Origin of the sequence: Arenibacter sp. S6351L (genome assembly GCF_023016025.1) — a bacterium.
Classification (GTDB): Bacteria; Bacteroidota; Bacteroidia; order Flavobacteriales; family Flavobacteriaceae; genus Arenibacter; species Arenibacter algicola_B.
Window position 1 is genome coordinate 57672 of sequence record NZ_JALKBB010000016.1, and the last position, 57671, is coordinate 115342.

Annotated in this window: 49 protein-coding genes and 2 tRNA genes (1 of these 51 only partly in view); 30 read left to right on the forward strand and 21 right to left on the reverse strand. The window is 38.4% G+C overall.

Going from position 1 to position 57671, the window contains the following annotated elements:
- From MWU82_RS13800 to MWU82_RS13835, 8 genes are all read left to right on the forward strand, one after another.
- A protein-coding gene (locus tag MWU82_RS13800; protein ID WP_247096807.1) for a helix-turn-helix domain-containing protein crosses the window boundary here: on the forward strand, positions 1–66 show its 3' portion. The gene continues 1779 nt to the left of window position 1, outside the view; the window shows 66 of its 1845 coding nt (coding positions 1780–1845); the start codon falls outside the window, past its left edge; its stop codon occupies positions 64–66.
- A gap of 189 nt (positions 67–255) precedes the next feature.
- The gene (locus tag MWU82_RS13805) at positions 256–975 is read left to right on the forward strand and encodes a porin family protein (RefSeq protein ID WP_215947368.1); all 720 of its coding nucleotides are present in this window, start codon (positions 256–258) and stop codon (positions 973–975) included.
- Positions 976–1032: 57 nt separating this feature from the next.
- The gene (locus MWU82_RS13810; RefSeq protein ID WP_247096808.1) at positions 1033–1737 is read left to right on the forward strand and encodes a DUF4386 domain-containing protein; all 705 of its coding nucleotides are present in this window, start codon (positions 1033–1035) and stop codon (positions 1735–1737) included.
- A gap of 82 nt (positions 1738–1819) precedes the next feature.
- Positions 1820–3079, forward strand: a complete 1260-nt coding sequence (locus MWU82_RS13815; RefSeq protein WP_247096809.1) for a serine hydrolase domain-containing protein — start codon at positions 1820–1822, stop codon at positions 3077–3079.
- A 312-nt stretch (positions 3080–3391) separates the two neighbouring features.
- Positions 3392–4282 carry an SDR family oxidoreductase gene (locus tag MWU82_RS13820; RefSeq protein WP_247096810.1) on the forward strand — a complete coding sequence of 297 codons (891 nt, stop codon included), beginning with the start codon at positions 3392–3394 and terminating at the stop codon, positions 4280–4282.
- Positions 4283–4637: 355 nt separating this feature from the next.
- The gene (locus MWU82_RS13825; protein ID WP_247096811.1) at positions 4638–5258 is read left to right on the forward strand and encodes a CatB-related O-acetyltransferase; all 621 of its coding nucleotides are present in this window, start codon (positions 4638–4640) and stop codon (positions 5256–5258) included.
- A 101-nt stretch (positions 5259–5359) separates the two neighbouring features.
- A complete protein-coding gene (locus tag MWU82_RS13830) occupies positions 5360–5953 on the forward strand; it encodes a DUF6134 family protein (RefSeq protein ID WP_247096812.1) in 594 nt (197 codons plus the stop codon).
- Between the two features lie 465 nt (positions 5954–6418).
- Positions 6419–7633 (forward strand): site-specific integrase, encoded by a 1215-nt coding sequence (locus tag MWU82_RS13835; RefSeq protein ID WP_247096813.1) that lies wholly within the window; start codon positions 6419–6421, stop codon positions 7631–7633.
- An 87-nt stretch (positions 7634–7720) separates the two neighbouring features.
- Here the strand turns inward: MWU82_RS13835 and MWU82_RS13840 are convergent, their stop codons facing one another.
- From MWU82_RS13840 to MWU82_RS13900, 13 genes are all read right to left on the reverse strand, one after another.
- On the reverse strand, positions 7721–8014 hold the full coding sequence (locus MWU82_RS13840; protein ID WP_069858507.1) for a type II toxin-antitoxin system RelE/ParE family toxin: 294 nt from the start codon (positions 8012–8014) through the stop codon (positions 7721–7723).
- Positions 8014–8238, reverse strand: coding sequence for a type II toxin-antitoxin system ParD family antitoxin (locus MWU82_RS13845; RefSeq protein WP_069858505.1), 225 nt, complete (start codon positions 8236–8238; stop codon positions 8014–8016). Before MWU82_RS13845 ends, MWU82_RS13840 begins: the two co-directional genes overlap by 1 nt.
- Before the next feature lie 195 nt (positions 8239–8433).
- Positions 8434–8898, reverse strand: a complete 465-nt coding sequence (locus tag MWU82_RS13850; protein ID WP_247096814.1) for a DUF6730 family protein — start codon at positions 8896–8898, stop codon at positions 8434–8436.
- An 18-nt stretch (positions 8899–8916) separates the two neighbouring features.
- Complete coding sequence (locus tag MWU82_RS13855; RefSeq protein WP_247096815.1) at positions 8917–9786, reverse strand: relaxase/mobilization nuclease domain-containing protein; 870 nt, start codon at positions 9784–9786, stop codon at positions 8917–8919.
- Positions 9783–10100 (reverse strand): mobilization protein MbpA, encoded by a 318-nt coding sequence (gene mbpA / locus MWU82_RS13860; RefSeq protein WP_247096816.1) that lies wholly within the window; start codon positions 10098–10100, stop codon positions 9783–9785. The genes MWU82_RS13855 and mbpA overlap by 4 nt, the downstream gene beginning before the upstream one ends.
- 64 nt (positions 10101–10164) lie before the next feature.
- Positions 10165–11031 (reverse strand): toprim domain-containing protein, encoded by an 867-nt coding sequence (locus tag MWU82_RS13865; RefSeq protein ID WP_247096817.1) that lies wholly within the window; start codon positions 11029–11031, stop codon positions 10165–10167.
- A complete protein-coding gene (locus tag MWU82_RS13870) occupies positions 11009–11191 on the reverse strand; it encodes a hypothetical protein (RefSeq protein ID WP_147321421.1) in 183 nt (60 codons plus the stop codon). The genes MWU82_RS13865 and MWU82_RS13870 overlap by 23 nt, the downstream gene beginning before the upstream one ends.
- A 95-nt stretch (positions 11192–11286) precedes the next feature.
- A complete protein-coding gene (locus tag MWU82_RS13875; RefSeq protein WP_117018393.1) occupies positions 11287–12483 on the reverse strand; it encodes a primase-helicase family protein in 1197 nt (398 codons plus the stop codon).
- Between the two features lie 104 nt (positions 12484–12587).
- Positions 12588–12827: a helix-turn-helix domain-containing protein gene (locus tag MWU82_RS13880; RefSeq protein WP_117018392.1), complete on the reverse strand. Its 240-nt coding sequence runs from the start codon at positions 12825–12827 to the stop codon at positions 12588–12590.
- A gap of 543 nt (positions 12828–13370) precedes the next feature.
- On the reverse strand, positions 13371–14327 hold the full coding sequence (locus tag MWU82_RS13885) for a calcium/sodium antiporter (RefSeq protein ID WP_281502435.1): 957 nt from the start codon (positions 14325–14327) through the stop codon (positions 13371–13373).
- A 20-nt stretch (positions 14328–14347) separates the two neighbouring features.
- On the reverse strand, positions 14348–15040 hold the full coding sequence (locus tag MWU82_RS13890) for a DUF2490 domain-containing protein (protein ID WP_069858491.1): 693 nt from the start codon (positions 15038–15040) through the stop codon (positions 14348–14350).
- A complete protein-coding gene (locus MWU82_RS13895) occupies positions 15030–15614 on the reverse strand; it encodes a hypothetical protein (RefSeq protein WP_069858489.1) in 585 nt (194 codons plus the stop codon). The genes MWU82_RS13890 and MWU82_RS13895 overlap by 11 nt, the downstream gene beginning before the upstream one ends.
- Positions 15607–16104 carry a mechanosensitive ion channel domain-containing protein gene (locus MWU82_RS13900; protein WP_117018391.1) on the reverse strand — a complete coding sequence of 166 codons (498 nt, stop codon included), beginning with the start codon at positions 16102–16104 and terminating at the stop codon, positions 15607–15609. Before MWU82_RS13900 ends, MWU82_RS13895 begins: the two co-directional genes overlap by 8 nt.
- Before the next feature lie 593 nt (positions 16105–16697).
- On the opposite strand from MWU82_RS13900, the gene MWU82_RS13905 reads away from it, so the two are divergent.
- The 13 genes from MWU82_RS13905 (at position 16698) to MWU82_RS13965 (ending at position 34913) form a co-directional block, all read left to right on the forward strand.
- Positions 16698–17381: a TetR/AcrR family transcriptional regulator gene (locus MWU82_RS13905; RefSeq protein ID WP_117018390.1), complete on the forward strand. Its 684-nt coding sequence runs from the start codon at positions 16698–16700 to the stop codon at positions 17379–17381.
- Positions 17382–17798: 417 nt separating this feature from the next.
- Complete coding sequence (locus MWU82_RS13910; protein WP_247096818.1) at positions 17799–19022, forward strand: site-specific integrase; 1224 nt, start codon at positions 17799–17801, stop codon at positions 19020–19022.
- A 132-nt stretch (positions 19023–19154) separates the two neighbouring features.
- On the forward strand, positions 19155–20156 hold the full coding sequence (locus MWU82_RS13915; RefSeq protein ID WP_247096819.1) for a type IV toxin-antitoxin system AbiEi family antitoxin: 1002 nt from the start codon (positions 19155–19157) through the stop codon (positions 20154–20156).
- Positions 20131–20988 (forward strand): hypothetical protein, encoded by an 858-nt coding sequence (locus MWU82_RS13920; protein ID WP_247096820.1) that lies wholly within the window; start codon positions 20131–20133, stop codon positions 20986–20988. The genes MWU82_RS13915 and MWU82_RS13920 overlap by 26 nt, the downstream gene beginning before the upstream one ends.
- Before the next feature lie 1512 nt (positions 20989–22500).
- The gene (locus tag MWU82_RS13925) at positions 22501–23757 is read left to right on the forward strand and encodes a site-specific integrase (protein ID WP_247096821.1); all 1257 of its coding nucleotides are present in this window, start codon (positions 22501–22503) and stop codon (positions 23755–23757) included.
- A 280-nt stretch (positions 23758–24037) separates the two neighbouring features.
- The gene (locus MWU82_RS13930; RefSeq protein ID WP_247096822.1) at positions 24038–24964 is read left to right on the forward strand and encodes a dihydrodipicolinate synthase family protein; all 927 of its coding nucleotides are present in this window, start codon (positions 24038–24040) and stop codon (positions 24962–24964) included.
- 55 nt (positions 24965–25019) lie between these two features.
- Complete coding sequence (locus MWU82_RS13935) at positions 25020–27092, forward strand: sialate O-acetylesterase (protein WP_247096823.1); 2073 nt, start codon at positions 25020–25022, stop codon at positions 27090–27092.
- Between the two features lie 37 nt (positions 27093–27129).
- Complete coding sequence (locus MWU82_RS13940) at positions 27130–29181, forward strand: family 20 glycosylhydrolase (protein ID WP_247096824.1); 2052 nt, start codon at positions 27130–27132, stop codon at positions 29179–29181.
- Positions 29182–29194: 13 nt separating this feature from the next.
- On the forward strand, positions 29195–29839 hold the full coding sequence (locus tag MWU82_RS13945) for a GDSL-type esterase/lipase family protein (RefSeq protein WP_247096825.1): 645 nt from the start codon (positions 29195–29197) through the stop codon (positions 29837–29839).
- Positions 29840–29894: 55 nt separating this feature from the next.
- The gene (locus MWU82_RS13950) at positions 29895–31469 is read left to right on the forward strand and encodes a sialidase family protein (protein ID WP_247096826.1); all 1575 of its coding nucleotides are present in this window, start codon (positions 29895–29897) and stop codon (positions 31467–31469) included.
- A gap of 1 nt (position 31470) precedes the next feature.
- Positions 31471–33000, forward strand: coding sequence for a sulfatase-like hydrolase/transferase (locus MWU82_RS13955; RefSeq protein ID WP_247096827.1), 1530 nt, complete (start codon positions 31471–31473; stop codon positions 32998–33000).
- Complete coding sequence (locus tag MWU82_RS13960; RefSeq protein WP_247096828.1) at positions 32960–33733, forward strand: creatininase family protein; 774 nt, start codon at positions 32960–32962, stop codon at positions 33731–33733. Before MWU82_RS13955 ends, MWU82_RS13960 begins: the two co-directional genes overlap by 41 nt.
- 37 nt (positions 33734–33770) lie before the next feature.
- Positions 33771–34913 (forward strand): sialidase family protein, encoded by a 1143-nt coding sequence (locus MWU82_RS13965; RefSeq protein WP_247096829.1) that lies wholly within the window; start codon positions 33771–33773, stop codon positions 34911–34913.
- A gap of 82 nt (positions 34914–34995) precedes the next feature.
- On the opposite strand, the gene MWU82_RS13970 is transcribed toward MWU82_RS13965, so the two are convergent.
- Positions 34996–35847 (reverse strand): AraC family transcriptional regulator, encoded by an 852-nt coding sequence (locus MWU82_RS13970; RefSeq protein ID WP_247096830.1) that lies wholly within the window; start codon positions 35845–35847, stop codon positions 34996–34998.
- Positions 35848–35983: 136 nt separating this feature from the next.
- Here MWU82_RS13970 and MWU82_RS13975 point away from each other — a divergent pair, with 136 nt between their 5' ends.
- The 3 genes from MWU82_RS13975 to MWU82_RS13985 are packed head-to-tail and all read left to right on the forward strand — an operon-like array spanning position 35984 to position 38512.
- A complete protein-coding gene (locus MWU82_RS13975; RefSeq protein WP_247096831.1) occupies positions 35984–36766 on the forward strand; it encodes a phytanoyl-CoA dioxygenase family protein in 783 nt (260 codons plus the stop codon).
- Positions 36767–36796: 30 nt separating this feature from the next.
- Positions 36797–37780: an aldo/keto reductase gene (locus MWU82_RS13980; RefSeq protein ID WP_247096832.1), complete on the forward strand. Its 984-nt coding sequence runs from the start codon at positions 36797–36799 to the stop codon at positions 37778–37780.
- 6 nt (positions 37781–37786) lie between these two features.
- Positions 37787–38512: a creatininase family protein gene (locus MWU82_RS13985; RefSeq protein ID WP_247096833.1), complete on the forward strand. Its 726-nt coding sequence runs from the start codon at positions 37787–37789 to the stop codon at positions 38510–38512.
- 4 nt (positions 38513–38516) lie between these two features.
- Here MWU82_RS13985 and MWU82_RS13990 read toward each other — a convergent pair whose 3' ends face one another.
- Positions 38517–39233: a GntR family transcriptional regulator gene (locus MWU82_RS13990; protein ID WP_247096834.1), complete on the reverse strand. Its 717-nt coding sequence runs from the start codon at positions 39231–39233 to the stop codon at positions 38517–38519.
- Between the two features lie 171 nt (positions 39234–39404).
- Here MWU82_RS13990 and MWU82_RS13995 point away from each other — a divergent pair, with 171 nt between their 5' ends.
- From MWU82_RS13995 to MWU82_RS14005, 3 genes are all read left to right on the forward strand, one after another.
- Positions 39405–40583 (forward strand): AGE family epimerase/isomerase, encoded by a 1179-nt coding sequence (locus MWU82_RS13995; RefSeq protein ID WP_247096835.1) that lies wholly within the window; start codon positions 39405–39407, stop codon positions 40581–40583.
- A 198-nt stretch (positions 40584–40781) separates the two neighbouring features.
- Complete coding sequence (locus MWU82_RS14000) at positions 40782–43388, forward strand: sodium/solute symporter (protein WP_247096836.1); 2607 nt, start codon at positions 40782–40784, stop codon at positions 43386–43388.
- A 104-nt stretch (positions 43389–43492) separates the two neighbouring features.
- The gene (locus MWU82_RS14005) at positions 43493–44635 is read left to right on the forward strand and encodes a hypothetical protein (RefSeq protein WP_247096837.1); all 1143 of its coding nucleotides are present in this window, start codon (positions 43493–43495) and stop codon (positions 44633–44635) included.
- A gap of 183 nt (positions 44636–44818) precedes the next feature.
- Here MWU82_RS14005 and MWU82_RS14010 read toward each other — a convergent pair whose 3' ends face one another.
- From MWU82_RS14010 to MWU82_RS14025, 4 genes are all read right to left on the reverse strand, one after another.
- A complete protein-coding gene (locus MWU82_RS14010) occupies positions 44819–46330 on the reverse strand; it encodes a sulfatase (RefSeq protein ID WP_247096838.1) in 1512 nt (503 codons plus the stop codon).
- Between the two features lie 13 nt (positions 46331–46343).
- A complete protein-coding gene (locus MWU82_RS14015) occupies positions 46344–47726 on the reverse strand; it encodes a sulfatase-like hydrolase/transferase (protein WP_247096839.1) in 1383 nt (460 codons plus the stop codon).
- Positions 47727–47858: 132 nt separating this feature from the next.
- Entirely contained in the window at positions 47859–49340 is a 1482-nt protein-coding gene (locus MWU82_RS14020; RefSeq protein ID WP_247096840.1) for a RagB/SusD family nutrient uptake outer membrane protein, read from the reverse strand.
- 32 nt (positions 49341–49372) lie between these two features.
- Positions 49373–52576, reverse strand: a complete 3204-nt coding sequence (locus MWU82_RS14025; RefSeq protein WP_247096841.1) for a TonB-dependent receptor — start codon at positions 52574–52576, stop codon at positions 49373–49375.
- 550 nt (positions 52577–53126) lie between these two features.
- Between MWU82_RS14025 and MWU82_RS14030 the strand changes: the two genes are divergently transcribed.
- From MWU82_RS14030 to MWU82_RS14040, 3 genes are read left to right on the forward strand one after another with little or no spacing between them, the layout of a single operon-like run.
- The gene (locus MWU82_RS14030) at positions 53127–53465 is read left to right on the forward strand and encodes a CidA/LrgA family protein (protein WP_281502436.1); all 339 of its coding nucleotides are present in this window, start codon (positions 53127–53129) and stop codon (positions 53463–53465) included.
- Positions 53458–54162 carry an LrgB family protein gene (locus MWU82_RS14035; protein WP_247096843.1) on the forward strand — a complete coding sequence of 235 codons (705 nt, stop codon included), beginning with the start codon at positions 53458–53460 and terminating at the stop codon, positions 54160–54162. The genes MWU82_RS14030 and MWU82_RS14035 overlap by 8 nt, the downstream gene beginning before the upstream one ends.
- A 13-nt stretch (positions 54163–54175) precedes the next feature.
- Positions 54176–56983 (forward strand): sialidase family protein, encoded by a 2808-nt coding sequence (locus MWU82_RS14040; RefSeq protein ID WP_247096844.1) that lies wholly within the window; start codon positions 54176–54178, stop codon positions 56981–56983.
- Between the two features lie 348 nt (positions 56984–57331).
- On the opposite strand, the gene MWU82_RS14045 is transcribed toward MWU82_RS14040, so the two are convergent.
- Positions 57332–57398 (reverse strand) — tRNA-Leu (locus MWU82_RS14045).
- A gap of 115 nt (positions 57399–57513) precedes the next feature.
- Positions 57514–57595: transfer RNA gene (locus tag MWU82_RS14050), tRNA-Leu, on the reverse strand.
- Between the last annotated feature and the right edge of the window lie 76 nt (positions 57596–57671).

Consider the following 57671-nt stretch of genomic DNA (forward strand, 5'->3'; position numbering starts at 1 on the left):
AATACCTTCTTTAAAAAAGAAACCGGCATGACCCCTAAGCAATGGGTAAAACAGAGGATGCCCTAAATTTCGAGTACAGATTAAAAAGATAAGGGTACCTGGAAAAACACTACTCTTACAATACCACTTTTAACGGAAGCGAAATAAACAAGTTCCAAATTTTACCCAAATAGTTCGGAATCATAAGTACGGGCGTTTGGCACCCACTACATTTTCATCTTTGCCCCACAATTAATCTTTAAAACAATCACAAAGATGAAAAAGCAATTAGTAGTCATCATTACAATGGGCTTATTTATAATAAAAACCACGGCCCAAGAGACTTTTATGGATGTAGTGATCAACTATACCCCAACAAGTCTTAATTATGGGGACAACAACAAAGAACTTAAGGATTTCAAAAAGGGGTATTGGGGCCTTCAGGCCGGAGCCTCATTCCAAGCTGGAATCAGTGAGTACTTCTCTTTGGTACCGGAGCTGTACTTTGTAATGAAAGGAGGACGTTTGGAAAATAATAACCCCCTTACCGGCCAGGAAACCAAGATCAGGTTCAACACCCTGGATCTACCAGTGATGGCTCGTTTGCATCTGTGCAACCTATATGTAAACGCGGGACCGGTAATTAGCTATAACATCAGCGGTCGATTAAAAACCGAGAGCAATGAACTCCTGCCCGGAGGTAAGTCCAAAATGGAATTCGGTTCGGAACTGGGTACCTATAGTCGCTGGGATGCCGGCTTACAATTTGGTATGGGCTATGAGTTCAAGTTTAAAAAATCGAGACTCCTACTGGATCTACGCTACCATTATGGCATGGTGGACATAGGCAACGGGGCCGACATGTATAACCGCTATTTTAATATGAATATCCTGCTTTCCAAAAAATGGAAAAAAAATCCATTAGAAAAGAAAAAGAGCCGGGACCTTGTCTTTTGGGAGGCATATGATGAGCAATTGGCCAATCCGTTGAAATAAAATTAGTGCTATTTATTCGTCATCAATCCTACACAAAATCTTTTAATACTTCCCACTATGTTAAACAATAAAAGGATGGCCCTAATTGCGGGGACACTTTACCTTACGGTTATCATCTGCGGCATTTTCGCCGAAAAATATGTCCGGTTCACATTGGTAAATTTAACCAATGCCGCCGAAACCGTAAGGAACATCAAGGACAATGAAATGCTCTTCCGAATGGGTTTTGTTGCAGATCTAATAATGCAATTAGCTTATTTTCTGCTGCCCATGGCATTGTACCAATTGTTCAAAAAAACAAGTCGTGCTATGGCCGGTCTTATGGTCCTGAGCGTAACGGTGGCCGTAGCCATTATGTGCATCAATATGCTTAACCATTATGCCCCCTTGCTGTTATTGAATCCAAATGGGTATAGTGCATCATACGGTGCAGAACAGATTAATAGTTCCGTTCTGTTCTATTTGGAGATGCATAATAAAGGATATCACATTGCCCAGTTGTTTTTTGGACTTTGGCTGCTACCACTAGGCTATTTGGTTTTTAAATCGGATAGGTTTCCCAAAATTATAGGGATATTCTTGATCGTAGGCTGTTTTAGCTATCTATTGGATTTCATGTTCTATTTTCTTCTTCCCGAAAAAAGCAGCGCTTTATCCGAATATATAACCGCTCCGGCCGACCTTGGAGAATTTTCCCTATGCTTATATCTATTGATCCAGGGTGCAAAAGGAACCAAAGTAAACAACCAAAAGAAGTCCTGAATAATAATCCAGAACGAATGGCAAGAAGCGGTACCGCATCTTTGCCAAGTAAAAAAATATAAATCTAAAAAATCATAGTATAATGACAACTTTATCCAGAATCCTACTACTATCAATTCTAAGTTTAATCCTTTCGTTAACATCCTGCTCCACTAATGATATCGAAGCAACCACTCCAGAACCTTCCTCAATTAAAAACGCGGCCGATTTAAATGCTTACCTAGGGGAACTAGTACAAACTTCCTCTATGCCCGGATTGGCCATCAGTATAGTAAAAGGCAATAGTATTGTTTATCAGGAGTCCTTTGGCTATGCTAATATTCAGAATCAGGTAGCCTACACCAATGAAACCATAAATTCTATTGCTTCCGTAAGCAAGACCTTCGTAGGAACTGCAGTGGCCAAGGCCATTGAACAGGGGTATTTCACCTTGGAAACCGATATAAAGGATATCTTGCCGATCCAACTTATTAATCCTAAACAACCGGATGGGATCATCAAAATAAAACACTTGGTTACCCATACCTCCGGTCTATTGGATACCCCAGAGGTTTATTTGGCCCACAATTACCATATTATACCTGGTGAGGATATTGCCACTGCCGGTGCCGGCCTCCTAATGGACGAAGTTGGAATAGAACAAAGAGAAACTTTTACCTTGGAAGAATTTCTGGCTAACTATTTCCTGGAAGATGGTGATCTTTACAGTTTGGATAATTTTGCCGACACGCCTCCAGGAAGTACCTGGAACTACTCCAATTTGGCTACCGGCCTAACCGGGTATATCATTGAAACGGCAACGGGACAATCCTTTGATGATTATGTAAAAGAAAATATTTTGCAACCTCTGCAAATGAATGCTTCCACTTATAATATTTCGGAAATCAATACCCACGAAATGGCCACGCGATATATAAATGAGGACACCCCGCTACCAGTTTACGCCAATGATTCCTATCCAGAGGGAAGCATGTATACCACCAATAAAGACATGGGAAAGTATCTTTTGGATATGGCAAAGGGTATTAAAGGGGAATCCACGGTCTTATTTTCCAAAGACTCCTATGGACTCCTCTTTGCCCCTCAATTGGCTGCAGGGACAGTGCCTCAGGATTTTGCAGAAAACCATGGGTTATTCTGGTATTTCCAAGATGGAAAGGCCTTACATGGAGGTAACAGTTTTGGGATCTCCACACATATGGAAATAGATCAAAATGGTAATTCAGGATATGTTTTGATGACCAATATGGATGCCTCCTTCAGCGGCAACATACAAGATTACATTGCCGTTAAAGAAAAAGTAACCACAGCCATAACCGAGTTTTTGGATTCCATTGAATAAGTTAAGGCCGCCATTGTCATTATTTTAAAAAAAACAAATACCCTTGACTAACCTGAAGTAGTCTTTATAAATGGACACGTTTTGGACAACGATCAACAGGAGGCATTCTTAGAAAATGCTAACCTTAGAAACAATTACTGGGCTACGATTATTTGGCTGTCGGAAGGGATTCCATTCCAATAAAATGGCATCTGGCAAATAGTTCCAAATCATAATTTGGAACGACCCGTCATGAGTTACCTATTACTTTTAATCTATAAATTATTATAGTGAACCCGATAGTCACGGACTATGAACTTTGAAAATATAAAAATGCAACACTACGAAATAAAAAAAACGATCCTATTGGCGGGAGCCACCGGATATTTGGGAAATTATATTACCAAGGAATTGATTTCCAGAAATATTGACACAAAAATTATAGTAAGAAAACCGGGCAAGATAATTGACATGGCCTTAAAACTGGCAGAGATTATCCAAGCCGAAGTTACACGCCCGGAAACATTAAGGGGGCATTTCCACGGGGTGGATACCGTTATTTCCACAGTAGGAATTACTCGCCAAAAAGACGGACTCACCTACATGGACGTAGATTATGGGGCCAATATGAACCTGTTGGAAGAAGCAAAAAGGGCAGGCGTAAAAAAGTTTATTTACGTATCCGTGATTAATGGACAACTACACAGAAACCTAAAATTGGTGGAAGCCAAGGAAGCCTTTGTAGATCAACTTATGGCATCGGGGCTAGACTACGCCATAATACGTCCCAATGGTTTCTTTTCCGATATGTGCGACTTTCTAAAGATGGCGGAAAAAGGAAGTGTTTATATTTTCGGGAAAGGAAAAAAGAAGTTCAACCCCATACATGGTGCCGATCTGGCCCAGGTTTGTGTTGATGCCATTAATTCCAACAAGAAGGAGATTGCGGTGGGCGGACCCGATATCCTCACCCATTACGAAGTTGCAGAAATGGCTCTTTTAACCGCCGGAAAGCCCATCAATATTATTCATGTACCCCATTGGTTGCGAAAATCCATACTATGGATTATGAGGACTTTTACCTCCTCCAAGACCTATGGTCCGATCGAATTTTTCCTCACCCTTATGGCAGAAGATGCCATAGCACCTAGGTACGGCAGTCACAGATTACCCCTCTTCTTTCAGAACGAAATGGATACTATAAAAAAAAGAACAAATGCGTAATTATCAATTTTGGGGACTATCGTCGTTGTCACAGCCATATGCATATGCCTAATGTTAGATCTACATCAGACAAAAACCATTAGGGATTACCTCCATTATTTGTACTTTAGTCTTTGGCAAGTATAATTCCAATTTTAATTTATGTCCTTAGGCTTAGTTTATGTATTTCCTCATGGTCAGATATCCTAGGCAAAGCCGCCTCCCAAAATTATAATTTATAGATTATTGGCAATTACTTCAATTAGCTTAATCTGGGTTAAATTTTTTTTAAAAATTTAAAAAATATCGACCCTTTGCACTACATTTAGCGCTGCTTTAGGCATATCTTTCAGTTATTTACCAAATTTAAAGTCCTATGAACGCACCTGATAAAAACAATCCGTTTCCCTTAGAAAATTACGATCGACTTTGTTTTTTAAAGAACATTGTAAAGAACCCCAATATACTTGTTGGCGACTATACCTATTACGATGATTTTGAGGATGTGGCCAATTTTGAGAAAAATGTAAAATATCATTTCGACTTTGTAGGAGACAAGCTCATTATTGGAAAGTTTTGTATGATTGCCTCCGATGTGACCTTTATCATGAATGGGGCCAATCATTTAAGCAGTTCCATATCTTCCTATCCATTCGCCATTTTCGGTAAGGCTTGGAGCCACGCCATGGACGGTAAGGGCTATCCTTCAAAAGGCGATACAATAATCGGCAATGACGTTTGGATTGGTTATAATGCCACCATAATGCCGGGAATTACAATTGGCGATGGGGCCATAATTGCCAGTAATACCACGGTGACTAAAGATGTAGAACCCTATAGTATTGTGGGTGGCAATCCTGGTCAGTTGATCCGAAAACGTTTTTCAGAAGCTGATATTGTGAAATTATTGGAGCTAAAATGGTGGGATTGGCCTATTGAAAAGATTACAGCCAATGTAGAAAAACTTACAGATTCCCTTTTAGGTGAATTGGCATAAATGCACCTGTGCATCCGAGGTTGAGCAACGTATTAATACAAGTAATATATACTTATAATTTTAAAACCTAATTTTGCAGCGTCAATTTAATTTTAATAAATATGATACGTCTGCTTTTATTGGTTGGCCTAATAGTTTGTACTGCCACAAATCCAATTGCACCCAACACATCAAAATATTTTGATATAGTACTAAAGGATAAAATAGTCGGTACTTTAAAAGTGAGTCAAAACACCAAGGACTCAACAATCTATTATCATAGTTCAACGGTTATAAAAACCAGGCTCATCAAAGACATTGAAGTAGATTATAAATATGATGTTACCTTTAATGATATGGTGCTAAAAAAAGCCAATGTCCAAATTACAGTAAATGATAAGCCACATTCCAAAACAACTACACTATGGAAAAATGGGTATTATCAGATTACCAAAAACAACAATGAGGAAAACACCCTTACGGAACCAATCGACTACACCACCATACTATTGTATTTTCAAGAACCTGTTGATATAGATCGTTGTTATTCCGAACAGGACGGGAGTGTAAACCATATTGTAGCTCTTGGAAACCATACTTATAAAAAAATTAATTCACAGGGAAAGGAGAATACCTATTATTACAATAATGGAATTTTAAAAAAAGCGGTTATCGATGGCGGAATTGTAAGTTTTGATATGATTGCAAGGGAATAGATCATTATTATTTTGGTTACAGTATTTTCTACTTGTCCAAACTTATAAACAAAAAAACTCCTCATTTCTGAAGAGCTATTACTCAGTACAGGTCCTTCGGCGTAACTTGTATTGCGCGCAGTCGAAATGCTCAGGATAAACTCCGAGACTTCCCGCCCATGGCGGGACAGGCTTCTCGTCTCTCCTACCTCAAAACCATAGACCACAAAAAAAGCTCCTCATTTCTGAAGAGCTTTTTACTCAGTACAGGCGGAGAGACTCGAACTCTCACACCTCACGGCACTAGATCCTAAGTTTGCTAATTATTAAATCAAATTGCAACAAAAAAAACCAAACTATTTCATTTTCAGTGTATTATACTGAATGTAATAAAATTTAATATCATTTAATATCAAATGATATCGCCAAATGTTGTACCTATGTTGTACCTGAAATTTTATTATCTTTAAAAATAGAGATTCTAAAATGGCATCATTAGCGACAATAACTTTAAGAAAAAAACCTAATAAAAGAGGGTTATTTCCCTTATCTATTAGGGTTACTAAAAATCGCAAATCCAGTTATATTTACCTTGGGCACTACTTAGACCTAAAATATTGGGACGAGAACAGAAAATGCGTTAGAAAATCACATCCGAACGCAGTTTACTTAAACAACCTCATTGCTACAAAGTTGGCCGAAACCAGCAAGATTTTGCTAAAATTGCAGACCAATAATAGTGATATCACACCACTACAAATTAAAGATGAAATAATTTATAAAGATAAGGGAAAATCATTTTTCGAGATTGCCGATATGCATTTAAAAGAATCTATTGCCAATAAAAAATTCTCCAGAATATCTGTAGAAAGGGCATATATCAATCACCTTAAAAGATATTCAAAATCCAAGGCATTAATCTTTCAAGATATTGACGAGAAATTTTTGAAAGATTATAAAACACATCTAATAATCGACAAATCACTTTCCGAACGTACTGTAGTTAATCATTTTGTATTTATAAGACTTATTTTCAATAGGGCCATCCGAAATGGAATTGTGGATAGAAAGTTCTATCCATTCGGTATAGGAAAGATCATCATCAAATTTCCAGAATCTAGAAAAATAGGATTGACCATAGACGAGATTCTTGCTATTGAAAATTTGGACAATTTAAGCCCGGAAGAGGAACATGCAAGAAACGTATGGTTATTTAGTTTCTATTTAGCAGGTATACGGATAGGAGACGTATTAAAAATACGATGGAGCGATATCTACGACGGTCGATTGCATTATACGATGAGTAAAAATTCCAAAATAGTTTCCCTAAAGCTTCCGGAAAAGATCCAACCTATTTTGGAGACTTACCTAAAATATAAAGATGGTGCAGATGACTTTGTTTTTCCTGAGCTTAAAGTTTCAGACCCTAAGAACCCCGAAGACATTTATATCAAAATTAAGACGGCCAATAAACGCCTTAACAGGCAATTAACCAATATTGCTTCTCACGCAAAAATCAGTAAAAAACTTACTATGCACATAGCTAGACATAGTTTTGGTCAAATTGCTGGCGATACAGTACCCGTGCAACTATTACAAAAATTATATAGACACTCATCTGTAACAACAACAATGATGTATCAATCCAGCTTTATAAGTACCGAAACGGATAGAGCCCTTGAAAATATTGTGAATTTTTGATTCAACTACCTGAAATAGCGACACAGCTCTATATTGGTGGGATGTGATATGTAACAGATACTAGGCTAACTTTGTTTGGTCACAATCTTACTTTAAGAATCTTACCAAATCCCTTCCACCATATAGTACCCGAACAATTCTAATATGATTCTCTAATATTCTATAGAATATTATGTGGGAAACGTAAGGGAGGCTAAATAGTCCTTCCTTAATTTCATTCCGTTTTTTGCCAATACCTGGGTTTTCTGCCAAGAGCACAAAGTATTCTTCCATTTGAATTAAATAAGATATCGCTTGGGCCTTGCCAAATTTGTATTCTCCAAATTCAAAGATTTCCTCGATGTCGTTTTCTGCCTCTTGCGCAAGAACGTATTTGGACATTAGGCTTTTCTTTTTGAAGCTATAATTTCTTGCATGGATCTTTGGCTATCAGGACCGTCCCAACCTTTCTCGATTTCCTTTCTTAAATCTCGAATTACTTTTTCCCGATATATGCTATGAAGTCTTAGGGCGTCCCTAATAACCTCACTGTTGTTTTGGTATTCCCCGGATTGAACCTGTTCAGAGATATACTCCTCTTGCTTCTTTGTGAAACTAATATTCATGACTTATATTTTTTAAAAGTAAAGATAATAAATTTATCCATATGTGTCAAATATGGATAATACAGTTTTTGATTTCACATTGATTTAATGGTGCTAAACTTCCCAAATCTTACAAAAACTTTGCGCATGGATCCTGATTCGATTTTATAGCGTTCCGGGGGATAAGCGTTAAATAAAATCGAATTAGGGCGCAACCTACTTTTGACCTGGCTTTACTTCTTTTCTGGACCATATCAAAAAGTCCTTGTAGATATCGGGATGCTCTTTAAAATAGCTATTCAGTTCCGTTGGATTGGCTGCTTTTCCCTGTTCGAAAGCCTTCTCCTTTTCTTCTTCGAACTGTACCACCTGGTAGCCCAAATAGCCCGAAATGGATAAAGAAATAATTAATATCAAACTGACCATGAACAATAGCCATTCAGGGATGATCTGCGACTTTTTCAACTGCTCCCCTATTTGGTTGGTTCTTGTATCCTGCCCTTGGAAATGATGTTCCTGCGTTCTCTTGAGTACCTCCAGTTCATTTCTTATTAGGGAAATATCCTGTACCGTTTCCGAACTGGTCAATTCCTTGCTTAGCAGTTCCAGTTTCACCAACATCTGTTTCATTTCTTCCAGTTCGTCCGTCAATAGTTCCGTAATCTCGTCCAACTTTGCCATATTATTTTCGTTTTATTATTAGTATCCTATCTCGAATCCCGCACTTTTTTGGATTGCCTGTTTGATGGCCTGTTTTGCCAACTTTAGAGCGATATTCCCACTGAGCTGAGTGGCCCTTCCCATTAGGCTGACTGTATTGACCTTGTTCTTGACGAAGCCCTTACCTGCCTGTTCCCCTATCCCCATCAACAATCTACTGCCCGACATGGAACGGTGCACCTCGCTCCCCTTTAGGCTGTGTCCCTTAAATTCAAACCGAAATCCCTGTAATCGGTTCGACTTGTTGATACTGGGAACAACATTTATATCCTTTTCTCCCATTAATCTGATGTACCGGTCCAGGTCCTGGGGGCGGTGTTCGGCCATGACCTTTTCATGGACCTGTTTGATCTCAAATCGTATAAGTTTGATCCGGTCCAATTTTTCCTGTTGCACCTCCCTTGCCGTGGTCAGCCCCATTTCCTTGGCAACATTTTCCGCAGCCTGCTGGCTCCTCTTTCCGATAAAACTGTCGTTATAGGCCCTACCGTTAAAATCGATGCGGTTTACGTACAAATGGACATGGGTATGTTGTTGGTCCCTGTGTACAAAGCCGATGGCCTGGTGCTCCTGTAGTTTCATTTCCTTGAGGAACTTTTCAGTTATCTCGCCAAGCCCTTTGGAATCAAGTTCCTTTCCATCCTCTATGGTAGGGCTGAGGACAAAGCTCAGGGTATTGTTGGTGCACCTGGTATTCTGATCTTGGATGATCTTGAATTCCGCCGTAATCTCCTTTGGAGTTTCCCCAGCCAGATGTTTGGAATAAACTACCTCCGCATCCTTTTCCTGGTTCCAGCCATATTGCATGGAAGCCCTGGTGTGCGATATCGATTTTCCCTTGCCTATCATTTTTTGAAATTTTTGAGGTGGTCCCGTATTTCCTCGGCCAGCTTTGTGACCTCTTCCGCCAGTTTGGGATTTCGTTTTCGGAACATGTTCCCGATCAGCTTAAAGTTTGTTGCATACTGGATCAGCATCTTATAGATGTCTATCTGTTCCTCCGTCAAGCGTTCGATGATCCTGTCCCCGAAAGCAGCACGACGGCAATATTCGCTTACGCTCAGACCGCTCTTTTTGGCCTTGATCCTTAGCAGTTTCTTCTCGAATAGGGAACAGCGGAATTTGATATAGGTCCTTTTCATTTTTTGTTTCTTTGCAACCATCGGGAGCAAAGCAAGATCGTCTTTGTGGCAACAAAGACACATCTTGAATTCCTTCCCCGACGGGTCATAGTTTTTTGGACATCAACCATGCGTTCACATCCTTAAAATCCTTGTACAAGTTTGACATGTCCCTGCATTTTGGGCTCTGTTCCATCAATAATTTTGTGGCACTTTTCCCTGCTTTGTCATTGTCCAGATAGAGTGCTATGGATTGATAGCGCTTAATTACTCCGGGTATTTTTTCCACAAATGCCAGGGAGTTCAATATCAACAAGTCATTCTTTTCCATTAGGTTTTTATCCCGTTCCAACAGGCTCAACATGTCGAACATGCCCTCTGTAACTATCAATCTGCGGTTACCGTTCTTTATGTAGGTGATGTCCTTTGGGGAGCTGGAGTTCTTATAGTATTTGTTCCGAAGCTCCCAACCTCCTGAATCATTCTTCAATCCGATGGCGAAAAAGTTTCTGCCCCGAAGGATGTAATGGACCTCCTGGCAAAGTTTGGCTGCCGTGGAAACAGGGATTTTGCGTGAGTTAAGATAACCGATCAATCCAAAATGTCCAATGGGTCGTGCGTAGCGGACCCGGATACCGCTTGCATTTTGTTCGGGAATTAATGGCCGCTGCTGAAAAGAAAAAGAGATCTGGCCGTTCTCCAACCAATCCAAGGTTTCCTTAACCGATGATCCGTTTATAATACAGACCAGGTCGATCACATTGCCCCCTCTCCCGGCCCCATGATCGTACCATCTATTGAGTTCCTTGGACACCTTGAAAGAGGCTTGATCCTCCGGCCTGAAAGGACTTAGGAACCAAGCTTCTTTTTCCGTCGATCTGGCAGGAAAGTGCCCGAGTTTTGCCAGCGCCTTCTCGATGGGAAAGGCTCGGGCTGTTTCACACCTCGTCCTAAATGTTCTCTTTTTGTGCATTTCTTGTCTTTTGGTCCCATTTCCCATCATCATTCTTTTTTGATGACAAAATGATGACAAAACGATGACGGCCCAACCCCCCGTCTTTATTGACACGAACTCTATCTGTCATCGTTTCATCAAAAAAAAGTATAAATAGAGGGGTGTTTTTTCTTTTCATTGGCAATTTTTTTGGCAAATGATGACAGACCCACCGCATCGCCCATGGACATTACGTTTCACCCATCATCGATTTGTCATCGTTTCATCGTTTTTCTATTCTTCCCCAAACTGCTCCAATAGGAAATCCTTCTTTATGGTATAATATCTTCCCTTGCCATCTATCCATCCCATCACTCCTTCCGGCCAGATCATCAATTTCCGGTAGACCATGGAATTCTTCTGATTAATCAGCTTCCAGTCCTTTTTCAGGATATGCCTCAATTGGGTAAGGTCCGTTTTGATCCGGGTACGGTTCAATAATTGAAGGGCATCCAAGGGGCATAACTCAAGCTCTTCAAGGTCAAAGGTTTCCATCGCACTCAGTATCACACTGGCTAGTTCCTTTTCCACTCGGTTCCTATTGTTCCGCATTAAACTTTCCAGGGCCTTGGTCCTGATCTGGGAAGGGGAGAACCACATCCGGGTCTTATTGGGACTGGTGAGTTTTCTAATTTGTAGATGGCACAGGAAAGCAGGTATCTCCGCTTCCAAAAAATCCAAAAACTGGGTTTCCTCTTTCTTCAGGGAGGGTAACTTCAACACCCAAAAACGGGTCTCATTATCGTCTATTTTGATGAAATTGTCCTCATTGTTGCTGCAAAGGATGAACTTGCCAAAGAACTCGACCTCCCTTTTGTCCTTGCCCTTGGCCTCCAGCTTATTGATATTGGTCGTGCTCAGGTACTTGATGCGCTCGGTCAGCTCTTCCTTATTGAAAAGCACCTCGTCGATGCAGATCAAAAGCTTGTTCGCCCAATCGGCGTTGAATTGGCTGCTGAAACTGTCATTGGTAAGGTAGGTCATGTTGTTGTCGAACACGAGCTTCAGCCATTTAAGAAATGTACTCTTGCCTGTGGACCTTTCCTTGGATACCAAACAGAGGATCGGCAGGATTTGCACAGGTCTTAAATATAATAGTTGCAGATAGTCCATTCCGAGATCCGATTGTTGCCCGAAGATGTGTTCCAAAAGCTGCTGGGTATAGGGAAAGTCTCCCTCTTGGGGTTTATGGGGCAAGGGAGAATAGGTATTGTAAAAACCGTGGCACTCCTGTTCAAAATGGATATGGCAGGGAAGACAGGTGAAACCATCGTATTTTTTTATGCCGCCGATATAATTCCTTCCGTGATCCTGGCGGATGGCCTCTAGGGTCCAAGGTACTATGACCTCCCTCAAATTCCCTGATATGGTAGGGACACTCACTAATTTGTAATAATTGGTGCCCACGCGAATGTAGGGTATGTCGTCCATGTGTATTGTGTTTGGCACCAGAGAGATCCCACTGGTGCAATATTAATTTAAGTGATTACTTGATTGGCCTTTATATTGGCCATGGCCCAGGTTTGGGCTTCGTGTTACTCCGCGGATCTTTGCCCGTTCCGGAGCAGCCATTCAACGATTTTCTTTTTCTCGAAAAAGAGCATTTTACCGTTGGGCTTGGAATATGGGATCTTTCCCACAGAGGTGAGCTTGTACAGATAACTTCTGGATATTCCCGTAAAGTCACAGGTCTCCTCAAAAGTCAACACTTCCTTATTGGCGATCAATAGTTTTTCCAAACGATCCAATCGCTCCAAGATTAAAAAATTGTCCATTTGTTTCTTATTTAAGGTTGTTAAATGAACAAAAGCGCTTTTGTCTTCCTACACCATTGTAGGTAGGATAAATGTATGAAAATAGGCAAAAAAGGAATGTGAAAAATTGCAATATTTATTCACAACTAATTGAAGTACAATAAATTACAGCAAATCATATCAAATAATATTGCACTTAGCTTCCCTTAATTTTATTGGATATCATTTGATATCAAATGGCCACAACATATAACAATGGAAAAATGTCGATTTCTAGGGGATTTTGTAGTTATTAACAATGAATTTAGAAGGGCCAGGTAAATAATGGCTCCTAAAAACACAGATTTCATATAGATTGTCTTTCTAAATTGCAATCCTGACCGCAGCTTGTTGCTAAATAATTTTATCGGAAAAGCATATATAAATTATGTGCTACAAATGATTTTCAGATTCCAAAACTTGATGAAAACTTAACATTCTCAAGAGAAATTTAATTCCATGAAAGGCTTTATTACAAAATTAGATTGCAATTTTTTTTAAAACCAATGTATCTCTGTTTGTTTTTTACAATTCTTTCGATACCAAATAAACCGTGTATAATAAATAAAAACTGATTAATATAAAAGCTTCCCATCGATCCAATATTCTTTTTCGCCCCGTAAGCATTGCGATAATTAAAAAGACAGTGCCTCCCACTATAATTAATATATCTTGATTAAAATTTTTGCTAAACTCGATTGGACCGATAACCGCACTTACGGATAATATAAACAGAATATTGAAAATATTAGAACCTATTACGTTGCCTATAGCTATGTCGCTTTTCTTTTTAATTGCGGCTATTATGGAAGTTACCAACTCTGGCAAGGATGTTCCTGCCGCGATAATGGTCAAACCGATAATCTTTTGGCTTACGCCCAATGTTGTTGCTATGTCCACTGCATTGTCTACCACAAGTTTCCCCCCTACCAAAAGACCTACTAGCCCAAAAATTATCAACCCCCAGATTTTATAATTCGCTTTTTTATGATAATCACTATCCTCATTTTTTTCTAATTTCATTTTCTTGGAAACGTAATAAAGAAAGGAGAGAAAACAAGCAAATAGAATGACACCATCAAGTCTTGAAATTTTTGAAGTTGCAGTAAAAAAGAAATCGTTTGCCAATACAAGAAACAACAGGGTTATTAATAGAGAAATTGGGATTTCTCTCCAAGCTGTTGAGGATTGCACGTTAATGGGGTAGACTAAACCTGCAATTCCCAAAATAATAAATAAGTTAAAATTATTACTTCCTATAACATTCCCTAAAACTATATCAGAATGTCCATTGAACGAGGCCACCGAATTGACTATTAATTCCGGTGCAGATGTTCCGAAAGCAACTATTGTTAAACCTATTGCCAAATCTGAAATTTTGTTTTCTCTCGCTAGAGAGGAGGCCCCGTCGACCAGCCAATTTGCCCCTGCAATTAAGGCTGTAAAACCTACCAAAAGTAAAAGCGAAGAAATTATTATCATAAACTATCTTTATAAGATTTTTACAATTCAATAAACCAATTTAAATTCACCCAAAAACTATGTCTCGTATTGTTGTTTAAAAAAGAGTTTACCCTATAGTCTAATCCCATTTCAATTTTGTTAGTGCTCTTTAAGTTATAACCTAAGAGTGGAACAAGGCGAATTTCAAGGTCATAGCCATAATCCTGCCAACTATTAAGGTATTCGTTATTAAATTTAAAATAGAATTCCCGAGGGTCAACCGATTGTCCATCTAGCGCCACTTCTGAAGCTATGCGATATCTTAATCTGAATTCGGGCTTTTCCATAGGAGAAAATGTTTGATCAGTGGAAAGGCGATGTGCTAACCTCAAATTGGTCAATCTTTGCAGCACAGTGTATTGTTGAATAAATCTGTGAAATAACTTTTCCTCTTCAAACCTAATAAGATAGCCGCTTGCTACCCGTGAATTTAATCCAACTTTTTTGGCGGCAATCATTGAAAGGTCAGTAAGAATATAGTTATACTTCCTTTCTATAATTCCATTGAACTCTCCACTTCGTAAAAGATGTCGTGATTCTAGCTTTGTATTAAGTGACCAATCATTTTCCAATTTGTAATTTACATTTATAGAAGGCAACAATCCAAACAAGTAGGAGCTTTGGGCTGATATGTTGTTAGAAAATTGACTAAAAACAATAAATAATACTAGATGAAATTTATTAATACTCAAGGTGATTACTGGGTTTAAATATTATTGGAGTAGCCATAATTAATTGTCCATTATCGTTAAAGAGGTATTCAAATAGTTGAGTATTCTTATCGCAATGGCACTTTAATATAATTTCATATTTAACGGTCAAATCTTTAACTGATACATCCGACAACAGTTTTAAAAGTAACGCCGTTTGATTTCCTGTGTATTGTATTTGCGTTTTTACAATTTTGTGCTTTATACAGTCTTCCTTTAGTTGTTTGATTATTAAATTCTTAAATGGCATATATAAATCATTCCATTTCATTTCAATTTCAACATCTTGAATAATTCCGTGTATATCAAATTCAATGCTGTGCTTTTCTCCGTTTCTTTTAAATTTGGCTTCAATACTTTTACTTTCAAAGCCTTCCTCCAAATACCATTTAACTTTATTCTTCAAGCTTAAAGAATCGATAAAATTTAACGCATTGGAGGGAACGTATTTTTGTTTTAAACGACTTTCCCTTTCATACTTTTCTTGTGCCAATATATAATTGGAAAAATTTCCAAAAATCAAAAAAAACAAAGTGACAATAACATACTTAACCATTTATTTTCTTTTTTATCATTTTTTGAATAAATACATTACTGGGTATAGTTATTTGTTCCCCTTCATTTGTTTTAAGGATGATGAAAAAAAGACCTATATCACTAACTCTTCCTACAATTTCATAGTCTTTATCCATTATGCTAATCGTATCTTCCAATTTTACAGGGTGGTTAAAGAATATAATAATACCGGAGGTAATATTGGATAGGATTGACCATTGGGCAAACATTGCAATACCCAGAATAGTAACTGTCGACCCCACGAAAACGGCCAATTCTGATTGGTCAACCCCCCAAATTATTAAGATAATTATAATGCAAACCGTGAGGTTAATAATATTAATCGCTTTTTTAATGATTTTGCCCCTTGCCTTTTTCAACAAACTATTGGAAACTGTTTTATCTACTAATTTAGCTGTCATTATAAACAATAAAACGAATCCAATAACTACTGCCGCCGTTTCAATAATTTTTAACTGTGTATTCTCCATTATTTCATATTTATCGCATTAACTTCATTTTTTGTTCGATCCAAGTTCCAACCAAGAAAATAGATGGGTCTCTTTCAAGAACGCATCCATGTCATTGTATTTATTTTTAAAAATTGCAATACCATTAATTTAATATAATAGTTAGGCTTCATGGAAGAAACTATATCTTGGAATATTGTCATTTATATTCCTTCCAAATAGAATCTAATTTCGACGAGGTTTTATTTACAAGCGAGTCCAAATTATTAATTTTTAGATCTTCCAAATTCATTACCGAATCTAAACTTTTAACCCTGTTAATTTCGGTATTAATGACCGAATCTAATTGGTTGGCCTTATTTGAAAGGTTGTTCAATTGATTTTCAAACTTGCTGGTTACGTCTGAGCAGGATGCAAGAATGACAAGGCAAATTGTAGTAACAAAAAGGGATAATGAGGTTTTCATAATTTGGGCCTTAATAATTAGCAGTAGCAAATATATAAATACTTTCCTATATAATAGTAAAACTATTATTAAAAAGAGTATCTGTAATCTTAAATAATGTTTTACTTCAATTTTAAATTGTTTAGCTTTGTTTTTATATCATTCAATTATGTCAGTGGAAATTAAAATTTCTCTAAATGAAAGTATTTATCTAAGAGACCCTCAAGACTCCACATTGGGGCGAAACATTATTAAGCACAGTATTTTGTTAATTGACGAACTGGGCTTTGAAGCTTTTAATTTCAAAAAATTGGCACAGAAAATTGGTTCAACAGAACCTTCTGTTTATCGTTACTTTGAAAACAAGCACGCCCTACTAATTTATTTGGTTTCTTGGTATTGGGAGTGGGTAGCCTATCTTATTAAAATAAACACAATTAATATTAATGACCCGAAAAAGAAATTAGAAATAATCATCAATTCCTTTGTTTTGGCATCAGTGGACAATCCGACTACCGACCATGTTGATGAAAATATACTTCACAGGGTCGTCATTGCCGAAGGAACAAAAGCCTATAGGACAAAAGAAGTGGATGAGGAAAACGGAAAAGGTCTTTTTGAACATTACAAAAAACTTATCACAAAGGTTGCTGTGGTAATTTTAGAAATCAATCCTTCATTTGAGTATCCATACGCCTTGGCCAGTAATTTATGTGAGATGTCCAACAACCAGATCTACTTTGCCAAGCACTTACCTAAGCTCACCGATATAAAAGTAGAAGAAAACAAATACTCTGAAGTACAAAAAATGCTCAATTATTTTGCATCCAAATTGTTAGGTTACGAAATGTAATTGGAGCAAGATTTGGACTTGTTTTTCTTAATAAATACAGTAGTAGGCATGGACCAAGTTAATCCTTTTGGAAATTCTATTTTATAAAATTTAGCAGTCAATTGACCACAAACAACATCAAATTATATGTTAAAATAAAACTTTAACAAATGTTGTACCTATGTTGTACCTGAAATAAAAAAGCCGACTCCTAAAAGTCGGCTTTCCCTTGTTGTACAGGCGGAGAGACTCGAACTCTCACACCTCACGGCACTAGATCCTAAGTTTTTTCTAATTTGTATCTATAAATACTAAAATATCTTATTATCAGTTACTTACAAAATTTCATAACTCAAATAATACCATAAAAAGCCATATAAAACCACCATTTGTTTTAACATTGTTTTACCAATTTTTGTATCTTTATAAAAAGAACAAATGGCGACGATCAAAGCATTACTTTGGAAAAAAGAGAATAAGGCAGGGGAATGCACCATCGCCATTCGCATTACTAAAAATAGGAAATCGACTTATATTCATACAGGTCAGAAAATTAAGCCAAAGTATTGGGATGAAGTAACGAGTAAAGTTAAAAAAAGTCACCCGAACTCGAATCGTTTAAACAATTTTATATCCTCCAAAGTCTTAGAAATAAATAAAACACTTTTAGACGTAGAGACCGAAGTCAATTCCAAAAGACAAATTGCAGAAATAAAAAAAACAATTTCAGGTAAATATAAAAGCTCTTCGTTTTACACATTTGCCGAAGCTTATTTTGAGGAACTTGAAAAAAACAAAAAGTATTCTCGAATCGATTGTGAACGACCCCTATTGAATAGGATTAAAAGGTATCCAAGGGCAAAGACATTGACCTTCGAGGCCATTACCCCTCTTTTTCTACGAGGCTTCATCTCCTATTTAAGAAGCACTAAAGATTCCGTTGGGGAAAGAAGTATTGTAAACACGCTGATTTTCATACGCACCTTGCATAACAGGGCTTCCCAACAAGGCATTATCTCTAGGGATAATTATCCTTTTGGGAATACCGATGGAAAGATTAAAATAAGAATTCCAAAATCTATCAAAATCGGTCTTACTTCAGAGGAAATCAGAATTATCGAAGAAATAGATCTTTCTGACAATCCAAAGCAGCACCACACTCGCAATGTATTTCTTTTTAGTTTCTATCTCGCCGGAATGAGGGTTTCCGATGTAGTTCAAATGACTTGGGCGAACGTGCAAGGAGAAAGAATATATTATACCATGAACAAGAATCAAAAAAACCTTTCGCTCAAAATACATGGTAAACTTCAGAAAATTTTGGATAAATACCTCCCGACGAAAACCTCAAACACCGATTATATCTTCCCTGAATTAAAAGAAGCCGCCAATAATCCGAAAGATATTCTAAGGGTTAGCAAAACGGCCAACAAAAGACTTAATAGATATTTGGCGCAAATTGGCGAGCGAGCGGAAATAACAAAGAAAATCACGATGCACGTATCTCGTCATTCCTTTGGGAATATATCTGGAGATCGCATTCCGTTACAAGTATTGCAAAAGCTTTATAATCATTCCGACATTAAAACAACCATTGACTACCAGCAAAACTTTGTAAATAAAGATTTGGACGATGCGCTTGATAGTGTCATTGGTGTTTGATCTATTCACGCATGGCGCTTTCCCTAAATACGTTATCGGCCTTATAAATAGTTCCATTTGAAAATAATTATGTATTTTTGTTCATAATATTTATCTGTTCACGTTTTCGTGAACTATAATAAAAAGTGAACAATGAACGATCAAGCAATTGTGCAATATGCATTGGCCAACCTTCAGAAAACAGGTAAAATCAAAGCCAAATGGTTTGATAACGCCCCAAATGAAGTCTTAGATGGCACGATAGCCCTTACCCTGAACGACCGGACTATCAAGCTTGGCATAGAAATTAAAAAAGAGCTAAGAAATATCCATCTTCCAAAATTAGAGGCATTCGCCAAGGAGTATGAGCCATTTATGATCGTTGCACAAACCATATTTCCCAAAATAAAACAAGAGCTTCGTAACAGGAACATCGCCTATCTTGAGGCCAACGGTAATATTTACCTCAACAAAAAAGAAACCTTCCTTTGGCTAGATGCCAATGAACCCATCGCCATAAAGCAAAAGACCACAAATAGGGCATTTACCAAAACCGGCCTAAAGGTTGTTTACCAATTCCTATTGGACGATACATGGGTTAACAAAACCTATCGTGAGATAGCCGATAAAACAGATACAGGTATCGGCAATATCACGAACATCTTCAATGGTCTAAAGGATGATGGTTTCCTCATTCCACTTACCAAGGACACTTATATCTTAGAGGACAATAAAAAGTTACTCGAAAAATGGATTATGGCCTATGAAAAAAAGTTGAAACCAAATCTGGTCATTGGAACATATCGATTTGTTGATAACGATGCTTTTTTTAATTGGAAGGACATTAAATTAAAACAGGGGCAAACGTTCTGGGGAGGAGAACCCGCCGGAGACATATATACCGATAACCTTCGACCGGAGGAGTTAACGCTGTACACCACCGAACCAAGAAACGAACTGATGAAGAACTATAGGCTTGCTCCCGATGAGGGCGGCAATGTCAAGATCTACGAAAAATTCTGGAAGGACAATACAGAGGAAAAAGAAGCGGTTCATCCTTTGCTCGCTTACGCCGACCTGATAATGAAAGGGGATAGACGATGTACCGAAACTGCAGAAAAAATATATAATGAGTACTTACAGGATAAATTTTAAACAACTCCGACAAAGACCCGACCTTTTAGAAATGTTGGCAGCTTTGGAACGAGGTTTTGCAGCATTCCATGTTGACTTTTATTTGGTCGGTGCCGTCGCCCGTGATATATGGATGACGGCAATTAATGAAATCCCGCCAAGCAGAATTACAAGAGACATTGATTTTGCCGTTTTTATCGAAGACAAGGGAATCTATGAAAAACTAAAACGGCACCTTATTGAAATAGGACACTTTCAACCTTCCATAGAGAATAACTTCGTGTTATTTTGGCAGGGCAGAATGCAGGTTGACCTCCTTCCTTTCGGAAACATTGAAGATGAACATGCCAAGCTAAGTTTGGAAGGTACTGGCCTTACCAGTTTGAACATGCCTGGCTTCAAAGAAATCTATGAGAGCGGATTGCCCGAAGTAGAATTAGAAGGGGAACATCGATTCAAGTTCTGCACCTTGCCCGGAATCGTTATTCTAAAGCTCATCGCTTGGGAAGACCGTCCTGAAATCCGAAGGGACGACCTAAAAGACATTCTGACAATACTGACTCATTTTTTTGAAATGTACACCGACCAAATTTACGAGCATCATTCAGATCTATTTGGCGACGATGATTTTGGGCTTCATCTCATTGCAGCACGAGTGATGGGTCGAGAGATGAAAAAAATAGCGATGAGGAATGAAAAACTCTATGAAAGGCTGACCAATCTTCTAGAAAAAAATACGATGGATGTCAATACAAGCGAAATTGGGAAGATTCTGGCAAATATGGCAAACACTACTGTTGCCGAAAGTCTAAAACCATTAGTTGAAATTCAGCTCGGATTTCAAGGCGATTAAAAATTAGTTTTCCGTCCTCCCCCAAACTTACCATAACTTAACTGCACGTGGATCCTGCGGAGTTTCTTTAGCGTTCCGATAGATAAGCGTTAAGACGAAACTTCGTAGATCGTAATCAAGTCTTGACTGGGCATGCAATGCCTTTTCGATCCACATCAGCAACAGATTCGATTTGGAATGTGTATCGAATACTTTGTGCAGATTCGAGCCGCCCAGTCTTCTATGTACTGTAAAACCTTTGATGAACCGTGCCCGACAATCCATTTGGCTGACCAGTCCATACTTTACCCCTAACCTCCCCGTTTCATTTTACGCTTTCTTGACTTGAATATGAAACGGGGAGCATATCCTTTTCTTCAGCCTCTTGTTGTAAGGCCAATCTTCTTAGGAGAGGACTTATCACGCCCCTTTCCAAAATATTCAAGTTATAGGCTTCGCATATTTTTCTCAAATTATCGTATTCCGTGATATTAAAACGAAACGCTATAGTAGACTCCCATTTCCTTTCCCTAAAACGTTTTACCTCCCCTTTTGTTGATTACCGTTTTATTATACGATATTCTTATCGGTTTTCACTTCGTCAGAAGTAGGGTTTTAAGATGCTTAAAACATAACTTGCTATCTTCTCCGAAGATTAATATTTCCAATTCTTTTTTTAATGATATATTACTCAAAACAGATGGGTCTGTTTTATTCCAACTCCAAAACAAAAATACCTTCCGAATGCGTAAATCCTATGTGCATATACACATATACCCATATATTTATATTTACATATTTCAATATATCCCGAAAGCAGCATTCCCTTTATTATTTATTCTTTGGAGGGTTTAATTGTACAAGTGCAACCTGGAGGCTATGGAACATTTCAACGGCTAAAAATAAATGTGGTTAGGGAGAAAAAAGGCAAGCGGTTTTTCACCGCTTGTGCTTTTCAGCGGCCGAGGAGGTCGGGCAAAACTGGAACGGAAAGACTTCCCAAGCGGACCAGCTTAGCGTCTCCGCTTGGGGAGGATTGGAGCGGAAGGGTTGCCCGACTTCCGCAGGGATTGGAAATCTGAGTAGACGATAAAGTGGTTCTAATTTTGAAATATGTCTGTTGCATTTAAGTGTGGAGGATATTGGCTTCATAACATTTGAAACTTGTCGATGCCGAGTCCAAATCTCTCATCAATAAGTCTGTCCTTACCTGATTTAACAAATCAGCCAAAAAATGAACGATAAGGTCGTAATTAGAATTTGCAAAGGCAAAAAAAAGGCCTCCAATTTCTTGGAAGCCCTGTCTTTGTTACTGTGGGCCCTACTGGGTTCGAACCAGTGACCCCCTGCTTGTAAGTCTATTAGATCGGACATCAAAACACGTTAAATGCCTATCATATACACTTGAATATCAACAATTTAAATCAATTTGACCTGATTTGTAGTCATTTGCAGCCATTTGATATCAAGGAAAAGTGCGCGTAAAGTGAGCGTTTTTATTTCTTACCTTTTACTTATAATATCCAAAAATCAATGGCCAAGGTAAGTCTGATACTCGACACAAGGAAGAAATCCAAAAGCAGGATTACCGGGCTATATCCCATAGTCCTCAAGGTCTTCCACAAAAAGAACAGACTGCTCCGTATTGGCCACTGCACCTCCCTTGCCGGATGGGATTCAAAAAACCATCTACTTCGCAAATCTTCAGTAGCAAACAATGGTCTGGATCATCAAAAGATAAACGCCGAACTTGGCGATAAGTTACATTGGGCCAAACAAGTGGTATACGAGCTCGGCGATAGTATCGACCAGTTGGATGTCGACCTCCTTTTGGACCATATCAAGGTCAGATGGGATAGCGAACTGGATTTTGAGATCAAAAAAAAGGTCGAAAATAATATCACCCTATCCCAATGGGGAAGTGTACTGATAAAAAGAAAACGTGCAGCGAACGTTCCGGGAACGGCACAGTGGTACCAAAGTGGCGTGGATGCCATGACCAAATTCAACAATGGAAAGGATATATTTCTCTACGATATTACGGTAACAATTCTCAATGACTTCGAGGCCCAACAGCTGAGCAAGGGAAATTCGAAGAACACAATAGGAATGTACATCAGGGCGATCCGGTCCATATACAATAGTGCCATCAAAGAGGACCAATTTGTTCCGATCAAAAATCCGTTCGATCATTTTAGGACGCCATTTAAGGCAAGGACCAAAAAGAAGGCCGTGGCAAAGGTCAAGATCATAGATATAAGGAAATTGGAATACGAGCAGGAAGGCCCGCTCTGGCATGCCAAAAACTATGCCCTGATCATGTTCTACTGCAGGGGAATGAACTTTATTGATCTTGTAAAGCTTAAAGTGAAGAATATCGAGGACGACCGGCTTCTATATGGCCGAAGCAAAACCGGTGACCCCTTCTCGGTCAGGATTACAGAAAGTCTGCGCACCATTCTGGAGTTCTACCTTAAGGGGAAACAAACAGAAGACTATCTGCTTCCTACTAACTACGACGGCAGTACCAAACATTTTCAAAAGTACAAATCGCAAAGGAGGAGAATGAACGAACGTCTTAAGGTCATTGCAAAGGATGCAGGGATAGAAGGGGCATTTACCACCTACTACATCCGTCATTCCTGGGCAACGATCGCCAAGTTTATGGGAATATCAACAGAGATAATTAGCGAAGGATTGGGACATAATTCCTTAAGGACAACGGAAATCTATTTGAAAAGCTTTACCAACTCAGTTTTGGACGAGGCCAATGAGCTTGTTGTTTCTTAGAAGACTACAAATTGAAAAATTAGATTCTAATTATTCAGATGATATTAACTCCATTACCAATGACCGTGAATTTCATTCTTCATGCGAATATTCCTTTTTATGCAAAATTTCCAGTACACATCAGTAATGGTATATAAATTCATATTACTAGTAGTAAAATCTTACTGTTACATTAATTGTTAATATCATGATATATCTAGGGATTATAAAAATAAAATTGTTCGGTTATATATTTTTACATATATTCGCTTTATGTAATACATAATACTAAAGAAACAAAATGAAAGGACTTATAGCAGCAACCTATGCACCTATGCACAAGGATACTTCGATTAATTTAGAAGTAATTCCACAATACGCTGAATTCTTAAAGGGAAATGGAGTTAAAGGAGTGTTTATCAACGGTTCTACAGGAGACTTTGCCTCCTTGTCCGTAGCAGAAAGAAAACAGATTACAAGTGCTTGGGGAGAAAATAAATCCTCCGATCTTTTTGTCGTCGATCATGTAGGACATACCAGTCTAAGTGAGGCCAAGGAATTGGCCAGATATGCTGCCGATAAGGTAGATGGTATTGCTGCCTTGGCCCCCTATTACTTCAGACTATCCAATATTTGTAAATTGGTGGAATATTGTAAGGAAGTTGCCGCATGTGCCCCTAATATTCCATTCTATTATTACCACATACCCGTTTTGACAGGGGCAAATTTTAATATGGTGGAATTTCTGGAACTGGCGACCCCACAGATTCCAAATCTTGCAGGCATAAAATTCACCAACAATAATCTTGTAGACTATAAGTACTCCAAGGAATTTAACAATGGCTCGGCCAATATTTTATTTGGATTCGATGAAATTTTTCTTGCCAGCCTTCCCTTCGGCGCCGATGGCTGGGTGGGGAGCACCTATAACCATTTAGCCCCTTTATATTTGGCTATTGTAGAGGCCTTCAATAAAAATGATAATAAGTTGGCTGCGGACCTTCAGCAGAAATCAATGAAATTTGTGGATGTGTTAAATGCCAAAGGTGGGTTTAACGGTGCGGCGAAATCATTTATGAAGGCGTTGGGCGTAGATCTTGGTCCTAGTAGGTTTCCACATGCCACACTTACCAATGCGCAAATAGAGGAGGCCAAAACGGAATTGGATACATTGGGCATTACCCCATATTTAAGTCAATTAAAATCAATCAAAACAGACTTAATGTAATACCAAGTATAGTTGTGATTTAGCGAAAAATATAATTATTGTTAAGCCGTTCCAAATGATTAAGAAAATTTTAATTCTGGCACTTGTATTCACTTTTTCCACACAAGCACAAAAAATAAAAGTAGCTTGTGTCGGCAATAGCGTTACCTATGGGACTGCAATAGAGAAAAGAGAGGTTAATTCTTATCCTTCACAATTGCAAGAGCTTTTAGGAAACCGATATGAAGTAACCAATTTTGGACACCCTGGCGCCACAGTGTTGAAAAATGGCCACAAACCTTATTGGAATACGCTTCTTTTTGAGGAATCCAAATCCTTCTTACCCGACCTGGTAATAATACATTTGGGGCTTAATGACCAAGGCAACAATAATTGGCCCGAGCATAAAGGGGAATTTGTTTCCGATTATTTGGACCTGATCCAAGGGTATAGAAACCTACCTTCTTCACCTAAAATCATTATCTGCAAAATGTCTCCTTCTTTTTCAGGCCATCATTGGTTTGAAGAGGGCATGCGGGAAAATTATCAGGAAATTCAGGCAAAAATAGACTCTATAGGGAAAAAGGCCGGAGTAGCCATCATCGACCTACAGGATCCCTTGTACCGCTTCCCCGAATACTATGCCGATGACCTTCATCCTGCCAAGGAAGGCGCCACCATCATTGCCGATAAGATTTATAGTTTTGTCAGTGGGAATTACGGAGGGTTAAAACTTCCCACGCTGTATGGCGAGAACATGGTATTTCAAAGAAATGTTCCCTTGGTCATTAAGGGCTCGGCAAACGCCTTGGATGAAATAGCGGTCCACTTAAATGGAGAAACAAAGCGTACAAAAGTATCCCAACATGGGCAATGGCAGGTCCAATATCCTCCGCAAAAAGCCGGTGGACCTTATTCCTTGGAAATAGCATCAGGCAAGTCTGGAAAAATTTCTATAAAAAAAGTTTATATTGGAGAAGTATGGCTAGCTTCAGGTCAGTCGAATATGGATTTCACACTTAATCAAGCTTTACATGGATCAACAATTCTAAAGGATTCTACGAATTCCAATATATTTTTATTTTCAATGGATGGAAAAGCCCATCCTTCAAATCATTCTTTTTCCAAGGAAGAGCTTTTAAGTTGTAATTCCACGGATTATTTTAGGTCATCAGGTTGGAGTAATAGCCGCGATGCAATAATGGAAAAGTTTTCCGCTATTGCATATTCCTTTGCGTATAACCTTCAAAGAGAATTAAAAGTGCCCGTAGGAATTGTTTGCAATGCTGTAGGGGGCTCTACCACTCAAAGCTGGATCAGTAGGGAAGCACTTGAAACGACACACGAAACTATAAGTTTATTAAATGACACGCATCTAAATCCCTTGGTACAGCCATGGGTATCCGAGCGAAAAGCAAAAAACTTACAAAGCACGAAGGACTTTGGAATTAAGGCCAGACATCCCTTTGACCCCACAATGTTGTTTGACGCTGGTATTTATCCTATAAAAGATTTTCCTATCAAAGGTGTGATTTGGTATCAAGGAGAATCAAACGCCGAGCGGGAGGAATTACATTCCAAATTATTCAGAATGTTGGTAACCGATTGGCGCAATCATTGGAAAAATCCTGATCTGCCCTTTAATTTTGTCCAATTGAGTAGTATGGACAGACCAAATTGGGGAGCATTTAGGGATTCTCAACGAAGATTATTATCCATTCCCAATACAGGTATGGTCGTATCTTCCGATTTAGGGCATCCTACCGATGTACACCCTAAAGAAAAATGGGAATTAGGCAAGCGTTTGTCCAACACCGCCTTGGCAAAAAATTATGGAGTAGACATTCCGTATTCAGGACCTTTGCTAGATTTTGTCAATGTAAGGAACAAGGTTCTGGAAATACACTTTTTACATGCGGAGGGTTTACGAACTAAAGATGGGAAAATTGTTCTGGACATTGAAATTGCTGGAGCTGACAAAATATTTTTAAAGGCAGAGTCCCAAATTGATAACGAAGTCTTAAAGATTTGGAACGAACAGATTAAAAACCCTAGATACGTTAGATATGGGTATAACTCCTATACAAATGGGAATTTGACCAATATGCATATGATGCCAGCATCTACCTTTTCCAATTTGGAGGATTAGTATTAGCAAATTGTAATACTCAACTTAATAGTAAAACATGTTAATTTTAAACAAAAAAAAATACTTTCAAAGTTTAAAAAAAGTGGCAACCCTCTTATTGCTTACTTTGTTTGTATTAAACGCCAACTCTCAGGAAAAATCAAAGGAGTTATCTAAAAAGTATCCCATAATACCGACCCCACAGGAATTAAAATTCGGGAAGAAAGAGGTGTCGTTTACCTCTTTCAATATAATCAACAATGAGTTTAAAATAGCAGGCCTACACCCTCATAAAGTTGTAAATAAGGGTATTGTATGGACCGATGCCAAAGGCATAAATATTGAAATTAATCAGGATAAAAAACTCAAAAATCAAGAAGGGTATACCCTGAAAATTGATAAAAAGATAACCATTGCTGCCCCCACTTTAAAGGGTGCTTATTACGGGTTACATACCTTGGGCCAATTAATAAGGGAAAATGGCAGTCAGTGGACCCTGCCACAATTGGATATTAACGATTGGCCGGCTTTTAAAATACGTGGTTTTATGCACGATACGGGACGTAATTTCCAAAGTTTAGATCAGCTTAAGGAGCAATTGGATATTCTGGCCCAGTATAAATTGAATATCTTTCATTGGCACTTGACCGATAACCCCGGATGGCGGTTGGAGAGTAAATTGTACCCGGAAATACAGTCAGATAAGACCTTTAGTAGGGATGCGGGCCTATATTACACCCAAGAGGACTTTAAGGAAATATTGGCCTACTGTAAGGAGCGTCAAATAACGGTAATCCCCGAATTTGATATTCCAGGGCATACCGACGCTTTTAGAAAAGCTTTTGGCATTAAATCCATGATGGACCAAAGGGTGCTGCCCATCCTTTTGGATCTTTTTGATGAGCTGACCGGTCTAGCCGATGCCGACGAAATGCCATATATCCATATTGGAACCGATGAAGTAAGAAATGAAGCGGAATATGTAGAGGATGAGTTAATTCTTGCAATAATGGATTACCTTAAAAATAAAGATCGGGAAATAATAGTTTGGAAAGAGGGTATCGTTATTCCAGAAGATTCCACCTCCATAAATCAACTTTGGGCTCAATTTGAAGGTCGAGAGGGACATCGATTTATAGATTCCAGAAGTAATTATATCAATCATTTGGACCCCTTAGCCGGGATGGCTCGTTTGTACTTTCAACAACCATGTAGACAGCCATCTGGAGATTCCTTGGCATTGGGGGGCATACTTTGTGTATGGCCAGACAACAATGTGGCAGAGGAACGTGATATATTAAAGCAGAACCCTATTTATCCATCTATCGTCTTTTATTCCGATGCCATTTGGAAGGGAAGGGAGAAAAATTATCCGGAGTTCTGGGCCAAAATCCCTAAGAAAGACACCAAGGAGTTCAAAATGTTTAAAAATTTTGAACAAAAGGTTCTGACCCATAGGGACTTGTTTTTTAAAGACAAAGAATTTCCCTATGTTGAACAAACAGTAGCTTTTTGGAAAGTTATTGGGCCCTTTGATCATAAGGGAAATTTTTCGGCCTCTTTTCCGGTTGAAGAAGAACTAGCCCCTTCCTATTCCGTAGACAGTAAAGTGTACACTTGGGACGATAGCCCAGTTGGGGCAACCGTACATCTGAAACATTTCTTTGGTTTTCCCGCAATTACCGATACAAAATCTGGTACCTATTACGCCTATACCAAGATTTATTCCCCGAATACTAGGGAGCAGGCATTCTGGATAGGCTTCCACGGCTGGTCCAGAGCAGGAGGCAGAAGAGGGGGGCCTGTTCCCAACCTAGGGCAGTGGCATACTACCCAGCCAAAAATTTGGGTGAACGATCAAGAAATCTTGCCCCCAATATGGCAACAACCCGGTTTAGGTGTAAACACGGATGAAATTCCTTTTTTGGATGAGGATTATTTTTATAGGAAACCGACCATAATAAAGTTGAATAAGGGCTGGAATACGGTGTTACTTAAGGTTCCCCATGGGGGGAATTCCTGGAAATGGATGTATACCTGTATTCCTGTAACCATTGTTGGTAACAATGTTGGAGAGGCAAAAGACTTGATATTTGACCCATCTTTTTAAATGATGTTATGAAATGAAAAAAGTATTCTTTTTCTTTTTGGTGGTTTTGAGTGCAAATGCTCAAACTTTTTCCGATCACTATTACCAGCGAAAAACACTATTTGAGTCCACTCCAGACACTAAGGATGAAATAATATTTTTGGGGAATAGTATAACCGAAGGTGGTGATTGGAAAGCTTTATTTCCAAATAATAACGTTATAAACAGGGGGATAAGCGGCGATGTAACTGAGGGGATTCTCAATAGGCTTTCCGAAGTAACTTCATCCCGACCAAAAAAAATATTCCTTTTAATCGGGACCAATGATTTAGCTAGGGGAAAAAACGAATCCTATGTGGTGGATCATGTGGCATCCATTTTAAATGAGATAAAAAAAGAATCGGAATATACCGAGATATATTTGCAAAGCATCCTTCCAGTAAATCCGGGTATAGGCGATAAATTTTCTGGACATAAAAAGAACCAGCAGTTAATTGTATCCGTGAACAAAATGTTAATGGAGCTTTCCAAAAGGCTGAATGTAGTTTTTGTAGATCTCCATAAAAAATTTAGGAATTCCAAAGGAGTGTTAAAGCCAAAATATACAGATGACGGATTGCATTTGAATAAGAAAGGATATCAGAAATGGAAAAAAATATTAACCCCTTACGTCAAGTAGGAATAAAATAGTACAGTTTATTATCAAATCATTGAACAGTAGTAAATTTATAAACATGAAAAAAAAAGTTAGTTTATTTGCGGTCTATTCCTTTATGGCAATAGTTCTATTGGCTTGTGGAGAAAAAAAGAATTTGGAGGTTTCGGATTTTTCCTATGAAGCTAGTCAACCGGTGCTTCCTGTACTTACCTTAAAAGATAAGAACAAGGTTGTCCAAATGAAATTGACCATCCCAAAAGATGCGTCCGACATTGTTGTTACTTCTATGGATTTTAATTTGGAAGGAACAACTGATCTGAAAGACATCACCAATTTAGACATATATTCTTCATTTAAAGAACCTCGATTTGAAACGGGAACCAAGTTTGGAAGTAGCAACGAAATCAATTTCAAAGTTCAAATTGATGGCCATCAACCTTTACAAGCAGGGGACAATTATTTTTGGTTATCAATGTCATTAAAGGATAGCGTTAATTTAACCAATAAAATTAGCGCAAACAGTGTTTCTATCACCTTGTCCAATGGACAAGTCCTTAAACCAACTGTAACAGGCATCCAAACCGCACAAAGAATAGGTGTTGCATTAAGACAGCACAATCAGGACAATGTTGATACGTATCGAATTCCGGGCATGGCAACTACCAATAACGGAACTTTAATTGCAGTTTACGATAATCGTTACGAAGGCAGTGTCGATCTTCAGGCGGACGCAGATGTTGGTATGAGCCGCAGTACCGACGGCGGGACTACTTGGGAGCCAATGAAAATAATAATGGATATGGGTGAATATGGAGGTAAACCACAAAACGAAAATGGTATTGGCGACCCTTCAATTCTTGTAGATCGAAATACCGGAACAATATGGGTTGCAGCCGTATGGGCTCACGGACATCCAGGAGAGCGTAATTGGCACGCCTCCAAACCAGGGATTTCCCCTGAAGAAACAAGTCAGTTCGTTTTAGTAAAAAGCGAAGACGACGGGCTAACATGGTCCGACCCTATAAATATCACCTCACAAATAAAAAAGCCAGAATGGCAATTATTATTGCAGGGACCTGGAAAAGGAATTACCCTTAAGGACGGAACATTAGTATTTCCTGCCCAATTTAAAGATAAGGATAGAATGCCACACTCTACCATTATCTATAGTAAAGACACAGGACTTACGTGGAAAATTGGTACAGGCGCGAGATCAAATACTACGGAAGCGCAGGTGGTGCAATTGGATGATGAAAGCTTAATGCTAAATATGCGTGATAATCGTGGAGGTTCCAGGGCAGTTGCCATTACAAAGGATTTAGGACAAACTTGGGAGAATCATGTTTCTTCACGAAAGGCCCTTATAGAACCAGTGTGTATGGCCAGTTTGATCAGTTTTGATCATTCAAAAAAGGGGAAGCTACTTTTCTTTTTCAACCCTAATAATGAAAAGCGTAGGGCTAACATGACCATAAAAACAAGTTTTGATCAAGGACTCACGTGGCCAACAGAAAATCAATTGGAACTTTACGAGGATTCCTGCTACGGCTATTCCTGTATGACCGTAATAGATGAAAATCATATCGGAATTCTGTACGAAGGAAATAAAGAACTGTACTTTGAAAAGGTAAACATAAACGAGTTATTTTAAGATGAAAATAGTACGAATAGCATCTGTCGTATTTATATCGGTTTTTGGATTCAATTCCTGTAAAACCGCTACTGAAAGTGAACCTAAACAACCAGAGGAGTTACCAAATATCATATTGGTAATGGCCGATGATTTGGGTTGGGGCGATGTCGCTTACAACGGCAATAAAACGGTAAAAACACCTCATTTAGATCAAATGGCCGCTGCAGGTCTAAAATTGAACAGGTTTTATGCTGCTGCTCCGGTATGTTCCCCTACAAGAGCCAGTGCTCTTACGGGAAGACATCCTTATAGGGTAAGGATACCTTGGGCTGGGGACGGGTTTATTCATCCAAATGAAGTAACCATCGCTGAAATGCTAAAAACAAAGGGATATGCCACTGGCCATTTTGGCAAATGGCATGTGGGCGGATTGAGCAAGAGTTTTAAACAGAGTTATTTCCCTGGCCCCATAACTACATACTCTCCACCTTGGGAAAACGGTTTTGATGTCTCATTTTCTACAGAATCCATGATGCCCACTTACAATCCATATTATCATGTAGGAGGAAACTATGGCGAAGAAGATTATAAAATGATTCAAACGGAGGTTGTAAGCCAAGGACAAGAAACTGGAGGACATAAGTGGAGGGACGTCTATTGGACCGGTCCTGGTCAATTTTTGGACAGTAATCCAGGGGGTGACGATGCCGAACTTGTAATGGACAAGGCATTGGAATTCATAAAAGAAAAAGTGGAAACACAAGAAAATTTCCTATCCCTAATTTGGTTTCATAATGTTCATACCCCGGTGGTAGCAGGTAATAAGTATCGAGAACTATACAAGGACCTAACCACCGAAGAACAGCATTGGTATGGCGGAATATCCGCTATGGACGATCAAATAGGTCGGTTAAGGGCGGAATTGAAAATAATGGGTATCAGCGAAAATACCATCATTTGGTTCTGTAGTGACAATGGTCCTTCCTACGTACACGATCTAAACTCTGCGGGGCCTTATAGAGGAAAAAAGTCGGAATTATTGGAAGGAGGAATAATAGTACCCTCCATTGTAGAGTGGCCTGCGAAATTTAAATCTCCTGCTTCAATAAACACACCAATGGTAACGAGCGATTTCTTTCCTACTTTATTGGAAATAAGCGGTGTAGATTGGAAAGGGCAGGCACATATAGACGGAGAAGATGTCTTATCAATTTTAATGGGCGATAAAACACAAAGAGAACGCCCCATTGGATTTAGGTCCCCCCTTCCCTCTAGATTGAACCAGGAAAAAACGCTGAATGCCGAACAATGGGCCTATTTAGACCATAATTATAAACTTATATCTTTGGATAATGGCAAGTCTTATCAATTGTACGACCTATCCACGGATGTTCAGGAAAGCAAGGATCTTTCTGAACAACTACCAGATATTAAACAAAAGTTGTTAGAAGGGTTATTAACCTGGTCCCGTTCGATTGACACGGAATTGGAAATGCAAAATAATACCTATGAAGAAAAAGATAAGACCTTACGTTTTAGCAGAAAATAATTGGAAATCTGTAAAGGAAATAAAATACACCGTAGCGGTATTACCTTGGGGGGCTACTGAAGCACACAACTACCATTTACCCTACGCCACAGACAACATATTGTCTGAGAATGCAGCAATAGAAAGTGCAAAATTGGCTTGGAAAAATGGAGCAAAGGTGGTGGTCCTACCAACTATTCCATTTGGCGTAAACACAGGGCAAATGGATGTAAAACTATGCATAAACATGAATCCGAGTACACAGTACGCTATTTTAAGGGATACGGTACAGGTATTGGACACGCACGGGATAAACAAATTAGTTATTGTAAATGGTCACGGGGGAAACGATTTTAAACAGATCACCAGAGAGTTAAGCTTACATTTCCCTAAGGTATTTGTGTGTGCACTAAATTGGTGGGGCAGTCTGGATTCCAAAGCTTATTTTAAGGAACCTGGGGATCATGCTGGCGAATTAGAAACCGCAGCAATGATGCACTTGACCCCTGAATTGGTCTTACCACTTTCTGAAGCGGGACCAGGATCAGCCAAATCCTTTAAAATAAAAGGACTTAAACAAGGCTGGGTCAAGGCACAACGCAAATGGACCAAAGTAACCGAGGATACGGGTGTTGGCAACCCTAAACATGCCAACAAAGAAAAGGGAAAGATATTTTTTGAACATTCCGTAAAGAACATAGGTGTGTTTTTGGAAGAACTTCATGAAGTAGATTTAGAGGATATTTATGAATAACAAATAATATGAATATTAAGCAATTAAATTATAAAACATGAAAAAAGCTATTATTGGACTATTTTTAATTACCGGGTCTTTCGCATTGGCCCAAAACAAGGCACATCAAATTGCCGAAGGCGTTAAGGTCCATCAAGACTTATTCAATTCATCCATGGTGGAAGGGGTAGCCTGTTACAGAATACCAGCAATTGTAACCGCCCCTAATGGAGATGTCATTGCGGCCATAGATGAAAGAGTGCCTTCCTGTGGCGATCTTAAATGGAGCAAGGATATCAATATCGTAATAAGAAGAAGTAGTGATAATGGTAACACATGGACACCAATAGAAACGGTAGTGGATTTACCATTTGGGCAATCTGTATCCGATCCCTCAATGATTGTTGATGAGACGACCAAAGAGGTATTTATGTTTTACAATTATATGGATTTGGATAAAGAGCGTGATATCTATTACTTTCATGTTGTAAAAAGCTCAGATAATGGAAAAACCTGGAGTCAACCGCAAGACATCACAGATCAGATAGCTAAAGTGGATTGGCGAACTGATTTTAAATTCATAACGTCTGGGCGTGGAATTCAGACTAAGTCTGGGAAATTATTGCATACTATGGTAAATCTCAGTAATGGCCTACATCTGTTTGGAAGTGACGATCATGGAAAATCCTGGTATTTGATCGACACGCCCATACAACCTGCCAATGAATCAAAAGTGGTGGAATTAGCGGATGGGCGTTGGATGATCAATTCTAGGGTGAACAAAAGCGGAATGCGTTACTCCCATATTTCCGACGATGAAGGAAAAACATGGACTACTTCCCCTGAACCAGAACTTATAGACCCTGGTTGTAATGGTAGCATCATAAGATACACCTCTATTGACGAGGGGTTTAAAAAAAATAGATTACTATTCTCTAATGCAAAAATGGAAAAAGGAAGAGAGAACATGACTGTTCGTATCAGTTATGATGAAGGTAAAACATGGTCTGATGGCAAAACAATATACACCGGCGGTTCGGCTTATTCCTCTTTAACAGTTTTAGAAAATGGAGATATCGGATTATTTTTTGAAAAAGATGGTTACAAGGAGAATCCATTTGTAGGTTTCTCTTTGAAATGGCTGACCGATGGTGATGATAAATGGAGAAAACCCGCATCAAAACGAAAGGGAAATTACTAAAGTCTATACTGTAATAAAATCAAAGAAATATTAACTGGGCTTGTATGATGGTTATCAACCTCTACAAGCCTGTTTCTTTTTATTACCCTAGTTGACTTATATACTCTCTAGGACTGCAGCCAACTACTAATTTAAATTGTTTATTAAAATTGGAAATACTCTGAAATCCACTCTGAAAACCTACTTCGGTGATATTAAACTGGCCCTCACTCAAAAGCCTACATGCATGGCCTGTACGGTACTCATTTAAATAAACAAAGAAGGTCCGTCTAGTGATTTTTTTAAAATACCTACAAAATCCCTGATTAGTCATATTTACAAGGTTGGCTACCTCTGATAAGGAAATTGCTCTGTTAAAATTTAAATGGACAAAGTTATAGATCAAATTGATTTTGAGATAATCATTTTCCCGATAGGTAGGCAAATAGGCAGGGCTCGCAATATATTCATAAGATTGACTTCTTCCCAAAGTCTCAAAAATAGATAATATTTCAATAACGTTTTGCATGGGTTTTGAACCCCTGGAAATTTGAAACATCTTCTCTGCAACAGCTAAATTGTTCTTATCTCTAAATTTTAGACCGCGTAAAGATTTTTTAAAAAGTAACTTCAATTCCTCAAGCTCCTCTCCTTCCAACCAAGCGCCCTTCCATAAAGCGCTGTTCAATTGTATCACTAAAGATTGAGAAGGTTGGTTGATATTATACATACTTTCCCATGAATGAGGGAGATTGGGCCCCAAAAAGAAAAGATCCCCGCTACTAAAAGTAACCATCCGATCGCCAATAAAGCTTCGTCCGCTACCACTATGTATATAGGTTAGCTCGTATTCAGGATGAAAGTGAAACAGACCATCAAATTGTGGAACCTTATTATTTTTCACTACAAACAACCGTTCCTTATTTATTTCTATCTTTTGATATAAAGGCTTCATAATGCTACAAAAATAACATAATTAAACCAATACACATATCTTAAAAGTTCATATAGTAGCAGTATATTATCATATTGTTGTAGTATAATCCTCCTATTCTGGCCAATTTTACAAACACAACTTTAATCACAATTTTATGAAACGCATAGATGATTTAAATGATAAAGTCTTTTGTAACAAGCTAAGACAAGATTTTTTAAGGGACGGGTATATTCTATTCCCAAAATTCCTTCAGCAAGATGAAATTGACATGGTCAACAAGAAAATCCAAGAATTTATAACTACCAAAGTTCAGGACATGCCCTCCAAAGAAGTGTATTATGAGGATATAGCAAATAAAGATACCCTCAAGCAATTACAGCAATTATTTGCATATGACCCTTTCTTTTTTGATATGATGTTTGGCAGTCGGTTTCAGAAATTGGCATCCATTCTTTTGGACGACAATGTGGTCGGCAAAAACATACAGTATTTTAACAAGCCGGCAAAAATCGGAAAACCTACCCCTCCTCATCAAGACGGCTATTATTTTATGCTTTCACCAAATGAAGCTGTTACCATGTGGATGGCATTGGAACCAGTAGACCAGGAAAACGGCTGTGTCAGATATATTAAAGGGTCTCATAGATATGGCATCCGTAGTCATGGCAGAACGGGTACTTTAGGATTTTCGCAGGGAATAACGGATTTTGGTTGTCCCAATGACATTGAAAATGAAGTTTTTTTCCCAACACGCGCTGGCGACTTACTGGTTCATCATTCATTAACAATCCATAGGGCTAATGGCAACTTAAGTGAACGTTCCAGAAAGGCTATGGGGTTCATTTACTACGCGGAGAAAGCACAAGAGGATAAAGCCGCTCATGAAGAATATGCCAAGAATTTGGCAAATGAATTGGCCAAGGACAAAATAATTTAGGAAACGATTCATTTATAGTTTAGTGAGCATATGGAGTACAGAACATTTGGAAGGTCGGGTTGGAAGGTAAGTGAAATAGGCTTTGGTGGCTGGCAATTGGGAGGCACCTGGGGAAAGGTAGACGATAACAACTCAATAGAGACCCTGTTATATGCCTTTGAAAATGGAGTCAATTTTGTAGACACAGCCTTTGCCTACGGGAATGGTCATAGTGAAAGAGTTATAGGAAAAGCACTCAATCATTGGAGTTCAGGGAAGATATATGTGGCTACCAAGATTACCCCTATAATGGATAAAAGTAAATCATTAAACCTAGATAATAATCCTTCTATTAAAGACTGCTATCCAAATTGGCATATCCGCGAAATTGTTGAAGGAAGTTTAAAAAGATTAGGAGTTGAACAAATAGATTTGCTACAATTACACTTGTGGTTTGAAGACGGGATTATAAACCTAGAATGGTTAGAAACGCTTAATGAACTTAAAAAAGAAGGTAAAATAGATAAGATAGGAGTATCCTTAGCAGATATTAGGCCTAATCAAGGTTTGGAACTAGCACAAAAAGGTTTAGTAGACAGCATACAAGTTCTATTCAACATGTTTGAACAAGAACCTGCCGATTCATTATTTCCTGAAAGTTATAAAACCGGAACTGCCATCATCACCAGAGTACCATTGGATTCTGGTGCATTGACAGGAACTTGGTCCGAAAATACGATTACGCAATGGGCAGAAAGCGATAAACGCCGTTTAATGTATAGAGGCAATAGATTTAAAGAAACTTTGGAGAGGGTTGAGAAATTAAAAAAACTTTGTAAACCATTTTACCCTACACTGGCAGAAGCAGCCTTAAGATATTCGCTATACCCAAAAGAAGTAGCCGTAGTCATTCCTGGTATGCGCAATAAACAGGAAGTGGATCTTAATTTGGCCATTTCTGATGGAAATAATTTTAATAATGAACTTGTTGAAATATTAAGGCCTTATCGGTGGAAACACGAATTTTACAATTAAAATAATATGGCAAGTAATTCTTTGGAACATTTACAAATTGAAAGGTTGAATCCGTTGGAAATTGACATAGCATTGGCTCAAAATTCATTGGTATTTATCCCACTTGGAGCTATCGAATGGCATGGCCTACATTTACCGATAGGGCTGGACAGTTTAACTTCCCATGGCATATGCCTCCAGGTGGCCGATAAAAATGGAGGACTTGTTATGCCTCCTTTTCATTACGGAATGTCGGGCAGTATATGGAATCACCCTTATACTATACTTATCGAGGAAGAAGAAGTATTCTTAAAAATATTAAAAACTACTTTAACACGGTTAGAAACCATAGGGGTGAAAAAAGTCGTCATTTTCACTGGACATTTTTCTTTAAGACAGTTGGATGCACTGGTTACCATAAGGAAAGAATGGCTAACTAACCAAAACTCAATGGAATTGTCCATATTTTCTATTAGCGATTGTCCAACTGTAGAAATGGAAGCTGATCATGGTGCCATTTTTGAAACTTCAGTTTTAGCAGAATTACATCCGGACCTAGTAAAATTGGAAAATTTACCCCAGAAAGACATTTTTCCTGCAAATGATGTTAACGGAAATAGTAAAGGAGACCATAGGCGTAACCCTGACAATGTACTTTTTGGAATTTTTGGTGATGACCCTAGAGACTATGATCAACCAAAAGCAGAAATTATCACTCAAAAAATAATTGACTGGCTAGCACAATCGGTATAAAGTTTTAAATTATTTTTTTAAATATTCTATCAAAGTGTGGCTCAAGATGCCTTCTCATGGCTGTTCTAAAAGTTTCTGGAGTACCAACTTTTAAATTATCCATCAACATTCTATGGGTTACAAACTGCCCACTAGAGTATTCATAATTCTTTAACATAGAATGATTAAGATGAACATATTCAAAGACAGGGAGAAGAAGATTTTGAAATTTCCTTAAGGTGTCGTTGTTGGACATTTCATAGAGCTTTCCATGAAACGCAATTTCCCTGTCCAATGAAAATACCGCCTTATTAAAGGAAGTTTCTTCTTCCAAAATTACAATTTCTTCCAATTCTATCATATCCTTCTCAGTTTTGTGTTCGAATATAAATTCGGCCATTCCCATCTCCATTATTAGGCGAAGTTCAAATAAATTCTTGAGTGTAGCCGTTGCAAGAAGAGTAGGATCTAACATACGTTGAAAGTTATTCATAATGTCCGGATTGGTCAGAATCATTCCCCTATGTTTTTTGGACTCTATAATACCAATAGTCCTCAGTCTCAACAGTGCCTCCCTTACAACTGTTCTGCTTACCCCTAGGGATTGGGCAAAATCAAGTTCTTTTGGAATTGAATCTCCCGCTTTTAGTTTATTTTCTTTTATGTACTCCAGTAATCGGACTTCTACCTTATCCACCAATGAAGAAGTTTCAATAGGTTCTATTTTTGTAAATTTTTTCATAGATTTTAATGCAATTATTTATCTCTTGCCCAAATTGACCAGGAAACAAAAGTAATAATGTATAAGTTATGCCACACTCTTTTTTAAAAATCAATCATGTTTAATATAAAAAGTCCCTCTAATATAATAAAAAATTATATATTCGTATTATGTATAACATAAATATTATTAATGAAGTATTCTGAACTTTATAAAAGCACTTTGCTGAACGATGTGATTCCTTTTTGGCAAGAACATTCCATCGATTCCAAAAATGGCGGATATTTTACCTGTCTGGACATTAAAGGACAAGTTTATGATAAGGACAAATTTATGTGGCTCCAAGGTAGACAGGCATGGACATTTTCGATGCTATATAATAAAGTAGACAATAATAAAAATTGGTTAGAAATTGCAAAATCCGGTATAGATTTTATAAGAAATCACGGCATGGACAAGGATGGAAATTTCTATTTTTCCACGACAGAAGAAGGAAAGCCCCTTATTCAGCCTTACAATATTTTCTCTGATTGTTTTGCTGCCATGGCTTTTAGTCAGTATGCAAGGGCTACCGGGGCCGAAGAAATAAAATCTCTCGCAAAACAAACCTATTACAATATACTTAAAAAAAAGGACGCTCCTAAAGGCCATTACGAAAAACAAACCGCCACCAGACCATTAAAGGGATTTGCATTACCTATGATATTATCCAACTTGGTCCTAGAACTTGAAGATGTTCTTGACCCAACGGAAGTGGAAAAAACCATCGATTATAGTGTACATGAGGTTATGGAGATATTTCTCCAAAAAGAATCCGGAATTATATATGAATTTGTAACGCCGGACGGTAAGCTTGAAGATAGTTTTAATGGTCGCTTACTAAATCCAGGCCATGGTATAGAAGCTATGTGGTTTATGATAGATATAGGGGTAAGAAACAAAAATGAAGACTTAATAAAGAAAGCGACACAGGTTATTCTAAACATATTGGAATACAGCTGGGATGAACAATATGGAGGTATTTTCTATTTTATGGATGCAAAGGGGAAACCCATGCAACAGTTGGAATGGGACCAAAAACTATGGTGGGTACATTTAGAATCCTTGGTAGCTTTGGCAAAAGCCTACGAACATACCAAGGATAAAAAAACATGGGAATGGTACCAAAAGGTGCACAAATATGCCTGGAGCCATTTCTCCGACCCCGAGAATGGGGAATGGTTTGGATACCTAAATAGACAAGGCAAACCTTTGAGCACACTTAAAGGCGGGAAATGGAAGGGATGTTTTCACGTACCCAGGGCAATGTATCAATGTTGGAAAAGCTTAGAGCAAATTGAGCGTTTCCAAAGTAGCAAGGAAGTAAAATAAGCTTTCCTTTAAAGACCATAAATTATTTCAGTGAACTGAATTCGTTCTGATGGGCCAATTACAGTTGCCTATTAATTAAGATAAAAGGACATCTCCTAAAAATTACAATATGACACTTGTAAATATACCAAGATAATATGTAATACATATTTTATCCAATTTCATTGTATTTCTTAAAATCGAATTAAAAATATTTTCATGAAAGTATATAAGTTAATTTTTTGCTCATTATTCCTTTTACTATTTTCCTCATTGCTGTTCTCGCAAACCTCCACAAGCATCCAGGTTACTTATGAGCCCGAAATCCCTCCAGTGGGCAATGCCACAGTTTCCTTGGGATATGCGGGTATGATGGGTGGTGTTCAGGATAACATTGTGATAGCGGCGGGTGGGGCCAATTTCCCAGCCGGCAAGCCCTGGGAAGGAGGTTCTAAAGAATGGTATGACTCTATATATTACTTGGAAAATGGAACATGGACTCTTTCAAAACAAACTTTACCAATACCATTGGCATATGGGGCATCTGTTTCTATCCCCGGGGGAGTACTGTTTATTGGCGGCAACAATAAAGATCACATCAGCGACGAGGTGTTTCAAGTCTCATTTGACACAACCAAGAAAGAAATAGAACTGGAATATTATCCCAATTTGCCCGAACCCTTGGCCTATACCAACGCAGTCTATACAGATGGTTATGTATATGTTGCTGGGGGAATGAATGTGGAGACAAGTTCAAATTCCTTCTATCGGATTAACCTAGAGAATAAAGATAACTGGGAAAAGCTTCAAGATTTTCCAGGAGAACCCCGGGCCGTGCATTCCATGGCGGTACAGGAAACTTCCACCTCCAAGAGCATTTTCTTAATTGGTGGAAGAAATCAAAAAAAAGGCGAAGTATCTACCCATTTGACCAACTTTCTTTCCTACGACCTTAAAAAACAGCTATGGAATAATGAAGGTGATATTCTACTTAATGGCGGCAAAAAAGTTATCATGGGTGCCTCGGCAGAACCATCGGGATCAATGCATATCTTGGTATACGGAGGATCGGATGAAGTGTTGTTCGAGCAATTGGAATCATTGGCTATAGAGATAAAAACAGCAAAAAATGACAGTATTGCCCAATATTTAACCAAGAAAAAAAATCAAATTCTCATAAATCACCCAGGTTTTAGTAATAAAGTATTGGCTTATAATACGATGACCCGCAAATGGTTTGTTTTTGAATCCTTAAACGTTAAACTCCCTGTTACCTCCCTAGGCATTAAAAAAGAGGACAGTTTTTTGCTAGTATCAGGAGAAGTTTCCCCTGGAATAAGGACTCCAAAAGTCTTTAAATTTCAAGATGCCGAGGCTACCCACGTTTTTGGATTCCTTAATTATGTGGTGTTAATTTTATACCTACTAATTTCCTTATTCATTGGTGTTTATTTCGCCCGTAAACAAAAATCAACCGATGATTATTTTGTTGGCGGCGGTAGAATTCCATGGTGGGCTTCCGGATTAAGTGTCTTTGGCACACTTTTGAGCGCAATAACGTTTATGGCCATACCAGCGAAATCTTTCACAACGGATTGGTCTTTCTTTATGCTGAATATTGCCGCTATTGCAATAACCCCACTTATAGCCTTCATTTTTATTCCATTTTTTAATCAGTTGCATATATCAACGGCATACGAATATTTGGAGAAAAGATTCAACTACTTTGCCCGGGCATTTGGCAGTATTTCCTTTATCATTTTCCAATTGGGAAGAATAGGAATTGTGCTTTTGTTGCCTTCACTGGCCATCTCGATAGTTACAGGTATCTCAGTAGAAACCTGTATTTTATTAATGGGGGTGTTATGTGTTCTTTATACCACTTTTGGTGGTATAGAAGCAGTAATTTGGACCGATGTATTGCAAGTAATTGTGCTAATGGGCGGAAGTATTGTCGCTATAATCTGGATTCTAATGCATACGGATTCCTCCATCACTGAAATAATAGCATATGCCTCCGAAAAGGAAAAGTTCAATGTTCTGAATTTCGATATTAATTTTACAGAATCCACATTCTGGGTAGTCTTTATTGGTGGTCTGGCCTCTGCAATGGTCACCCAAGGAACAGATCAAACAGTGGTGCAACGATTTTTGACCAGCAGCAATGTCAAGGACTCCCAAAAGACGCTTTACACCAATGCATTTCTTACGCTTCCTGCCACAATCATATTTTTCGGAATAGGTACATTATTGTATATTTTTTACTCTGAAATGCCTGAAAAACTTTCTCCTGCCATTTCCAATAATGATTCGCTATTTCCATGGTATATAGTAAAGGAACTCCCTATGGGTGTATCGGGCCTACTAATTGCAGGTATCTTTTCAGCGGCAATGTCTAGTATCAGCAGCAGTTTAAATTCAGTTTCCACAGCATTTTGCAACGATTTATATAGGCGTTATAATCCTCATATTCCCGACCTAGAATTACTAAAGGTAGCTAGAATCATAACCGTTGTTGTAGGGATACTAGGAGTGTTGCTGGCCTTATGGATGGCAAACTCGAATATTAAATCCTTATGGGACCAGTTTTATAGATTTTTAGGATTGTTTACTGGAGGATTAGGAGGTATGTTCTTATTAGGGATGCTTACAAAACGTGCAAATTCCACAGGAACAATAATAGGCTTGGTGCTAAGTGCCATATTGTTATGGTATGTAAGTGTCTATACCCCTATAAATTTTCTATTGTACTCTTTAATAGGGGTCGGCTCCTGCTTTATTTTTGGCTATGTATTCAGTTTAGTCTTTAAGGATAAAAAGAAGTAAATCACCAATTGCATAAGACCGACCGAACAACCAAGTAATACAGCAAAGTAGGAAGGCCAAAAATAAAGACCAAATCAAGTCCCAACGGAACGCAATAATAGCCAATGAAATCAATTATAGTAGCAAAAATTCCAATCAAAAAAGGCCTTAATGGCTGCTATAGTGGCATCCACAATAATGTTATGTTAATGGCAGGTGGAACAAATTTTCCCGATAAAAACCTTTGGGAAGGCGGGAATAAAAAATGGTACAACACCATATTTGCTCTCTACAAACCGAAAGGGGAAGCAACATACAAATGGGCCGCTGATCTAACCTTACAATTGCCTGAACCGCTAGCCAATGGAGCTTCTGTCTCAACAAAAATGGGCGTCCTATGCATCGGTGGTGAAAACGGGAAGAATGTTGTCAATACCGTGTTTCTCTTGCAATGGGACAAGTCCCTAAGGCAGGTATGTCTAAAAGAAATGCCCTTTCTCCCTATCCCTTTGTGCAATATGTCCGTTTGCGAAATAAATGATGTGGTTTATGTAGTTGGTGGGCAAACTATTATAGGAGGGGAAGCTACAGATCATATATTTTCATTGGACCTTAACGCAGACCAAAGAAGTCAAAAATGGGAGTCCCTTGTAGGATTTCCTGGTCCAGGTAGAAACCAAGCCGTGATAAGCGGACACAAAAAAGGATCCTGTTTTTATCTATATGTTATGAGCGGAACATATTACAACTCTATGCTTTGCCCAAGTACAAAAATGCTGTCCGATGTATATGAGTATGACATAACAAACAGTAAGTGGACGCAAAAACAAGATGTTCCAAACAATGGCACACCATTGATTTTGAGTGGTTTTATCGCTGCAGCGCCTGTATTATCTGTAGGGGAGGCGAATATATTAATTTTTGGTGGTGCAGGCGGAGAGAATCAGCCCCTAGCACTAAGACTAGAATTGGAACAAGAAATAGAAGCGTTAAAAAGTTGCCATGATGTCAACCCAACACTTCATTTAGACAAGATAAAAACATTGGAAAACGAAAGTATTTCACTATTGAGGGGCACCACTTTCTCAAGGATATTGTGGTCCTATAATACCCAAAAGGATAGCTGGACTAAATTGGAAACATTACCAGAAAACCCACAAATCGTAACCAATGCACTGTATTGGAACAATGCCATTTTTATCCCCTGCGGAGAAATAAGCCCAGGCGTGAGGACTTCCGCAATTTTAAAATTATCTATAAAAATATAGCCTTAAAATAGAAGTTATTAGTTTGTGCATTTAGGTTAACACCAATTACCCGCTTTAACTACATCATTTCCCTCAATTGACTTTACCGAAGGTTTGTCTACCTCCTAAGTGTTGAAAAGTTATAACTAAGGAGGCTAAGCCATGGGGCATACTCTGAATATGCTTAGAACAAATTTTACCCGCTCAATTAGTTATGAAATATTCTGGATAGAGCCATTTGAAATTATTGTTTTTACTGTATGAATGGTTTGGAAAATGGGTATTTACAGAATCTATTTCCTTATTAAATCTCGCAAACTTCATAGGATTCAACAAGGGATCATCTGTCTTAAATTGCCAAGTTTCCAAGGCCGATATCAGCCTATTTAAGACATCTTGATGAGCAATATCACCAGCTAAGTTATTGAATTCGTAGGGATCTTCTTGGAGATCATACAACTCATATTTTGGTGGGTTTTTCCATACTTTATATGCATTGATTACCTCTGGTGATGAATTATTAACTTCCGATTCTTCCGTCCCTGCATCAAAATGCCCATTTATATGGGTTTCATAAAAGGTATAATGGGGGTTTTCTTTTCCATGCAGCATGTTCAAAATCAGTTTATATCTATAATCCCTCACACTTCTTCTCGGATAATACAATAGGCTAGTTGAGCCGTTGCCCCCAGCGAATATATATTCTCTATTATTTTTCACATGAGCTCCTTTCAATAAGGGCAATAATGACATTCCTGGAAGATTTTTCGGGGAATTAACTTTGGCGATATCTAGGAACGTAGGTAATAAATCGATCGTATTTACCAATTCGTTTTGACGAACACTCTTTGCTTTGATGCTAGGATCTTTAATGATTAGCGGGATCCGCAACCCCGCCTCATAGTTACTACATTTTCCTCTTGAGAATTGCGCCCCATGATCACCCAAATATATGATAATAGTATTATCTGCTTTCCCAGAGGCTTGGAGCTCTTTTAGCAGCATCCCTACGGATTCATCCAATCTGTCCATACTGTTATAATAATTAGCGGTATACTCCCTTAATCGTTCACTATCAGCCCCTATAAACGGTAAGGAACCCTTCAAATCAACACCATCCATAGGATTTTTGGGCATCCCTTCAACTTGTTTTTGCAACGGGAAATGGGCATCGGGATAATTTACCATTAAAAAGAAAGGCTTATCCGAACCCTTAATGAAATTAGATGCTTCCTCCGCATATTTTTTAAGGTCCTTCTTACCAAAATTACTTCCTGGAATTGCGCTAAACTCAAAAGGAATTTCCTTTTCAGGGTTTACATGTAGCTTACCAATGATACCCGTGGAATACCCCGCCTCATTCAAATATTTTGGTAAGGTTTTCACATTATCATACATCCTGAACTTGTGTGTCGCTAAGCCTATCTGTCCGTTTTGATGCGGATATAATCCAGTAAAAATAACCGCTCTGGAAGGACTACATACACTATAAGGAACAAAAGCTCGCTCAAACAACACCCCTTCCTGCGCCAAATTATCCAAGTTTGGTGTGCTTACCTCTTTAACACCATAACAACCTAGGTCTGGACCATTATCCTCTGACACGATCAACAAAATATTAGGTCTTTTTGTTTCTGTTTTCTTTGATGATTTACACCCAAATACAAACAGAGAAAATACCGATAGGACAACGATTTTACTTGTAATAGTTTTCATAGACATATCACTATTAATTTTGAATATAGGGCGCTTCAATTATCACATCATTGTGCAAAGCAATTAAAGCTTTTTTTAGTTTTTTGAAAATCTGAGGCTCCATTTCTGAAATATCAGTGTCCTGATGAACATCTTTTTTAATGTTGTATAATTTAAAATCAGTAAGTTCGGCACTTTTTATGATACTTACCTCATTAGGGTGGAACCTCCCGTTTTTATGAAAATCCCCCACGTTCCACTGGGCTCCTAAAATAAAATCACCTTCCCTTAGCAAAGATTGAGGCCCTCCCCACGGGTCGTAAAAATGCCAATGCAATGCCTTCTTTCTCTTAATCTCTTTATTATAAAAAATTGGACCAATGTCCGTTCCATCAAGTTTAAGATACTTGGGAATTTTAATTCCTGTCAATTTACAGATTGTTGGTAAAAGGTCGGTATTTGCCATCGGTGTTTCGTTGGTTTGTCCAGGGACAATAGTTCCCTTCCACCTAAATATACCAGGGACTCTTAGGCCTCCTTCAAACATATGGCGTTTGTAGCCCTTATAGGGACCCGCAGAACCATGGGATTTATTAAAATAGCCGTTCGGGGTATATTGTGCCGGACCATTATCTGATGTAAAAAATACCAACGTATTTTCCGATAAGTTTAAATCATCCAGTTTTTTGATTATTCTTCCTACCGCTTGATCCAAGTTGGCCACATTGGCATAATATTCCGCATTCTTACCGTGACCAACATATTGTTCTGTAAGACCGGGTGGAGAGAATATCGGTTCATGAGGCTCGAGAAAGGCGATATACTGGAAAAAAGGTTGGCTAAAATTTCTTTTATGCTCCAGCCAATCTATTGCTTCATCTGCAACAATATCAGCTGCATAGCCTTTTGTTGTTACAGGTTCTCCATTTCTAAAAAATCCATCGGGGTCCAAATGCTTGAGACTATATTGACAACCGAACCAATAATCAAATCCGTGATCGTTTGGCTGGGGTTGTTCAGGTACATTAAATTTTCCATTTAAATGCCACTTTCCAACACTTGCAGTTTGATACCCCCCCTTTTTCAAAAGGGATGCAATGGTAACTTCCTTTTTTGGGAGATACATTGTTGAATCAGGAGCGATCCAATCATAAACACCAGTCCTGTATGGTATCCTTCCGGTTAACAACCCTGCTCTAGATGGGGAACACATTGGTGACGAGGCATAACACTCTGTCATTTTCATGCCTTCTTCCGCCAACCTATCCAGATTAGGTGTCTTTATAAAAGGATGGCCATAACTACGAAGGTCACCAAACCCTAAGTCGTCCGCTACAATTATTATAATATTGGGTGGATTTTTGGATTGGCCATTTAACACAAAGACAGACAAAATACTGCAGCCAATAAATATCATTTTTAACTGTTTTTGCACAATTGCTTTTTAAGGAATAATTAATCAAAAAAAATAAAGGGAAGGCCATCACAACCTTCCCCTTCAAACTAACTCAATCAACTCTACTAACTCAACTTTTTTTAAACAGGCTTATTAATAGCCAGGATTTTGCTCAATTAAACCATTCAAGCTTATAGTTTCTTGTGAAATGGGAAATAGCCTTTTATGTTCTGGTTCTCCTATCAAACTTGGCACCAACTCGAAGGCTTTTTCAAATCTCAACAAATCGTACCATCTTTTGCCTTCAAAGGACAATTCAAACAAACGTTCTTGTAAAATGGCATCATCGTTGGCATCCAGTGTTCCACTAACAAATTCATGACCAGGATAGTTTTCTCCATAAGCCCTTTGTCTAATCAAGATCATTTCTGCCGAGGGATCTTGGCCCAAAGCATTTTTGGCCTCGGCAATCATCAAGAGCACGTCCGCATAACGGTATAGAATAATATCATCCATATATTTTCTTGTCCCTGCATCAACAAAACCTCTAAACTTCAATGCTGCCGATGCGTAAAACTGGTCATAAACACCAGGGTTATTAGGGTTCTCTGTGTTCATCAGAACAAATGTGGCATTCTTTCTCGAATCATCACTGGTCCATTGACTTCTAAAACCTGCTGCCGGAGCCCATCTGTTCAAGCCACCGCCTTCTCCTAACAAAGCCTTAGCAGCTGGGTCACCATTGGTTGGAATTTGGTCGCCTCGGATGTAAATACCATCATTAAAATTATTACCAGATTCCAAATCTTCATAATGAATAGCCATTATAACCTCTTTGTTCTCCTTATTGTCATACCTAAAAATGTCATCATAAGTGGACAATAAATCTACATCAGCGGTTCTAACACTTTCCAATGAAGTCAAAGCCGTAGTTATATCGGAAGTTCCGCCTCCCATAAGTTTCCCTGTCCACAAATAGACATCCCCTTTAAGTGCATTTACCGCAGGTTTTGACCACTGTGACCTTCCGTTGGAAAATGTGTTGTCGGGGAAAAGTCCCAGAGCTGCATCAATATCAGATTTCACCAAGCTCATAACCTCCGAAACATTGTCCCTTGCTTTAAAACTGTTCACTGGATCAAACCCCTCTGTAGGTTCAGTATTTACGGGAGCGTCTCCCCATACCTTAGCTATAATAAAATAACAATATGCTCGCATTGCATGTGCCTGTGCCAAGGCTATATTTTTCTTGGCATCAGAGTCAAAGTCAATATCTGGACCATATTTTAAAATTAAATTTGCGTCATGAATCACGGTATAAAGGTTCTTCCAATCCGGTCCGGCTGCATCGGGATCCAAAGTATTTTCAAAATATCTTTCCCTACCCTCAGAAGCTTGTAAACCATAGCTCAAAACTTCTGAACGGGCTTCACCCCATGAAAATAAATTATCATTTGCATCGGAACGGAATCTTACATACATTCCGTTCACGTAAGAATCAACGTCCCCTTGATTTTTCCAATAAGAATTGGCGCCAATAACACTTTCAGGTATGAGGTTCAGGTCCTTTTCGCAAGATGTAGCTACCAACATAAATGGAAGTATTATCATTGCTATTATTCTAAATGTCTTCATAATATTTAAGTTTTTATATTTTCTGTTCATTTTTATAATGACACATTCAATCCTAATAAGAAGGTTTGTGGATTTGGATATCTTCCATTATCAATTCCTCCGTCCTCAGGTAATAACCCCCTATAATTGGTGAGGTAACCTAAATTACTTCCTGTAGCATATAATCTAAGATTGGATATCCCCAAATTTGAAACTCCTGGTGTTATCGGCAGATTGTAGCTCAATGTAATTTCTCTTAAGGCCAAGTAATCACCTTTTTCATAAAAATCAGAATTCATTGCCTGGTTTTGACCTCCTCCAGTTCTAAAGTTATTATTTTGTGCCAGTTGATCTGCCCAATAGTACCTTGGAATATCTGTAACATCTCCTTCGTTTTCCCATGACCTCAATACTTCCTTGGTAATACCTATATCCCCTTGCCATTGTCCCAAAAACACTCCGTGCATTTGATTCGCTATAGTATGACCTATTGAGAAATCAGTACGAACGGTTAAACTAAGATTCTTATAATTGAAGGTATTGGTAAACCCACCAGTCCAATCTGGATATTCATTACCAACGAATACCCTATCCAAGGTATTGATAATTCCATCATTGTTAACATCCCGAAATATGATATCACCTCCCTGTTTGCGTTTGTCAGATCCAGCGACCAATTCATCAATAGGTCCCGCCTCTGCTTCAGCGGTGGTTGCATAAACCCCTAAAACTTCATAGGTGTAGAGATCCCCAATTGCATGTCCCTCTTGCAGTCCGGCTACCCATCTAGTTCCTCCATTTATTGGATCCGCTACTTCATAGCCACCAATTCTGTTGTTCTCATTACCATTTTCAGGTAATTTGGTAATAGTGTTTTTATTATGAGATAGGTTTAGTGCAGATGTCCATCCGAAATTTTCACCCTCGATGATACTGGCATTCAATTCCAATTCCACCCCTTCGTTGTTCAAATCTCCCAAATTCGTCAAAATACTTGAAAATCCAGTCACTTTTGGCAAAGTAAAACTTGTTATCAAATTATGAGTGTCCCGATTGTAATAATCGAACAATAAGGTTACTCTATTATTAAAAAGACCTAGATCAAATCCTGCACCAATAGCTTCTGTTTCCTCCCATTGAAGAGCATCATTGGAAAGAGATGAGTTAAGTACAGCAGCTTGTCCATTGTATCTACTACCAACCGCATATTCGCCTTGATATTTATAATCTTCCAATTCACCAATATTTCCTGTCACACCGTAACTGACTCTAAATTTTAAAGAACTAAAGGTTGAGGAATTATCACTCCAGAAATCTTCCCTATGCACATTCCATCCAGCAGAAACACCTGGGAAAGTTCCCCATTTAAAATCAGCTCCTAAATTTGATGCTCCATCATGTCTAACACTGGCAGTTATAAGATACCTCTTCTTATAATCATAATTTAGCCTTCCGAAGAATCCAATAATATTTCTAGAAGAAAACGAACTCGTAACATTTGTGGGTTCAGCCGAGGCATTTAATGTTGATATGAGATCTGATGATGCTCCCCTTCCCGCTGCACCTAAAATGAAGGCCTCCCTACTAACCCTGGAAAAGCCCGCTTTAGCGTTCAAGGAATGATCATCCCCAATGTTTTTTGCATAAGTAAACACTCCCTCAATCTGGGTTGATATATCTTGCGCGAAATCTGCACTTGCGCCTCTGGAATCATTAAAAGAAGTTGCTGTATTAAAATATGACTTTTGGAATGAATTGTCTAAATCCTGCTCTTGAGAATAAGAAAAGAACGGAGAGAATGTTAAATCAGAGAAAATTTGATAATCTGCACCAATAGAAAGTGCCAACCTATAATCCCTACGCTCCTTATCAAATCTACCTAGATGGTACACCGGATTTCCGATACTCCTATTCTGACCAGGTGCCAAGGTACCGTCCTCAAAAGTGAATTTGGCCGTTGGAGGCAAACCTAAGGAACGTTGAAAAATTTGATTGGAACTATAGACTTGATTATTGTTTGAGGTACTGTAGTTTACACGACCCCACACTTTAAAGTTATCCCTAATATTGAATCCACCGTACATTTTGGCAGTATAACGCTCATAATCCGTCCTCAGAGCTACACCTTCACTATTAAGATACCCAACACTTACGTCGTATTCAGCCCCTTCAGTGCTCCCAGAAAATGAAAGATGATGGTTAGTGGTAATTCCAGTTTTAAATAATTTTTCTTGCCAATCAGTACCCTGAAAAATAATTGTTTTTGTGGGATCTATGGGATCTGACATACTTTCCCATCCTTCATTGAGTTTATGATCATTAACTCCAGGTTGCAAATATTGGGTTGTAAAACTCGTATTATTGGTTAAATCATTACCAATACCAGCGCCAACCGGCAAATCTAACCTTGAAAGGCGCTCCGGATGCTTTTCCCCTGTGGCCGCTAGGCCCAATCTTCCATAATAAATATAGTCTCTCGCAGAAACCAAATCATAGGTCTTCCCAATCTGCGACATGCCCGTGGTCATATTGTAGCTTATTTTAGGCTTTCCTTTACCAGTTTTGGTTGTAACAATCACCACACCATTAGAGGCCCGAGAACCATAAATGGATGCTGCAGCGGCATCTTTCAACACCTGTACCGAAGCAATGTCAGCTGAGTTAAGGTCATCCATATTATCCCTAATTATACCGTCAATTACATATAACGGTCCAGCACCATCTGGATTATTGATAGAAGTACCTCCACGTATTATAATACGTGTTCCTGCACCTGGTTGTCCAGAAGTCTGCTGAGCCCTGATTCCCGCAACAGATCCCTGTAGGGCTTGTGTCGCATTGGCAAAAGGGACGTTTTCCAAGACTTTTGTATCTAATTTTGATATCGACGAAGTAAGTGTTTCCCTAGATTGCGACCCATACCCCACAACAACGACTTCATCCAATTGGGAGGCATCCTCGGAGAGGGTTACATTGATTACTGTCCGATTACCTATGGAAATTTCTTTCTTCGTAAAACCAAGGTAACTGAAAATCAACACATCTACTGATGTTGCATTGATGGAAAAATTACCATCAAAATCACTTTGTACCCCGTTGGTGGTATTCTTTACCAATACATTGGCACCAGGAAGTGGCTGACCGGAATCATCCGAAATAGTCCCGGTTACAGTCTTTTCTTGGGCGTGAACACCCGAGAAAAGCAAAATAGCTGCCAAAGTGAGTACACAATTTAAAATTTTGTTTTTTCGTTTCATTTTTGTTAGTTATTATGTATTACATAAGCCAATATTAGACATAAAATTAATTTTAACCAAATTTTAAGAATGTTTTTAATGTTAAATATTTTTTCTTATAAAGTTCGGAGCGACCAAATATGAAAAAAATGGTGGTCTAAATGGCAATCGAGATTATTAGTATTGCAATTGATATAGTCGTTAAAACAACCATTTTTATTGTACTTTCAGTAGATATGGTTGTACGAGTTTTGATAGTAACCTACAAATGCTCTACCAAAAGCTGAAATATAGTAAACTGATAACCTGACCCAATAAATTAGATTTATTTTAGAATTTTATACAAGCACCTCTCGGATTTTTTTGAAAATCCACATACTTACCGTAAAATTGCATTATGTATAACATTGTAAAATCAATATCATGTGGTGCAAAGCAAAATTTAACTGGCAGTTTAACTATGTTCGAAATTGACCAATAACCAAATAAACCATACTCTAGTTAATTATTATGCTTTTTATAATTAACGGGACTTTTGTTACACTTTAGGATTAATCAAAATATTTAAATAATGTTCAAGGGAGTTTTATATATATTTTTATTCCTAGCGCTCGGGGAATTAATAGTATACCTACTAAATCTTTCAATAGCTGGCAACCTTGTTGGAATGATAACTATTTTCACAGCCTTAAAGTTAAAGGTCATAAAATTGAATGATATTAAACCAGCATCAGATCAGTTTATAAAATATATGATTTTATTTTTTGTGCCCTATGGCGTGGGTCTAATGACCTTTTATGATGTTCTGAAGATTCATTGGCTCGCAATTGTTGTCAGTACTGTTATAAGCACTGTTCTAACCCTGTATATAACAGGTATCATATTACAAAAATTCGGCAAGCATGAGTGAAATCTATCAGCAACCACTTTTTGGTATCTTCATTACCCTCCTAGCTTTTCAACTGGCACAATTCATAGACCATAAATGGAAATTTGTCCTTTTTAATCCAGTTCTGCTGTCAGTTCTGTCCATAATAAGTTTTCTAGTCATTTTTAAAATTGATTTTGAGACCTATAACATTGGAGGGCAATATTTAGGGTTTTTATTAGGACCTACGGTCGTTGCGCTTGGGGTTCTCTTTTATGAGAAATACGAGCAAATCAAATTGAATTTACTACCCTTTGTATATGCCGTAGTTATTGGTGGAACCATAAGTATAATTACTGTATGTTCCATAGCAATAGTACTAGGCGCTTCTGAACCGATTATAAGATCCATAGCCCCAAAATCTGTCACTACTCCTATTGCTATAGAAATCGCCTATATAATTGGTGGATTACCTTATATAACTGCCGGCGTAGTAATAGCTGTAGGAATTTTTGGAAATGCTTTTGGTCCAGCCATATTACGCAGTTTGGGAATAAGGAACAAAAATGCAATTGGTGCAGCCCTAGGAACCGCTGCCCATGGTATTGGAACCGCTAGAGCACTGGCTGAAGGAAATTTACCAGGTGCTTATGCTGGATTGGCGATGTGTATTAATGGGATGTTGACTGCTGTTTTCACTCCTTACATCGTAAACCTAGTTATATTATTATACAACTAAAATTATTCACACAATGAACAATGATATTATACGAGGACTCATTATCATAGTCCTTTTTGGGTACAGCTCACTTTGGGGTCAACAGAAGTCAACAATAAATCAATATCCTTTTTTCAAAATCAACACTGTGTTTGACCCAGAAACCGATAATATGGGATACCACAATTATCGTATTCCCTCACTTTTGGTAACAAAGAAAGGAACTACCCTTGCTATAATGGAAGGTCGGGAAGATTTGAACCACGACCATGCCAAAAACGATATCGTTTTAAAACGAAGCATTAACAGTGGCCATTCGTGGTCCTCCCCAAAGGTTATCGTTTCGGTCGATGACAATGTGGTGATGAATCCTGTTTTAGTACAATCGGCTAACGGAACTATTATTCTAACTTATATTTATTTTCCTGAGAAAAGACATAGCAGTGATAGGTCCCATGGAGTAAAGCAAGTGGAACCGGGATTGAAAGGGAATGCCATAGAAAAAATCTTTCTGATTAAAAGCCAAGATGAAGGGTTAAACTGGTCCGATCCTGAGGAAATAACCTATATCGCTAAATCCAACAAGCATAGTCTACACGCTATAAGTGGTCCTGGCGTGGGCATTAGACTAGAACACGGCAAGTTCAAAGATCGAATTATTATCCCCATGTCCGAAACTTTTTTACGAAATGGAATAAAAACTTCCAACAATTACGCTCTTTATTCCGATGATCACGGAAATAGCTGGAAACATGGAAAAGCCATTCCACCCTCGATTAAAGGAAAATCTGGGGGCAATGAAATTCAAATGGTAGAGCTGGAAGAAGGAGCTATCATGGCTTCCATTAGAGATAAAGGCTTTCGACTGATATCCAAAAGTTATGATGGTGGCAAAACGTGGGATAGATTAACAGCACATTCAGAACTAATGGACACCGGCAGCATGTCGCCTTTATTACGTTATCGGTTTAAACAAGGCAATATTCCCGGAGTAATGGTCCATGTTGGTGTGACTGGCAGAATGGATGGCAATAAAAGGGGTAAAGCTATAATTGCCTTGAGTTATGATGACGGAGAATCCTGGCCGGTTCAAAAGCCATTGTATAATGGTAAATTTGACTATTCCTCCTTGGCCATTTTACCTGATGGAACCATTGGTATGTTGGCCGAATATGACTTTAATGGGGAGCGGGCAAAAATACAGCTAGCTACATTCAATTTAGCATGGGTTGAAAATCAAGATGTAACAACATTAACGTTAGACAAAACAATAACAAAACCAAAAACCTTTTTTAAAACGCACCGTGATCACCAACTTCCCAGTGATATGGTAATTCAGAAATTTCAAGTGCTACTGGAAGCTAAAGCCCATGGTACACCTGACAACTTGGTCTATCAATACGAATTGATAGAAGGACAAGGTGAAGCGCAGTTGTTAAACCAGAAAAACCTAGGTAAATCCTCTTCCTCCAACGAGAATACATTCCTAGCGGATTGGTATGGTCCAAATGTGATTAAAGTAACGGCAAAAAATAAAAAAGGTGAGCTTATTGCGTCTATATTGGACACCATTTTTGTGCATTTTTCCCATACTCAAATGGCTGGTGGGGATATTAAAAACCTAGATAGTAAGTATTCAGGCAAAGAATATATAACTGGAAAAATTTTAAACGACACCTTGGCTTATAAAGGAATGCGTTTTTTACCTTCTGATGTTTCCCAAGGAGATTCCCGTTATGAAGGCACTAGGTTTGGAGCCTACCAAACTAAGGAGCCACGTGTAATTGCTCTTAAAAATGGCGTATTGGTCGCCTCTTATCATTATCAGGTTAAAGGGGCTAACGACGCCCCTCCGGGACTTACATTAGTACTGACAAGAAGTTTGGACGGTGGTAAAACATGGACAGACGATCAATTACTGATGCAGGATATAAATGGTGTTGTTGCCTATACATCCATGGTCGAATGGGGAGATCAGATTCATTGCTATTTTTCCGGAGGCCATAGCTCACATCCACAAGCCGACAAATACAAGGGTGTATACAGAACGGTTAGCAAGGATCAAGGCAAAACGTGGTCTAGACCTGAATCGATGAATGAAATGACCAAATTACTCACCTTCAAAATGGATACTATCGCCCCGAACCAATCCCCCTCTACCAATGCGCTATTTATTCCGGATATGGAGTGGGAAGGCAAAAAAGGAGATGCCTATATAGTTCCTTTTTATGTTGATCCCGTTAAATTCCTAATAACTTTGGACGGAGGGAATTCTTGGGACTTGTTCTATGATGTTCTAGACTATCCAAAGTATAAGGGAGACCTCAACGAAATTTCCTGGGCACTGCTGGAGAATAGAACTATATATGTAGTCTCAAGGCGACAAAGAAAAACCGGCTATAAAAACGAAATGCTATTTGACCTTAAAGGAAATCCGACATTTATTGGCCAAACCCGCAAAAACCACAAGGCTAGAAGGTGCCATCAAGGAGCCGTAAAAATACCTGAAGGACCATTTAAAGGACGGATTGCCGTAGCTAGTAATTTTAGCGGAGACCGGGAGGAGGCAACCATTTCAATTTCAGAGACTCCAATGGCCGAAAAATTTAGCACTAAATACCTAACTACCAATGCTGCATGGGGATACTGCCATTTAGATTGGAACCCTAAATTAAAAGGTTTTGTTCTAGTAGGAGAATCAGAGCCTTTTGATGAAAATGAGCAAATAGTCAATATGGACGATGGTCCTGATAGAAATGAACGATTCTCACTAGAGTTTTTTGCTTTCAGTCCTGAGTTTTATGATACCTTAATTGAGGCTGATATTAATGAACAACAATGATCTAAGGTACTGATTGGTACTCCTCCATTAAATAAAATGGACTGATGTCGTATCTCTGATCATAATAATATTAAAAAAAAATGTAATTGTCTTTTAGATGGAAGATATATTGATTTTAAACAAGCCCGGTGTTAAAATTAGTGACCCCCTGCTTTTTGTTTTTCAAAACCAAATAAATTTCAATTTAGCATATTCATAAAACACTTACATTGAGCAATTTATGAAATGTGAAATAGTATTAAGTATAACTATATTTCCATAAAATTGAGCCCAAAGTGCGCATTTTTTTAAATTATAGGTTAAACAAAAAAGGCTCCCAATTTCTTGGAAGCCTTGTCTTTGTTACTGTGGGCCCTACTGGGTTCGAACCAGTGACCTCCTGCTTTTAAGGCAAATCAATTATTCCCTTCAATAATTTCTGATTCTTAATGTTCTACTTTTTTTAAATAAAGTAAAAACTTCCATTTGTTTTGACATTGTTTTACCAAAACAAAAAAAGCCGACTCCTAAAAGTCGGCTTTCCCTTGTTGTACAGGCGGAGAGACTCGAACTCTCACACCTCACGGCACTAGATCCTAAGTCTAGCGTGTCTACCAATTCCACCACGCCTGCATTGACTCCGATTATTATCGGGATGCAAATATAAAGTAATTTTTCAATTTTAAAATACTTAGCCAATAAAAAGTTC

What these genes read in the sequence shown, in the direction of transcription:
- MWU82_RS13940 (WP_247096824.1), top strand. Translation starts at nt 27,130, where the DNA reads ATGTTAATTTTAAACAAAAAAAAATACTTTCAAAGTTTAAAAAAAGTG.
- MWU82_RS13830 (WP_247096812.1), top strand. Translation starts at nt 5,360, where the DNA reads ATGATACGTCTGCTTTTATTGGTTGGCCTAATAGTTTGTACTGCCACA.
- MWU82_RS13865 (WP_247096817.1), bottom strand. Translation starts at nt 11,031, where the DNA reads ATGCACAAAAAGAGAACATTTAGGACGAGGTGTGAAACAGCCCGAGCC.
- MWU82_RS13840 (WP_069858507.1), bottom strand. Translation starts at nt 8,014, where the DNA reads ATGTCCAAATACGTTCTTGCGCAAGAGGCAGAAAACGACATCGAGGAA.
- mbpA (WP_247096816.1), bottom strand. Translation starts at nt 10,100, where the DNA reads ATGGTTGCAAAGAAACAAAAAATGAAAAGGACCTATATCAAATTCCGC.
- MWU82_RS13805 (WP_215947368.1), top strand. Translation starts at nt 256, where the DNA reads ATGAAAAAGCAATTAGTAGTCATCATTACAATGGGCTTATTTATAATA.
- MWU82_RS13985 (WP_247096833.1), top strand. Translation starts at nt 37,787, where the DNA reads ATGGCAAGTAATTCTTTGGAACATTTACAAATTGAAAGGTTGAATCCG.
- MWU82_RS13980 (WP_247096832.1), top strand. Translation starts at nt 36,797, where the DNA reads ATGGAGTACAGAACATTTGGAAGGTCGGGTTGGAAGGTAAGTGAAATA.
- MWU82_RS13960 (WP_247096828.1), top strand. Translation starts at nt 32,960, where the DNA reads ATGAAGAAAAAGATAAGACCTTACGTTTTAGCAGAAAATAATTGGAAA.
- MWU82_RS13920 (WP_247096820.1), top strand. Translation starts at nt 20,131, where the DNA reads ATGAGTACTTACAGGATAAATTTTAAACAACTCCGACAAAGACCCGAC.
- MWU82_RS14025 (WP_247096841.1), bottom strand. Translation starts at nt 52,576, where the DNA reads ATGAAACGAAAAAACAAAATTTTAAATTGTGTACTCACTTTGGCAGCT.
- MWU82_RS13955 (WP_247096827.1), top strand. Translation starts at nt 31,471, where the DNA reads ATGAAAATAGTACGAATAGCATCTGTCGTATTTATATCGGTTTTTGGA.
- MWU82_RS13815 (WP_247096809.1), top strand. Translation starts at nt 1,820, where the DNA reads ATGACAACTTTATCCAGAATCCTACTACTATCAATTCTAAGTTTAATC.
- MWU82_RS13925 (WP_247096821.1), top strand. Translation starts at nt 22,501, where the DNA reads ATGGCCAAGGTAAGTCTGATACTCGACACAAGGAAGAAATCCAAAAGC.
- MWU82_RS13935 (WP_247096823.1), top strand. Translation starts at nt 25,020, where the DNA reads ATGATTAAGAAAATTTTAATTCTGGCACTTGTATTCACTTTTTCCACA.
- MWU82_RS13810 (WP_247096808.1), top strand. Translation starts at nt 1,033, where the DNA reads ATGTTAAACAATAAAAGGATGGCCCTAATTGCGGGGACACTTTACCTT.
- MWU82_RS13905 (WP_117018390.1), top strand. Translation starts at nt 16,698, where the DNA reads ATGTCAGTGGAAATTAAAATTTCTCTAAATGAAAGTATTTATCTAAGA.
- MWU82_RS14000 (WP_247096836.1), top strand. Translation starts at nt 40,782, where the DNA reads ATGAAAGTATATAAGTTAATTTTTTGCTCATTATTCCTTTTACTATTT.
- MWU82_RS13970 (WP_247096830.1), bottom strand. Translation starts at nt 35,847, where the DNA reads ATGAAGCCTTTATATCAAAAGATAGAAATAAATAAGGAACGGTTGTTT.
- MWU82_RS14015 (WP_247096839.1), bottom strand. Translation starts at nt 47,726, where the DNA reads ATGATATTTATTGGCTGCAGTATTTTGTCTGTCTTTGTGTTAAATGGC.
- MWU82_RS13910 (WP_247096818.1), top strand. Translation starts at nt 17,799, where the DNA reads ATGGCGACGATCAAAGCATTACTTTGGAAAAAAGAGAATAAGGCAGGG.
- MWU82_RS13895 (WP_069858489.1), bottom strand. Translation starts at nt 15,614, where the DNA reads ATGGTTAAGTATGTTATTGTCACTTTGTTTTTTTTGATTTTTGGAAAT.
- MWU82_RS14020 (WP_247096840.1), bottom strand. Translation starts at nt 49,340, where the DNA reads ATGAAGACATTTAGAATAATAGCAATGATAATACTTCCATTTATGTTG.
- MWU82_RS14030 (WP_281502436.1), top strand. Translation starts at nt 53,127, where the DNA reads ATGTTCAAGGGAGTTTTATATATATTTTTATTCCTAGCGCTCGGGGAA.
- MWU82_RS13950 (WP_247096826.1), top strand. Translation starts at nt 29,895, where the DNA reads ATGAAAAAAAAAGTTAGTTTATTTGCGGTCTATTCCTTTATGGCAATA.
- MWU82_RS13885 (WP_281502435.1), bottom strand. Translation starts at nt 14,327, where the DNA reads ATGATAATAATTTCTTCGCTTTTACTTTTGGTAGGTTTTACAGCCTTA.
- MWU82_RS13995 (WP_247096835.1), top strand. Translation starts at nt 39,405, where the DNA reads ATGAAGTATTCTGAACTTTATAAAAGCACTTTGCTGAACGATGTGATT.
- MWU82_RS13990 (WP_247096834.1), bottom strand. Translation starts at nt 39,233, where the DNA reads ATGAAAAAATTTACAAAAATAGAACCTATTGAAACTTCTTCATTGGTG.
- MWU82_RS14005 (WP_247096837.1), top strand. Translation starts at nt 43,493, where the DNA reads ATGAAATCAATTATAGTAGCAAAAATTCCAATCAAAAAAGGCCTTAAT.
- MWU82_RS14040 (WP_247096844.1), top strand. Translation starts at nt 54,176, where the DNA reads ATGAACAATGATATTATACGAGGACTCATTATCATAGTCCTTTTTGGG.
- MWU82_RS13975 (WP_247096831.1), top strand. Translation starts at nt 35,984, where the DNA reads ATGAAACGCATAGATGATTTAAATGATAAAGTCTTTTGTAACAAGCTA.
- MWU82_RS13820 (WP_247096810.1), top strand. Translation starts at nt 3,392, where the DNA reads ATGCAACACTACGAAATAAAAAAAACGATCCTATTGGCGGGAGCCACC.
- MWU82_RS13880 (WP_117018392.1), bottom strand. Translation starts at nt 12,827, where the DNA reads ATGGACAATTTTTTAATCTTGGAGCGATTGGATCGTTTGGAAAAACTA.
- MWU82_RS13870 (WP_147321421.1), bottom strand. Translation starts at nt 11,191, where the DNA reads ATGAAAAGAAAAAACACCCCTCTATTTATACTTTTTTTTGATGAAACG.
- MWU82_RS13875 (WP_117018393.1), bottom strand. Translation starts at nt 12,483, where the DNA reads ATGGACGACATACCCTACATTCGCGTGGGCACCAATTATTACAAATTA.
- MWU82_RS13855 (WP_247096815.1), bottom strand. Translation starts at nt 9,786, where the DNA reads ATGATAGGCAAGGGAAAATCGATATCGCACACCAGGGCTTCCATGCAA.
- MWU82_RS13850 (WP_247096814.1), bottom strand. Translation starts at nt 8,898, where the DNA reads ATGGCAAAGTTGGACGAGATTACGGAACTATTGACGGACGAACTGGAA.
- MWU82_RS13845 (WP_069858505.1), bottom strand. Translation starts at nt 8,238, where the DNA reads ATGAATATTAGTTTCACAAAGAAGCAAGAGGAGTATATCTCTGAACAG.
- MWU82_RS13900 (WP_117018391.1), bottom strand. Translation starts at nt 16,104, where the DNA reads ATGGAGAATACACAGTTAAAAATTATTGAAACGGCGGCAGTAGTTATT.
- MWU82_RS13930 (WP_247096822.1), top strand. Translation starts at nt 24,038, where the DNA reads ATGAAAGGACTTATAGCAGCAACCTATGCACCTATGCACAAGGATACT.
- MWU82_RS14010 (WP_247096838.1), bottom strand. Translation starts at nt 46,330, where the DNA reads ATGAAAACTATTACAAGTAAAATCGTTGTCCTATCGGTATTTTCTCTG.
- MWU82_RS13835 (WP_247096813.1), top strand. Translation starts at nt 6,419, where the DNA reads ATGGCATCATTAGCGACAATAACTTTAAGAAAAAAACCTAATAAAAGA.
- MWU82_RS13945 (WP_247096825.1), top strand. Translation starts at nt 29,195, where the DNA reads ATGAAAAAAGTATTCTTTTTCTTTTTGGTGGTTTTGAGTGCAAATGCT.
- MWU82_RS13965 (WP_247096829.1), top strand. Translation starts at nt 33,771, where the DNA reads ATGAAAAAAGCTATTATTGGACTATTTTTAATTACCGGGTCTTTCGCA.
- MWU82_RS14035 (WP_247096843.1), top strand. Translation starts at nt 53,458, where the DNA reads ATGAGTGAAATCTATCAGCAACCACTTTTTGGTATCTTCATTACCCTC.
- MWU82_RS13915 (WP_247096819.1), top strand. Translation starts at nt 19,155, where the DNA reads ATGAACGATCAAGCAATTGTGCAATATGCATTGGCCAACCTTCAGAAA.
- MWU82_RS13825 (WP_247096811.1), top strand. Translation starts at nt 4,638, where the DNA reads ATGAACGCACCTGATAAAAACAATCCGTTTCCCTTAGAAAATTACGAT.